The sequence below is a fragment of the Stenotrophomonas genospecies 3 genome, assembly GCF_054473855.1.
Genome location: NZ_JBTMUR010000006.1, coordinates 113,771 through 169,949, shown reverse-complemented (window position 1 = coordinate 169,949; position 56,179 = coordinate 113,771). Strand labels below are relative to the sequence as shown.

51 protein-coding genes and 1 tRNA gene (2 of these 52 cut by a window edge) are annotated in these 56,179 nt (G+C 67.4%); 37 read left to right on the top strand and 15 right to left on the bottom strand.

Annotated elements, in window-relative coordinates; genetic code table 11:
* From blaL2 to ACX9OT_RS10145, 3 genes are all read left to right on the top strand, one after another.
* Positions 1–231, top strand: the final stretch of a protein-coding gene (blaL2, locus tag ACX9OT_RS10155) for a L2 family extended-spectrum class A beta-lactamase (RefSeq protein WP_049400784.1). The gene continues 681 nt to the left of window position 1, outside the view; the window shows 231 of its 912 coding nt (coding positions 682–912); its start codon lies beyond the left edge, outside the window; its stop codon occupies positions 229–231.
* Between the two features lie 85 nt (positions 232–316).
* Positions 317–1,531 (top strand): cation:proton antiporter, encoded by a 1,215-nt coding sequence (locus ACX9OT_RS10150; RefSeq protein WP_189719924.1) that lies wholly within the window; start codon positions 317–319, stop codon positions 1,529–1,531.
* Between the two features lie 55 nt (positions 1,532–1,586).
* Entirely contained in the window at positions 1,587–2,228 is a 642-nt protein-coding gene (locus ACX9OT_RS10145; protein ID WP_459001908.1) for a hypothetical protein, read from the top strand.
* Positions 2,229–2,361: 133 nt separating this feature from the next.
* Here the strand turns inward: ACX9OT_RS10145 and ACX9OT_RS10140 are convergent, their stop codons facing one another.
* A complete protein-coding gene (locus ACX9OT_RS10140) occupies positions 2,362–3,105 on the bottom strand; it encodes a DUF3011 domain-containing protein (protein WP_459001906.1) in 744 nt (247 codons plus the stop codon).
* Between the two features lie 158 nt (positions 3,106–3,263).
* On the opposite strand from ACX9OT_RS10140, the gene aspS reads away from it, so the two are divergent.
* The 18 genes from aspS (at position 3,264) to queC (ending at position 19,852) form a co-directional block, all read left to right on the top strand.
* Entirely contained in the window at positions 3,264–5,015 is a 1,752-nt protein-coding gene (gene aspS / locus ACX9OT_RS10135; RefSeq protein ID WP_107431470.1) for an aspartate--tRNA ligase, read from the top strand.
* 16 nt (positions 5,016–5,031) lie between these two features.
* A complete protein-coding gene (locus ACX9OT_RS10130; RefSeq protein ID WP_071229670.1) occupies positions 5,032–5,355 on the top strand; it encodes a DNA primase in 324 nt (107 codons plus the stop codon).
* 31 nt (positions 5,356–5,386) lie between these two features.
* On the top strand, positions 5,387–5,908 hold the full coding sequence (locus tag ACX9OT_RS10125) for a GNAT family N-acetyltransferase (protein ID WP_032128533.1): 522 nt from the start codon (positions 5,387–5,389) through the stop codon (positions 5,906–5,908).
* A 75-nt stretch (positions 5,909–5,983) separates the two neighbouring features.
* On the top strand, positions 5,984–6,616 hold the full coding sequence (locus ACX9OT_RS10120; RefSeq protein WP_032128532.1) for an esterase/lipase family protein: 633 nt from the start codon (positions 5,984–5,986) through the stop codon (positions 6,614–6,616).
* Positions 6,617–6,778: 162 nt separating this feature from the next.
* Complete coding sequence (locus ACX9OT_RS10115; protein ID WP_032128531.1) at positions 6,779–7,510, top strand: YebC/PmpR family DNA-binding transcriptional regulator; 732 nt, start codon at positions 6,779–6,781, stop codon at positions 7,508–7,510.
* A 105-nt stretch (positions 7,511–7,615) separates the two neighbouring features.
* Positions 7,616–8,137, top strand: a complete 522-nt coding sequence (gene ruvC / locus ACX9OT_RS10110) for a crossover junction endodeoxyribonuclease RuvC (RefSeq protein WP_032128530.1) — start codon at positions 7,616–7,618, stop codon at positions 8,135–8,137.
* Positions 8,138–8,150: 13 nt separating this feature from the next.
* Complete coding sequence (gene ruvA / locus ACX9OT_RS10105) at positions 8,151–8,744, top strand: Holliday junction branch migration protein RuvA (protein WP_005410756.1); 594 nt, start codon at positions 8,151–8,153, stop codon at positions 8,742–8,744.
* A 48-nt stretch (positions 8,745–8,792) separates the two neighbouring features.
* Positions 8,793–10,712, top strand: coding sequence for a potassium transporter Kup (locus ACX9OT_RS10100; RefSeq protein ID WP_019337542.1), 1,920 nt, complete (start codon positions 8,793–8,795; stop codon positions 10,710–10,712).
* 698 nt (positions 10,713–11,410) lie between these two features.
* The gene (ruvB, locus tag ACX9OT_RS10095; RefSeq protein WP_010481595.1) at positions 11,411–12,451 is read left to right on the top strand and encodes a Holliday junction branch migration DNA helicase RuvB; all 1,041 of its coding nucleotides are present in this window, start codon (positions 11,411–11,413) and stop codon (positions 12,449–12,451) included.
* Positions 12,441–12,872: a tol-pal system-associated acyl-CoA thioesterase gene (gene ybgC / locus ACX9OT_RS10090; protein WP_459001902.1), complete on the top strand. Its 432-nt coding sequence runs from the start codon at positions 12,441–12,443 to the stop codon at positions 12,870–12,872. The genes ruvB and ybgC overlap by 11 nt, the downstream gene beginning before the upstream one ends.
* 10 nt (positions 12,873–12,882) lie before the next feature.
* A complete protein-coding gene (gene tolQ / locus ACX9OT_RS10085) occupies positions 12,883–13,662 on the top strand; it encodes a protein TolQ (protein ID WP_006438802.1) in 780 nt (259 codons plus the stop codon).
* 24 nt (positions 13,663–13,686) lie between these two features.
* Positions 13,687–14,115: a protein TolR gene (tolR, locus tag ACX9OT_RS10080; RefSeq protein WP_071229044.1), complete on the top strand. Its 429-nt coding sequence runs from the start codon at positions 13,687–13,689 to the stop codon at positions 14,113–14,115.
* Complete coding sequence (gene tolA, locus ACX9OT_RS10075) at positions 14,105–15,160, top strand: cell envelope integrity protein TolA (protein ID WP_005410750.1); 1,056 nt, start codon at positions 14,105–14,107, stop codon at positions 15,158–15,160. The genes tolR and tolA overlap by 11 nt, the downstream gene beginning before the upstream one ends.
* 284 nt (positions 15,161–15,444) lie before the next feature.
* A complete protein-coding gene (gene tolB, locus ACX9OT_RS10070; protein ID WP_032128528.1) occupies positions 15,445–16,764 on the top strand; it encodes a Tol-Pal system beta propeller repeat protein TolB in 1,320 nt (439 codons plus the stop codon).
* 64 nt (positions 16,765–16,828) lie between these two features.
* Complete coding sequence (gene pal / locus ACX9OT_RS10065; RefSeq protein WP_032128527.1) at positions 16,829–17,347, top strand: peptidoglycan-associated lipoprotein Pal; 519 nt, start codon at positions 16,829–16,831, stop codon at positions 17,345–17,347.
* 3 nt (positions 17,348–17,350) lie between these two features.
* The gene (ybgF, locus tag ACX9OT_RS10060) at positions 17,351–18,169 is read left to right on the top strand and encodes a tol-pal system protein YbgF (RefSeq protein WP_071229043.1); all 819 of its coding nucleotides are present in this window, start codon (positions 17,351–17,353) and stop codon (positions 18,167–18,169) included.
* A 237-nt stretch (positions 18,170–18,406) separates the two neighbouring features.
* Positions 18,407–19,108: a 7-carboxy-7-deazaguanine synthase QueE gene (gene queE / locus ACX9OT_RS10055; protein WP_071229042.1), complete on the top strand. Its 702-nt coding sequence runs from the start codon at positions 18,407–18,409 to the stop codon at positions 19,106–19,108.
* 78 nt (positions 19,109–19,186) lie between these two features.
* A complete protein-coding gene (gene queC, locus ACX9OT_RS10050; RefSeq protein ID WP_049422913.1) occupies positions 19,187–19,852 on the top strand; it encodes a 7-cyano-7-deazaguanine synthase QueC in 666 nt (221 codons plus the stop codon).
* Positions 19,853–19,974: 122 nt separating this feature from the next.
* On the opposite strand, the gene ACX9OT_RS10045 is transcribed toward queC, so the two are convergent.
* Positions 19,975–20,931 (bottom strand): DUF2268 domain-containing putative Zn-dependent protease, encoded by a 957-nt coding sequence (locus tag ACX9OT_RS10045; RefSeq protein ID WP_459001899.1) that lies wholly within the window; start codon positions 20,929–20,931, stop codon positions 19,975–19,977.
* 179 nt (positions 20,932–21,110) lie between these two features.
* On the opposite strand from ACX9OT_RS10045, the gene ACX9OT_RS10040 reads away from it, so the two are divergent.
* Positions 21,111–21,186, top strand: a tRNA-Lys gene (locus tag ACX9OT_RS10040).
* Positions 21,187–21,261: 75 nt separating this feature from the next.
* Here ACX9OT_RS10040 and ACX9OT_RS10035 read toward each other — a convergent pair.
* Complete coding sequence (locus ACX9OT_RS10035; protein ID WP_049463266.1) at positions 21,262–21,579, bottom strand: hypothetical protein; 318 nt, start codon at positions 21,577–21,579, stop codon at positions 21,262–21,264.
* Between the two features lie 650 nt (positions 21,580–22,229).
* Here ACX9OT_RS10035 and ACX9OT_RS10030 point away from each other — a divergent pair.
* Positions 22,230–23,081 carry an alpha/beta hydrolase gene (locus ACX9OT_RS10030; RefSeq protein WP_071228994.1) on the top strand — a complete coding sequence of 284 codons (852 nt, stop codon included), beginning with the start codon at positions 22,230–22,232 and terminating at the stop codon, positions 23,079–23,081.
* Positions 23,082–23,165: 84 nt separating this feature from the next.
* Entirely contained in the window at positions 23,166–24,104 is a 939-nt protein-coding gene (locus ACX9OT_RS10025) for an alpha/beta hydrolase (RefSeq protein ID WP_459001897.1), read from the top strand.
* Between the two features lie 107 nt (positions 24,105–24,211).
* On the opposite strand, the gene ACX9OT_RS10020 is transcribed toward ACX9OT_RS10025, so the two are convergent.
* Positions 24,212–24,637: a response regulator gene (locus ACX9OT_RS10020; RefSeq protein WP_049400506.1), complete on the bottom strand. Its 426-nt coding sequence runs from the start codon at positions 24,635–24,637 to the stop codon at positions 24,212–24,214.
* 94 nt (positions 24,638–24,731) lie between these two features.
* A complete protein-coding gene (locus ACX9OT_RS10015; RefSeq protein WP_459001894.1) occupies positions 24,732–25,499 on the bottom strand; it encodes a CPBP family glutamic-type intramembrane protease in 768 nt (255 codons plus the stop codon).
* A 149-nt stretch (positions 25,500–25,648) separates the two neighbouring features.
* Between ACX9OT_RS10015 and ACX9OT_RS10010 the strand changes: the two genes are divergently transcribed.
* Entirely contained in the window at positions 25,649–25,957 is a 309-nt protein-coding gene (locus ACX9OT_RS10010) for a TFIIB-type zinc ribbon-containing protein (RefSeq protein WP_132810656.1), read from the top strand.
* A gap of 113 nt (positions 25,958–26,070) precedes the next feature.
* Here the strand turns inward: ACX9OT_RS10010 and ACX9OT_RS10005 are convergent, their stop codons facing one another.
* The 6 genes from ACX9OT_RS10005 to ACX9OT_RS09980 form a co-directional block, all read right to left on the bottom strand.
* The gene (locus ACX9OT_RS10005; protein ID WP_132810655.1) at positions 26,071–26,583 is read right to left on the bottom strand and encodes a GNAT family N-acetyltransferase; all 513 of its coding nucleotides are present in this window, start codon (positions 26,581–26,583) and stop codon (positions 26,071–26,073) included.
* An 81-nt stretch (positions 26,584–26,664) separates the two neighbouring features.
* Positions 26,665–27,690 carry a copper resistance protein B gene (locus tag ACX9OT_RS10000; protein WP_459001892.1) on the bottom strand — a complete coding sequence of 342 codons (1,026 nt, stop codon included), beginning with the start codon at positions 27,688–27,690 and terminating at the stop codon, positions 26,665–26,667.
* Entirely contained in the window at positions 27,687–29,498 is a 1,812-nt protein-coding gene (locus ACX9OT_RS09995) for a copper resistance system multicopper oxidase (RefSeq protein ID WP_459001890.1), read from the bottom strand. Before ACX9OT_RS09995 ends, ACX9OT_RS10000 begins: the two co-directional genes overlap by 4 nt.
* 75 nt (positions 29,499–29,573) lie before the next feature.
* Positions 29,574–29,957, bottom strand: coding sequence for a CopL family metal-binding regulatory protein (locus ACX9OT_RS09990; RefSeq protein ID WP_180844969.1), 384 nt, complete (start codon positions 29,955–29,957; stop codon positions 29,574–29,576).
* 85 nt (positions 29,958–30,042) lie between these two features.
* A complete protein-coding gene (gene recQ, locus ACX9OT_RS09985; RefSeq protein WP_180844970.1) occupies positions 30,043–31,848 on the bottom strand; it encodes a DNA helicase RecQ in 1,806 nt (601 codons plus the stop codon).
* Between the two features lie 425 nt (positions 31,849–32,273).
* Positions 32,274–32,822: a Dps family protein gene (locus tag ACX9OT_RS09980; protein ID WP_006439098.1), complete on the bottom strand. Its 549-nt coding sequence runs from the start codon at positions 32,820–32,822 to the stop codon at positions 32,274–32,276.
* 86 nt (positions 32,823–32,908) lie between these two features.
* Between ACX9OT_RS09980 and hrpA the strand changes: the two genes are divergently transcribed.
* Positions 32,909–36,991 (top strand): ATP-dependent RNA helicase HrpA, encoded by a 4,083-nt coding sequence (gene hrpA, locus ACX9OT_RS09975; protein WP_459001887.1) that lies wholly within the window; start codon positions 32,909–32,911, stop codon positions 36,989–36,991.
* A gap of 53 nt (positions 36,992–37,044) precedes the next feature.
* Here the strand turns inward: hrpA and ACX9OT_RS09970 are convergent, their stop codons facing one another.
* Positions 37,045–37,581, bottom strand: coding sequence for a hypothetical protein (locus ACX9OT_RS09970; protein ID WP_032130197.1), 537 nt, complete (start codon positions 37,579–37,581; stop codon positions 37,045–37,047).
* A 130-nt stretch (positions 37,582–37,711) separates the two neighbouring features.
* Here ACX9OT_RS09970 and ACX9OT_RS09965 point away from each other — a divergent pair, with 130 nt between their 5' ends.
* Positions 37,712–39,868 carry a RelA/SpoT family protein gene (locus ACX9OT_RS09965; RefSeq protein WP_049400498.1) on the top strand — a complete coding sequence of 719 codons (2,157 nt, stop codon included), beginning with the start codon at positions 37,712–37,714 and terminating at the stop codon, positions 39,866–39,868.
* A 30-nt stretch (positions 39,869–39,898) separates the two neighbouring features.
* Positions 39,899–41,464, top strand: a complete 1,566-nt coding sequence (locus tag ACX9OT_RS09960) for a hypothetical protein (protein WP_459001884.1) — start codon at positions 39,899–39,901, stop codon at positions 41,462–41,464.
* On the opposite strand, the gene ACX9OT_RS09955 is transcribed toward ACX9OT_RS09960, so the two are convergent.
* Complete coding sequence (locus ACX9OT_RS09955; protein WP_459001882.1) at positions 41,461–43,560, bottom strand: glycosyltransferase; 2,100 nt, start codon at positions 43,558–43,560, stop codon at positions 41,461–41,463. The two genes, ACX9OT_RS09960 and ACX9OT_RS09955, sit on opposite strands and share 4 nt — an antisense overlap.
* Before the next feature lie 96 nt (positions 43,561–43,656).
* Here ACX9OT_RS09955 and mrcB point away from each other — a divergent pair, with 96 nt between their 5' ends.
* The 4 genes from mrcB (at position 43,657) to tsaB (ending at position 49,957) form a co-directional block, all read left to right on the top strand.
* A complete protein-coding gene (gene mrcB, locus ACX9OT_RS09950) occupies positions 43,657–46,095 on the top strand; it encodes a penicillin-binding protein 1B (protein ID WP_277778877.1) in 2,439 nt (812 codons plus the stop codon).
* Complete coding sequence (locus ACX9OT_RS09945) at positions 46,092–46,631, top strand: hypothetical protein (RefSeq protein ID WP_080356554.1); 540 nt, start codon at positions 46,092–46,094, stop codon at positions 46,629–46,631. The genes mrcB and ACX9OT_RS09945 overlap by 4 nt, the downstream gene beginning before the upstream one ends.
* 554 nt (positions 46,632–47,185) lie before the next feature.
* Positions 47,186–49,234: a DNA repair helicase YoaA gene (locus ACX9OT_RS09940; RefSeq protein WP_277778876.1), complete on the top strand. Its 2,049-nt coding sequence runs from the start codon at positions 47,186–47,188 to the stop codon at positions 49,232–49,234.
* A gap of 9 nt (positions 49,235–49,243) precedes the next feature.
* A complete protein-coding gene (gene tsaB / locus ACX9OT_RS09935) occupies positions 49,244–49,957 on the top strand; it encodes a tRNA (adenosine(37)-N6)-threonylcarbamoyltransferase complex dimerization subunit type 1 TsaB (protein ID WP_134950714.1) in 714 nt (237 codons plus the stop codon).
* A gap of 583 nt (positions 49,958–50,540) precedes the next feature.
* On the opposite strand, the gene ACX9OT_RS09930 is transcribed toward tsaB, so the two are convergent.
* Both ACX9OT_RS09930 and gshB read right to left on the bottom strand, forming a co-directional pair.
* Positions 50,541–51,425: an energy transducer TonB gene (locus ACX9OT_RS09930; RefSeq protein WP_277778645.1), complete on the bottom strand. Its 885-nt coding sequence runs from the start codon at positions 51,423–51,425 to the stop codon at positions 50,541–50,543.
* Complete coding sequence (gshB, locus tag ACX9OT_RS09925; RefSeq protein WP_012511876.1) at positions 51,425–52,372, bottom strand: glutathione synthase; 948 nt, start codon at positions 52,370–52,372, stop codon at positions 51,425–51,427. The genes ACX9OT_RS09930 and gshB overlap by 1 nt, the downstream gene beginning before the upstream one ends.
* Before the next feature lie 240 nt (positions 52,373–52,612).
* Here gshB and pilG point away from each other — a divergent pair, with 240 nt between their 5' ends.
* From pilG to ACX9OT_RS09900, 5 genes are all read left to right on the top strand, one after another.
* Entirely contained in the window at positions 52,613–53,014 is a 402-nt protein-coding gene (pilG, locus tag ACX9OT_RS09920) for a twitching motility response regulator PilG (RefSeq protein ID WP_005418455.1), read from the top strand.
* Positions 53,015–53,032: 18 nt separating this feature from the next.
* Positions 53,033–53,395: a response regulator gene (locus ACX9OT_RS09915; RefSeq protein WP_005410717.1), complete on the top strand. Its 363-nt coding sequence runs from the start codon at positions 53,033–53,035 to the stop codon at positions 53,393–53,395.
* Positions 53,395–53,925 carry a chemotaxis protein CheW gene (locus ACX9OT_RS09910; protein WP_049400398.1) on the top strand — a complete coding sequence of 177 codons (531 nt, stop codon included), beginning with the start codon at positions 53,395–53,397 and terminating at the stop codon, positions 53,923–53,925. Before ACX9OT_RS09915 ends, ACX9OT_RS09910 begins: the two co-directional genes overlap by 1 nt.
* 41 nt (positions 53,926–53,966) lie before the next feature.
* The gene (locus ACX9OT_RS09905; RefSeq protein ID WP_032130100.1) at positions 53,967–56,003 is read left to right on the top strand and encodes a methyl-accepting chemotaxis protein; all 2,037 of its coding nucleotides are present in this window, start codon (positions 53,967–53,969) and stop codon (positions 56,001–56,003) included.
* A gap of 100 nt (positions 56,004–56,103) precedes the next feature.
* Positions 56,104–56,179 carry the 5' end (the start) of an Hpt domain-containing protein gene (locus ACX9OT_RS09900; RefSeq protein WP_277778646.1) on the top strand. It continues 6,617 nt past the right edge of the window, so the window shows 76 of its 6,693 coding nt (coding positions 1–76); it begins with the start codon at positions 56,104–56,106; its stop codon lies beyond the right edge, outside the window.

The following is a 56,179-nucleotide window of genomic DNA, read 5'->3' as shown; positions in this document are numbered from 1 at the left end:
GAAACCGGCGACGCCTGCCTGCGCGCGGGCCTGGGCAAGCGCTGGCGCGTCGGTGACAAGACCGGCAGCAACGGCGAGGACGCGCGCAACGACATCGCCGTGTTGTGGCCGCTGGCCGGCGGCACGCCCTGGGTGCTGACCGCCTACCTGCAGGCGGGTGCGATCAGCAACGAACAGCGTGCCACGGTGCTGGCGCAGGTAGGCCGCATCGCCGATCGGCTGATCGGTTGAGGTAACCGGGGTCATTCAGAAGTGGCTTGCCGGATCGGTTCGGCGCGCGCATCCTGCGCGCGTTCGAATCACACGGAAGTCCCCCATGAGCCATGAACTGATCTACCTGCTGCTGATCTTCGCGCTGCTGGTGATCCCACGCGCGCTGCAGCGTTTCAGCCTGCCCGCGCCGCTGACCTGCCTGCTGTTCGGCATCATCGGCATGCTCTGGCTGGGCGACCAGGCGCACGACGCGGTGATCGGTCTGTTGGCCACGCTGGGCATTTCCTCGCTGTTCCTGTTCGCCGGCCTGGAAGTGGATCTGCAGGCGCTGCGCCGTGGCATGTGGCCGCTGCTGGCGCATCTGGTGATCCGTACCGGCACGCTGTTCGGTGTGGGCTGGCTGGCCTGGCGCTACGCGGGGCTGCCGTGGCAGGCCGCCGGCCTGCTGGCGCTGGCGCTGCTGACGCCGTCCACCGGCTTCATCATGGATTCGCTGTCGCGGCTGGGCCTGAGCGAGGACGAGCGGTTCTGGGTGACCAGCAAGGCCATCGCTGGCGAACTGCTGGCGCTGGCGGCGTTGTTCATCGTGCTGCAGGCCGGCGACCCGGGCCACATGGCGCTGTCCAGCCTGGCGCTGCTGGCGATGATGATCGGCCTGCCGCTGCTGTTCATCGCGCTGGGCCGCTGGGTGGCGCCGCATGCGCCGGGCTCGGAGTTCTCGCTGCTGGTGATGGTGGGCATGGTCGCGGCCTACATCACCTATCTGCTGGGCGTGTATTACCTGGTCGGTGCGTTCATCGCCGGTCTGGTCGCGCGCCTGCTGCACCAGCGCATGCCGCTGCTGGCCTCGCATGAGAACCTGCACGCGCTGCGCCTGTTCGCTTCGTTCTTCGTGCCGTTCTATTTCTTCAATGCCGGCACCAAGGTGCCCAGCGAAGCACTCAGTTTCGAGGCGCTGGGGCTGGGCATCGTGATCACCCTGGTGGTGCTGCCGCTGCGCATCGGCGTGGTCTGGCTGCAGCGCCGGGTGATGTTCGGCGAGAGCTTCCGCAGCAGCCTGAGGGTCTCGCTGGCGCTGGCCCCGACCCTCATCTTCACCCTGGTGCTGGCCGCGATCATGCGCGAGCGCTTCCAGATTCCGGCGGTGCTGTTCGGTGCGCTGCTGCTGTATGCGGCGCTGACCACGCTGCTGCCGTCGCTGGTGTTCCGCACGCCGTTCGATGTCGATCCGGTTGAACAGGAACCTGCGGGTGAAGGCGAAGCCGCGCCGGTGGCGGCCACCGAAACGCTGCCAGCGGCATCTTCAGTCGATCGCTGAGTGGATGCTGGGCGTGCGGTTTGCGCACTTCGGCCATGGCCGTTAGGGTTGGGGCATGAAACTGCCTGCCGTTGTCACCGCTTCCGCCCTCCTGCTCAGCCTTGCTGCGTGTTCGCAGCGCTCCGATACGGTCGCCCATGATCTGGCGACCGCACCGGCCGATGCCTTCATGGCCGCCATCGCCGCGCATTGCGGCCAGGCTTACGCCGGCAATGTGGTGGAGGACACGCCGGCACCAACCGGCAAGGATCCGTTCGCCGGGCAGCGCCTGGTCATGCATGTGCGCGGCTGTGCCGATCCGGCGCACGAGCTGCGCATCCCGTTCCATGTCGGCGATGACCACTCGCGGACCTGGGTGCTGACCCGTACGGAAACCGGCCTGCGCCTGAAGCACGACCATCGCCACGAAGACGGCAGCCCCGACGCGATCACCCTCTACGGTGGCGACAGCACGCCGCCGGGCACCGCCGAGCGCCAGCAGTTCCCCGCCGACGCCGATTCGGTGGCGATGTTCCGCCGCGCCGACATGCTGGCCTCCACGCACAACACCTGGGCGATGGAGATTGATCCCGACCAGACCTTTGTCTACGAGCTGACCCGCCCGGAGGGCCGCCGCTTCCGCGTGCAGTTCGACCTGAGCAAGCCGGTTGCCCTGCCGCCTGCACCGTGGGGCGACGACAAAGCGTCCGCCCCGTGATCCCAGGGTCGGATTCCTCCTGCGGAGGGCCTCGACCCCAGAAAGGCCCTCAGTAGATCCACACCATGCGTGGATGCGGGATACCGGACCGGGATCAGAGCCCTGGCCGTCGGCAAGGGATCCGGCCGTGTGCTTACCGCGTACCGAAACGCGCGCGGCAGCCGTTGCTCACCCACACCTGGCCACGTGAGTAGCCCCAGCTGCGCCCTTCCTGGCAGGCACTGCCGGACAGCTGCTGCTGCAGCACCGGGCGGCCCTGGCGCTCATCCCAGTCGCAGGTCTGCGAGCGGTTGTTGTTGCTGCTGCAGGTAACTGAGTAGTTTCTGTTGCCGCCGCCCCAGCCACTGCCACCACCGCCCCAGCCGCGGGCTTCGGCGAATTCGGCACGGCAGCCGCCACTGACCCAGACCGCGCCGTTGCGCACGCCCCAGGTGCGCCCTTCGTTGCAGGGGCTGCCGGACAGCTGGCGGACCAGGCGGGCATTGCGCCAGCCGACCGGGCAGCTGCGCTCGCGGTTGTTCTGGCTCTCGCAGCGGATGGTCTCGCCGGGCCGGCCGTTGTTGCCGCCCCAGCCACCGCCATTGCCGCCGCCCCAGCCACCGCGGGCCTCGACGAATTCCGCGCGGCAACCGTTGGTGACCCAGATGCTGCCGTTACGGCTGCCCCAGGTGCGTCCTTCATCGCAGTCCGAGCCGGACAGCTGGCGCACCAGCTGCGCATTGCGCCAGCCGGTGTTGCAGACCCGTTCGCGGTTGTTCTGGCTTTCGCAGCGGACCACGCCGCTCTGCGCATGCGCGGAAGGGGCGGGCAGGGCAAGGGTGCCCGCGGCACCCAGGCTGAGGGTTACGGCCAGGCTGGCCAGGGACAGCGGTTTCATGGCGGCATCCCATACGGTGGCAGGTGCCCGACTATAGGGAGGGGGGCGATCAAGCCGGTGTGACTGGCCGGATTTGCCCCGGCCGGGGCCTCGGCCGCAGAATACGAGGCTTTCCGGCCCCCATCCGGTGCCGGCGTTCTCCAGCGGAGCTTCCCCCCATGCGTACCCACTTCTGCGGCCTGGTCGATGAGACCCTGATTGGCCAGACTGTCACCCTCGCCGGCTGGACCGACGTGGCCCGTAACCAGGGCGGCGTCTGCTTCATCGATCTTCGAGATCATGAAGGCATCGTGCAGGTGACCGTGGAAGTCGACAACGCCGACGTGTTCGCCGTGGCCGCGTCGCTGGGCTACGAGGACGTGCTGCAGGTGGAAGGCGTCGTGCGTGCCCGCCACGCGGTGAACGACAAGATGCGCACCGGCAAGGTTGAAGTGATCGCCACCGCCATCACCGTGCTGAACAAGGCCGCGCCGCTGCCGTTCCACGCCCACGAGAATCCGGGCGAGGAAACCCGCCTGAAGTACCGCTACCTGGACCTGCGCCGCCCGGAAATGCAGCGCATGCAGCGCACCCGCATCAAGCTGGTGCAGGCCCTGCGCCGCCATCTGGACGAAAAGGGCTTCCAGGACATCGAGACCCCGATCCTGACCAAGGCCACCCCGGAAGGCGCGCGCGATTTCCTGGTGCCGGCGCGCATGCATCCGGGCGAGTTCTACGCCCTGCCGCAGAGCCCGCAGCTGTTCAAGCAGATCCTGATGGTGGCCGGCTTCGACCGCTACTACCAGATCGCGCGCTGCTTCCGCGACGAGGCCCTGCGTGCCGACCGCCAGCTGGAATTCACCCAGCTGGACATGGAATTCGCCTTCGTCCGCGAGCGCGACGTGCAGGATTTCGTCGAGGACATGATCCGCGCCATCTTCAAGGAAGTGGTCGACGTCCAGCTGGATGCCAGCTTCCCGCGCATGACCTGGGCCGAGGCAATGCGTCGCTACGGCTCGGACAAGCCGGACCTGCGCATCGCGCTGGAGCTGGTCGACGTGGCCGAGCTGGTCAAGGACAGCGAGTTCGCCGTGTTCACCGGCCCGGCCAATGACGCCGAAGGCCGCGTTGCCGCGCTGCGCATCCCGGGCGGTGCGTCGCTGTCGCGCAAGCAGATCGACGAATACGCCACGCATGCCGCCAAGTACGGCGCCAAGGGCCTGGCCTACATCAAGATCGCCGACAACGGCGAAATCAGCTCGCCGATCCAGAAGTTCTTCAGCGAGGAATCCTTCGCCGCGCTGGTCGCCCATGTCGGCGCCGGTAACGGTGACATCGTGTTCTTCGGCGCCGGTGGCTACAACAAGGTCTCCGACTTCATGGGCGCGCTGCGCCTGAAGGCCGGCAAGGACTTCGGCCTGGTCGCCGACGGCTGGGCACCGCTGTGGGTCACCGACTTCCCGATGTTCGAGTGGGACGAGGAAGAACAGCGCTACGTCGCCCTGCATCACCCCTTCACCGCACCGGCCGTGGACGACATCGCCGACCTGCGCGCCAATGCCCGTACCGCCGTTTCGCGCGGCTACGACATGGTGCTCAATGGCAATGAAATCGGCGGCGGTTCGATCCGTATCCATCGTCCGGACATGCAGAGCGCGGTGTTCGAACTGCTCGGCATCGGCGCCGAGGAAGCCCGCGCCAAGTTCGGCTTCCTGCTCGACGCGCTGAACTACGGCGCGCCGCCGCACGGTGGCATCGCCTTCGGCATCGACCGCATCGCCGCGCTGATGGCCGGCACCGAGTCGATCCGCGACGTCATCCCGTTCCCGAAGACCACCGGTGCACAGGATCTGATGACCGACGCGCCGTCGCCGATCGTCGACGCGCAGCTGGCCGAAGTGCACATCCAGGTTCGCCCCAAGACCAACTGATCAGGAGATCCAGGCAATGACCGAGTTTGCGTTTTCGCTGGAGTGGGAAAAGCTGGGCAATGAAGGCTCCGAGGCCACCCTGGTCACCGAGCGTGCGCGCGTGTTCGGTGGTTGGCTGGTTCGCGTCGGTACCAATCCGGCGGCGATGGCCCTGACCTTCGTCGCCGACGGCGAGGGCCGTTGGGACGGTGAAGACTTCGGCGTCGAGGATTACGAGGACGACGAAGAGGAAGAGTACGACGAGGACGAGGAAGGCGAAGAAGAGGACGAGGACGAAGAGGAATACGAGGAAGAGGACGAGGAAGAAGAAGCGGAATCGGAATCGCCTGAAAAGGCTTGACCCGCGCTTCGCCCTGACGTCAACTTCCTGCATGTATTCGATCCGCCGCGCCACCGTGGACGACGCGCCGACCCTGTCGGCGCTGGCTGCCCGCACGTTCACCGAAACCTTCGGCCATCTGTATCCGCCGCAGGACCTGCAGGCCTTCCTTGAGGAGGCCTACACGGTCGAGCGCCAGCGCGTGATCCTGGCCCACCCGGATTACGCGGTGTGGCTGCTGGAGCTGGATGGGGAGGCGGTCGGCCATGCCGCCGCCGGCCCCTGTGGCTTGCCGCACCCGGACGTGAAGCCCGGTGACGGCGAACTCAAGCGGCTGTACCTGATCAAGACGCAGCAGAGCTGCGGCTGGGGCAGCCGCCTGCTGGAAACCGCGCTGGCCTGGCTGGAACACGAAGGCCCGCGCACGCTGTGGCTGGGCGTGTGGTCGGAGAACTTCGGCGCACAGCGTTTCTACGCCCGCTATGGATTCGAGAAGGCCGGCGAGTACCTGTTCCCGGTCGGTGACACCCAGGACCTCGAGTTCATCCTGCGCCGCGCACCGCGCGCGACCTGACGTTCACCGCCGCTTGCTGCGCGCGCGTGTTCAATCACCGTACGTTTCCGCCCCGCTGACCGCCAGGCTGTTTGCATGACTCCCCCCGTATTGCTGCTGCATGGCATCTGGAATGCCCGTGCCTGGGTCGGGCCGCTGGCCTGGCGCCTGCGCGCGCGTGGTTTCCAGGTGCACGCGTTCGGTTACTCCTCGGTGTTTGGTGGCCCCGACGTGGCCGTGCCGCAGCTGCTGGAGCGGCTGGCCGATGCCGGCCCGTTGTCGCTGGTCGGCCACAGCCTGGGGGGATTGCTGGCGCTGGAGGCCTTGCGCCGCCAGCCGCAGCTGGATGTGCAGCGCGTGGTCTGCCTGGGCTCGCCGCTGCGCGGCAGTGGCACTGCGCGTTCGCTGTCCGAGCACGGCTGGGGCCTGGCGTTGGGGCGCAGCAGCGATCTGCTGCTCGATGGCCTGCCGGACTGGCAGGGCAGGGCCGAGGTTGGCCTGATCGCCGGTTCGGTGCCGCACGGCCTAGGCAGCCTGCTGGGCGCCATCGACGACGCCTCCGACGGTACCGTGGCCCTGGCCGAGACACGCCTGCCGGGCCTGGCCGACCATTGCGTGGTACGTACCAGCCACAGTGGCCTGGTGGTATCGCCCGATGCCGCGCGGCAGACCGCGCATTTCCTGCGCCACGGCCAGTTCGATCACAGCCGCGACGCCGCCGCTGCATGATTGAGTGGGTGCGACGGGCCTGCCTCGGTGGGTGCGAACCGTTGGTTCGCACGCTCTCCGCCGGGCATGACCTGGCGGCATCCCTCCGCCCTAGACACGGTTGCCGCCCCCGATCAGGTAGAATCCGCGCCTTGATCCTGAAGCAGCCAGACGGTAGCACCCATGGGTAGAGGCCCCTCCATCGAAGCCCGCAAGAACGCGTCCGACGCGAAGCGCGGCAAGATTTTCACCAAGATCATCCGCGAGATCGGCGTTGCCGCGCGCGGCGGTGGAGGCGACCCCAACAACAATCCGCGCCTGCGTGTGGCCGTGGACAAGGGCCTGGCCGTGAACATGTCCAAGGACGTGATCGAGCGCGCCATCAAGAAGGCTACCGGCGAACTGGAAGGCGTCGATTACGAGGAAATCCGCTACGAGGGCTACGCCCCGGGTGGCGTGGCCGTGATCGTCGACTGCCTGACCGACAACCGCGTGCGCACGGTGGCCGATGTCCGCCATGCGTTCAGCAAGTGCGGCGGCAACATGGGCACCGAAGGCTCGGTCGCCTTCATGTTCAAGCGCCTGGGCGTGCTCAGCTTCGCCCCGGGTGCCGACGAGGAAGCCATCACCGAAGCGGCCATCGAGGCCGGCGCCGATGACATCGTGGTCTACCCGGACGACGGCTCGATCGACGTGGTCACCAGCCCTGACGCGTTCAACGCGGTCAAGGATGCGATGGCCGCCGCTGGCCATGTCGCCGACCACGCCGAAATCACCTTCCGCGCGGACAACGACATCAAGGTCGAGGGCGAGGTTGCCCTGCAGGTCAAGAAGCTGCTGGACATGCTTGAAGACCTGGACGACGTGCAGGACGTGTACTCCAACGCCGAACTCGGCGCCGACGCCTACGCCTGAGCCGTCCTTGACGGCCTGGGCGCGGGCCGTTGAACGGTCACCGCGGACAGTCATGAGCCCATACGCCTGCCAGCGCCTCCCGTTCCGCCCCGCCAGGAGTGCAGCATGACCCGCATCCTCGGCATCGACCCCGGTTCGCAGCGGACCGGGGTCGGCATCATTGATGTCGACGCCACCGGCCGCGTCAGCCACGTGCACCACCAGCCGCTGGTGCTGCTCGGCGCCGACGATTTCCCGCAGCGCATGAAGCTGCTGGTGCTGGGCCTGGCTGACCTGTGCCGCGAGTACCAGCCGCAGGAAGTGGCCATCGAACGCGTGTTCATGGCGCGCAACCCCGATTCGGCGCTGAAGCTGGGCCAGGCCCGTGGCGCGGCGATTTCCGCCGTGGTGCTGCGTGACCTGCCGGTGCACGAATACGCCGCCAGCGAGATCAAGCTGGCGGTGGTCGGACGCGGTGGCGCCGAAAAGCAACAGGTTCAACACATGGTCGGGCTCATGCTCAACCTGAAAACCAAGCTGCAGGCCGACGCGGCCGACGCGTTGGCAGTGGCGATCACCCATGCCCACGTAAGGGCAACGGCCAACCGCCTGGGGCTCAGTGCCCGCCAGGCGTGGGGCCGCAAATGAGGAGCTGCACGCAATGATCGGTCGACTGCGCGGCATCGTCGCCTACAAGGCGCCGCCGTGGCTGGTGGTGGACGTGAACGGAGTGGGCTACGAGCTGGAGGCGCCGATGAGCACCTTCTACGACCTGCCCGAGCTCGGCCGCGAGGTTACCCTGTACACCCATTACTCGCAGAAGGAAGACAGCGTCTCGCTGTACGGCTTCCTGCGCGAAGGTGAGCGGCGCCTGTTCCGCGACGTGCAGAAGGTCAGTGGCATCGGCGCGAAGATCGCGCTGGCCGTGCTGTCCGGCGTCACCGTCGAGGAATTCGCGCGCATGGTCCAGGCCGGTGACATCACCGCGCTGACCCGCATTCCGGGCATCGGCAAGAAGACCGCCGAGCGCATGGTGCTGGAGCTGCGTGACCGCGCGGCGCAGTTCGGTGCCGGCGGCGCGCTGCCGACCGGCAGCGGCCCGGCCCCGGCCGATCCGCTGTCCGATGCCACCGTGGCCCTGCAGCAGCTGGGCTACAAGCCGGCCGAAGCGGCGCGCATGGCCCGCGATGCCTTCAACGAAGGTGACGAAGTGGCCACCGTGATCCGCAAGGCGCTGCAGTCGGCACTGCGCTGACCCGCCTTCCTTTCCCCAACCCACCGCCTGAGCTTCGCCAGGAGTCCCATGTCCAGCAGTCAAACCCCGCACGCGGCCGCCCCAGGCGGTCATGGTCACGCCCCTCCAGCCGGAGGCCTGGCGCTGATCATCGGTGCGATCGGCGTGGTCTTCGGCGATATCGGTACCAGCCCGCTGTACACCCTGAAGGAGGCGTTCTCGCCGCACTACGGGCTCAACAGTGACCACGACACCGTTCTGGGCGTGCTGTCGCTGGCGTTCTGGGCGTTGAACATCGTGGTCACGCTGAAGTACGTGACCATCATCATGCGCGCCGACAACGACGGCGAGGGCGGCATCATGGCGCTGATGGCGCTGACCCAGCGCACGCTGCGCAACGGGTCGCGCTCGGCCTATGTGGTCGGCATCCTCGGCATCTTCGGTGCCTCGCTGTTCTTCGGTGATGGCGTGATCACCCCGGCGATCTCCGTGCTTGGCGCGGTCGAGGGCCTGGAGGTGGCCGCGCCCGGCCTGCATGCCTTCATCGTGCCGATCACGGTGGTGGTGCTGCTGATGGTGTTTGCCGCGCAGCGCTTCGGTACCGAAAAAATCGGCAAGGCATTCGGCCCGATCACCTCGGTCTGGTTCATCTCGCTGGCGGCGATCGGCATCTACAACATCGTCGACGCACCGGAAGTGCTGAAAGCCTTCAACCCGTGGTGGGCGATCCGCTTCTTCATGGAACACAGCTGGCACGGCATCTTCATCCTTGGCGCGGTGGTGCTGGCGGTGACCGGTGGCGAGGCGCTGTACGCCGACATGGGTCACTTCGGCGCCAAACCCATCCGCCACGCCTGGTATTTCTTCGTGCTGCCGTGCCTGGTGCTGAACTACCTGGGGCAGGGCGCACTGGTGCTCAACCACCCCGAGGCGCTGAAGAACCCGTTCTTCGAGGCGGTGCCGCCGTGGGCGCTGTACCCGATGATCATCCTGGCCACGATGGCGGCGGTGATCGCGTCGCAGTCGGTCATCACCGGTGCGTTCTCGGTCTCGCGCCAGGCCATGCAGCTGGGTTACATCCCGCGCATGCGGATCAAGCACACCTCGCACGACACCATCGGCCAGATCTACATCCCGGGCATCAACTGGGGTATCGCGGTGATGGTGATCGGCCTGGTGCTGGCCTTCCGCAGCTCGTCGAACCTGGCCGTGGCCTACGGCATCTCGGTGTCGGCCACCATGCTGATCGACACCCTGCTGCTGGCCCTGGTCGCGCGTTCGCTGTGGCCGAAGGCCCGCAAGTGGATACTGCCGCTGTGCGTGGTGTTTTTCATCATCGACCTCGGCTTCGTCATCGCCAACGGCGCCAAGCTGCTGCAGGGCGCCTGGTTCCCGGTGGTGCTGGGCATCTTCCTGTTCACCATGATGCGCACCTGGCGCCGTGGCCGCGAGCTGCTGCGCGACGAGATCCGAAAGGACGGCATCCGCCTGGACACCTTCCTGCCAGGCCTGATGCTGGCGCCGCCGGTGCGCGTGCCGGGCACCGCCGTGTTCCTCACTGCCGACCCGACCGTGGCCCCGCATGCGCTGATGCACAACCTCAAGCACAACAAGGTGCTGCACGAGCGCAACGTGTTCCTGCACGTGGAAACCCTGCCCATTCCCTATGCGATGGAAGGGCAGCGGCTGAAGATCGAATCGGTGGGCGACGAGTTCTACCGCGTCTACGTGCGCTTCGGTTTCATGGAGACCCCGGACGTGCCGCTGGCGCTGATGCGCTCGTGCGACCACGGCGGCATCTACTTCGACCCGATGGACACCACCTTCTTCGCCAGCCGCGAAACCATCGTCGCCACCGCCAACCGTGGCATGCCGATCTGGCGTGACAAGCTGTTCGCGCTGATGCACAGGAACGCCGCTCCGGCGACCGGGTTCTTCCGGATTCCGGGCAACAGATTGGTGGAACTGGGCGCGCAGGTGGAGATTTAATCTCCACCTGCGCTACGTCCCACGATTTGCTGCGCAAACCGTGGGTCCCGCGCGCATTCCACCTTATCCCCGCGCCTGTCGGCGCGCCCCCTTGAAACGCAGGCGCCTTGGGCGCCGGCGTTCCGCGCATTCCACCTTATCCCCCCGCCTGTCGGCGCGCCCCCTTGAACAACAAGGGGGCTCCACTTGCGGAGATGCCGCGCGCTTGAAGCTTGGCCCACTCTGCTCTCCAGTTTCCTCCACGCCTGGATCTACCGTGCCGACCAACGGTCGGCACCCACCAAAGCAGAACGCCGTTCCGACAGGCCGCAGGAAACTGTCGAAGGCGGGGTGGGTCCGGTTGCGGGGGCGTGAGCCGCATGGGCCCGAGGCATGCCTCGGGCGGGTTGGGCAGGACGCCCAACCCCGGTCTTGCCGTGTGCGCAGGATTGCGCACACGAGCAAGCGGCGATCGAGCTTACATGGGTGAGGGCGCTTTGCTTGCGAAGCACTGCTTCGCAAGCGCCCGAACGCACAGCCGCCAGCGGCTGGGCCGGGCCCCGGAGGGGTACTTGCAGCGTCCCCCGCAAGCGGACCCACCCCGCCATTCCCCAGGAAGCCCGCTTCGGCTGTTGCTCTGGATGTTGCCGTTGCCGTTGCCTCTGCGGGTGCCGGGCGCAGCCCGGCCGAAACCCGCGCTTTTGCCGCATAATCAGCACATGACCGACGACCGCATCATCGGCGCCGGCGCCACCCGCGAGGATGACGCCGCCGACGCCAGCATCCGCCCCAAGCGCCTTGCCGACTACCTCGGCCAGGTGCCGGTGCGCGAGCAGATGGAGATCTACATCCAGGCGGCCAAGGGGCGCGGCGACGCGCTCGACCACGTGCTGATCTTCGGGCCGCCCGGCCTGGGCAAGACCACCCTCAGCCATGTCATCGCCAACGAACTGGGCGTGGCCCTGCGGGTCACTTCCGGCCCGGTGATCGAGAAGGCCGGCGACCTCGCCGCGCTGCTGACCAACCTGCAGCCGCACGATGTGCTGTTCATCGACGAGATCCATCGCCTGTCGCCGGTGGTGGAAGAAGTGTTGTACCCGGCGATGGAAGATTTCCAGATCGACATCATGATCGGCGAGGGCCCCGCCGCCCGCTCGATCAAGATCGACCTGCCGCCGTTCACCCTGATCGGTGCCACCACCCGTGCTGGCCTGCTGACCGCGCCGTTGCGCGACCGCTTCGGCATCGTCCAGCGCCTGGAGTTCTACAGCGTCGAGGAGCTGACCCGGATCGTGCGCCGCTCGGCAGCCATCCTGGCCATCGACTGCACCGCCGATGGCGCCGGCGAGATCGCACGCCGCGCGCGTGGCACCCCGCGTATCGCCAACCGCCTGCTGCGCCGCGTGCGCGACTATGCGCAGGTGAAGGCCGGCGGCCACATCGACGAGGCCGTGGCCCAGGCTGCGATGAAGATGCTCAAGGTTGACCCGGAAGGCTTCGACGAGCTTGACCGGCGCCTGCTCAAGACCATGGTCGACTACTTCGATGGCGGCCCGGTCGGCATCGAATCGCTGGCCGCGGCGCTGTCTGAAGAGCGCGGCACGCTGGAAGACGTGGTCGAGCCGTACCTGATCCAGCAGGGCTTCCTGGTGCGCACCGCGCGTGGCCGCATGGCCACCCACAAGGCCTACCGGCACATGGGCCTGAAGCCGAAGAACCCGCCGCAGGACCTGTTCGCGGAGGTTCCCGATGTCGGTTGAGCCCCGATTCAGTTGGCCGACACGCATTTACTGGGAAGATACCGACGCAGGTGGCGTGGTCTACCACGCCCGCTACGTGGCCTTCATGGAACGGGCCCGGACCGAATGGATGCGTGCGCTGGGCTACGGCCAGGAGCGCATGCGCGCCGAGCACGGGATGGTCTTCGCGGTGCGCTCGATGCAGATGGATTTCATCAGGCCGGCACGGCTGGATGACACCCTGCAGGTGAGTGCCCGCCTGGTCCAGCTGAAGAAGGCCAGCATGGTCTTCGACCAGCAGATCCTGCGCGACGGCGAATTGCTGCTGTCGGCGCAGGTCCGCATCGCCGCACTGGACGCGGCCAGTTTCCGCCCGCGTGGCATGGACGAGGCCGTCCTTGCCGCGCTGCAACCCCACCTCCACCCCGAATCCGAACACTGAGGAACAACGGATGATCGCAACGCTCCTGGCCCTGCAGGCCACGGTCACCGAGGCACTGCCGGCCGATGTCAGCAATGCCGCGACACAGACCCTTGCCCAGGCCACCACTGGCGGCGGCATCAACTACCTCGAACTGATGGCCAAGGCCAGCCTGCCGGTGAAGATCATCGTGCTGCTGCTGCTGGTCGGCTCGTTCGTCAGCTGGGTGATCATTTTCCGCAAGGCCCGCGTGTTCAAGCAGGCCACCCGCGAAGCCGACGAGTTCGAGAACCGCTTCTGGTCCGGTGCGGACCTGGGCAAGCTGTACAGCTCGGCCACCGACCGCAGCCGCAATGTCGGCGGCCTGGAAGCCATCTTCGAAGCCGGCTTCCGCGAGTACACCCGCCTGCGCGACAAGCGCCGCCTGGACGGTCGCGCCCAGTTGGAAGGCGCACAGCGTGCCATGCGCACCACTTACACCCGCGAAGTGGACCAGCTTGAGCGCAACCTGGAACTGCTGGCCAACATCGGCTCGACCGCGCCTTACGTGGGCCTGGTCGGTACCGTGTTCGGCATCATGGTGACCATGCACGACATGATCAGCAGCGGTGCGCAGGCCGGCATCGCCGCCGTCGCGCCGGGCATCTCCGAGGCACTGTTCGCCACCGCCATCGGCCTGTTCGTGGCGATCCCGGCGGTGTGGGCCTACAACCGCTTCACCACGCGCGTGGAGCGCATGTCGGTGCGGTTCGAGACCTTCGCCGAAGAGTTCAGCTCCATCCTGCAGCGCCAGAGCGCTGGCGACGAGTAAGCGCCTGACCCGGGAGTCCAAGCCATGTCCGCTGCCATCGGTCGCCGCAAGCGCCGCAAGCTGAAATCGGAAATCAACGTCGTTCCCTACATCGACGTCATGCTGGTGCTGCTGATCATCTTCATGGTCACCGCACCGCTGCTCACCCTGAGCTTCGACGTCGACCTGCCGCAGTCCAACGCCAAGGCGCTGGAGAGCAAGCAGGATCCGGTGATCGTCTCGGTGCGCCAGGACGGCCAGCTCAGCCTGAAGCTGCCCGACGCCAAGGACCCGACCGCCGTGTCGGCCGAGGAACTGGAAGGCCGTCTGGCCGGCATCGTCGCCCAGGACAAGGGCGTGCGCGTGATCGTCGCCGCCGACCGCGCCGTGGCCTATGAAAAGGTCATTGCTGCAATGGATGTGATCAAGCGCGCCAAGGTAGACAAGGTAGGCCTGGCCACCGATGCACGCTGACGCCCTGCCACCCCCGCATCAGCGCGAACCCGGCTGGGGCCTGCCCCTGGCGCTGGCGTTGCTGGTGCACCTGCTGGTCGCGCTGGTGTTCATCGTGGCCTGGTTCTGGTCGCCCGAGCGCAACACCGATGCCGCCGCCGGCGACCCCTCGGTCGAGGCCAGCCTGGCGCTGTCCGCGTCCGAGGCCTCCGCCGCACGCCAGGCCCTGCGCCAGTCGGAAAAGCTGGAAGACCTGCCGCCGCCGGTGGCCGAGCCGATCCCGGTGCCGGAAGACACCATCCCGCCGCCGCAGCCGATTCCCGAGCCGCGCCCGCAGGACGCCCCCACGCCCCAGCAGCAACAGGCGCAGGAGCGTGTCGCGCAGCCGGACACCAAGGACCAGGAAGCGGTGAGCGCGCTGGCCATCTCGCAGGAGAAGGCCAAGCAGGAACAGGAAGCCAAGCGCCGCCAGGAACAGATCGACCTGACCGAACGCAAGCGCCAGGAAGAAGCGGAACAGAAGCTGCGCCTGGCCAAGCAGCAGGAAGCGGACGAAAAGAAGAAGCAGGCCGAGCAGGAGCGCGTGGCGGCTGACAAGGCCGAGGCCGAGAAGCAGAAGAAGATCGCCGAGATCCGCGCCCGCCGCGAGCAGGCCGAGAAGGAAGCCAAGCTGGCCGAGCAGAAGCTGCGCCAGGTGGCAGCCGCGCGTAATGCTGCCGGCAGTGCCGCTGCCGGTTCCAGCGGTGCCTCCCAGCCGGCTGCCGGTGGCGGTGGCAATAGCGATGATCTTTCGGCCAAGTACGCGGCCGCGATCCAGGCCAAGGTGCTGTCGCAGTGGGTGCGCCCGGATACGGTGCCGCTCGGCCAGCGTTGCCAGATCACCATCACCCAGATTCCGGGGGGCACGGTGATGCAGGCCAAGGTCAGCCCGAACTGCCCGTACGACGAGGCCGGCAAGCGTTCGATCGAGGCCGCCGTGCTCAACGCGCAGCCGCTGCCGTACCGCGGCTTCGAGTCTGTGTTCGCACGCACGCTCAACTTCACCTTTACCGCCCAGGATCGCTGAGGCGGGCAGGGCTGGGTGGCCATCGGGCCACCTGCGCCCACGGATGTCGCGCCTGCCTCTGGCGGGCCCGGTTTCGACCGGGCAGGCTGGGGGCTGCTGTGGAATACCACCCTGCGGGGCGGTGTGGCCGGGGCAGGCGGTGCGATGTTAGCCACGACGTTAACGGTGCGTGAGAGGACGGGCTGGAACTGACCCGGAATTCACGTACCCTTGGTTCATGATTGCGAAGCGGTTCACTCCCGCTTTGTTATCCCTCGTTCCGGTTTCCCCCTATTGAGCGCTCCATGAAAAAGATGCCTCGCTGGCTTGCCGTGTTTGCGGCCCTGTTGCTGCCCTTTGCTGCCGTCGCGCAGCAGAAGGGGCTGGATATCGACATCATCGGCGGCAATGCCTCCGCGCTGCCGATCACCATCGTGCCGATGCCCTACCAGGGTTCGGCGGCTGCACCGCAGACCGACGTCGCCGGCGTGGTCCGCGCCGACCTCGAGCGTTCGGGCCAGTTCCGCACGCTGCCGGAAGCACAGATCGTCGAAAAGCCCGTGAGGGGCGGCGACATCCAGTTCGCCACCTGGCGCGCGCTGAAGCAGAACTACATCGTGGTCGGCCGCGTGCTCGACGCCGGTGCCGGCGCCTACCGTGTCGAGTACGAACTGTTCGACGTACCGAAGGGCGAGCGCCTGCTGGGCCTGGCGATGACCGCCCGTGGCAACGCCATGCGTGACGTCGCCCACCAGATGGCCGACGCCATCTACGAGAAGATCACCGGTGTCCGTGGCGCCTTCTGGACCCGCATCGCCTACGTGACCGCCAGCGGCAAGGGCGACGCCATGCGCTACGCGCTGATGGTGGCCGACTCCGATGGCTACAACCCGCAGACCATCGTGCGTTCGGCCGAGCCGCTGCTGTCGCCGTCGTGGAGCCCGGATGGCAGCAAGCTGGCCTACGTCAGCTTCGAGCGTGGCAATTCGGCCATCTACATCCAGAACATCGGCACCGGTGCGCGTGAGCTGGTCACCAGCTTCCGCGGCATCAACAGCGCCCCGGCGTTCTCGCCGGACGGCCGCAAGCTGGCCCTGACCCTGTCGCGTTCGGGTAACCCGGAAATCTACGTGATGGACTTGGGCAGCAAGCAGCTGACCCAGCTGACCAACCACTTCGCCATCGATACCGAGCCGACCTGGGCACCGGACGGCAGCGCGGTGTACTTCACCTCCGACCGCGGCGGCCGTCCGCAGGTCTACAAGGTCGGTGCGGGCGGCGGCAGCGCCGAGCGCGTGACCTTCCAGGGCAACTACAATGCCAAGCCCTCGGTGTCCTACGATGGCAAGAAGATCGCCGTCGCCCAGGGCTCGGGCAACAGCTACAAGATCGCGATGATGGACAGCTCGCTGGGTTCGCCCCGCTGGAGCACGCTGTCCCCGGGTTCGCTGGATGAATCTCCGAGCTTTGCGCCCAACGCAAGCATGGTGTTGTACGCCGCCCGCGAGGGTGGCCGTGGTGTGCTGTACGCCGTTTCTGCCGATGCGCGCGTGCGCCAGCGGTTGGTTCTGGCTGACGGAGATGTGCGCGAACCGGCATGGTCCCCATACCGTACCCAGCGCTAAAAGAGTGTTAATATTTTCGCTGTCTTGAACCCCTCATCGGCCTAGGAGCCACAAAGGTATCGCCATGAACAAGTCCACCCGCGTTCTGCTTGTTTCCCTGCTGTCTGTGGCCGTCCTGGCCGGTTGCTCGAAGAAGGTGAAGGAAGAGCCGGCAGCCCCGGTTGACACCGGCACCTCGACCACCACCCCGACCGCTCCGTCGACCTCCGGCCTGTACGGCCCGGGCGACCTGGACACCGACGCTTGCCTGCGCCAGCGCGTTGTCTACTTCGACCTGGACAAGGAAGACGTGAAGCCGGAATTCCAGGCCATCATGGCGTGCCACGCCAAGTACCTGCGTGACCGTCCGTCCTCGCGCATCACCCTGCAGGGCCACACCGACGAGCGCGGTTCGCGCGCGTACAACCAGGCCCTGGGCGAGCGTCGTGGCAACGGCGTCAACTCGGCCCTGCAGGCCAACGGTGGCTCGGCTTCGCAGCTGACTGTCGTGTCCTACGGTGAAGAGCGTCCGGTCTGCACCGAGTCGAACGAGTCCTGCTGGTCGCAGAACCGTCGCGTCGAAATCGTCTACACCGCGCAGTAATCCATGCGTATTGGCATCAAACTGATGCTGGTCGTTGCGGCAGCCCTCGTGGCTGCCGCACCGGCGCATGCACAGCGACAGAGCCTGGCCGACCGCGTTGGCGCGATCGAGCAGCAGATGTACAACAACAGTGCCAACCAGGACCTGTTGAACCAGATCAATCAGCTGCGGCAGCAGGTCACCAGCCTGCAGGCCTCGATCGAGCAGTTGCAGCACGACAACGCCCAGCTCAAGCAGTCCGCCCAGGACCAGTACCTGGATCTGGACAGCCGCCTGAACCGGTTGGAAGGGGGCAATGCCGCCCCGGCCCTGCCGCCCGTTCCGGCGAGCGCGCCGAAGGCCGCCCCGGCCCCGGCAAAACCCGCAGCGGCGGCCACTTCCGAGCGGCCGCCTTCCGTCCATGGTGATGCCGGCAGCCTTGCCGCCACCGGCGACGAGCGCACCTCCTACAACGTCGCCTTCGATTCGCTGAAGGCCGGCAAGTACGATGATTCGGCGCAGCTGTTCCTGAGCTTCCTGCAGCTGTACCCGAACGGCGTCTACGCGCCGAACGCGCTGTACTGGCTGGGCGAGAGCTACTACGCCACCCGCAATTTCCCGATGGCGGAGGCCCAGTTCCGTGAACTGCTCTCGCGCTATCCGACCCACGACAAGGCCGCTGGCGGCCTGCTCAAGGTCGGCCTCTCGCAGTATGGCGAGGGCAAGGTCGACCAGGCCCAGCAGACGCTGGAGACCGTCGTGGCGCAGTACCCTGGCTCGGACGCCGCGCGCACCGCGCAGGACCGCCTGCAGTCGATCCGCCTCGGCAAGCAGATCCGCTGATCCGCTGGCCGGGCGTACAATACGTGTCCTGTAGAGCCGAGCCCACGCTCGGCTGCTTTCGTTTCCGGACCGGCAAACCCGCCCGGATCCGGTAGCGCCGGGCCATGCCCGGCGGCTTGCATTACCGGCTGGGCCACACCCGACCGGCTTCAGTTGTAGAGCCGAGCCATGCTCGGCTGCTTTCGTTACCGGCCACGGTAGCCCACCCGCCACGTGTCCCACCAAGAAGTCCCCGCCATGACCGCCGTTACCTCGTCCAGCGCCGCCGCCACGCCCAGTGAGATCGTGCAGTCGCCCCTGCCACGCCTGAAGATCACCGAGATCTTCACCTCGCTGCAGGGCGAAGCCGATACCGCCGGCTGGCCGACCGTGTTCGTGCGCCTGACCGGCTGCCCGCTGCGTTGCCAGTACTGCGACACCGCCTATGCCTTCCATGGCGGCACCTGGTGGGACATCGACGACATCGTGGCCGAGGTGCTGGCCCAGGGCGTGCGCCACGTCTGCGTGACCGGTGGCGAGCCGCTGGCGCAGAAGCGCTGCCTGGTGCTGCTGCAGAAGCTGTGCGATGCCGGCATGGACGTCTCGCTGGAAACCTCCGGCGCGCTGGACGTGAGCGCCGTGGACCCACGCGTATCGCGGGTAGTCGACATCAAGACGCCGGGCTCGGCCGAAGCCGCCCGCAACCGCCTGGAAAACCTGCCGCTGCTGACCGCGCGCGACCAGATCAAGTTCGTCATCTGCAACCGCGAGGATTACGACTGGGCCAAGGCGATGGTGGCCGAGCACGATCTGGTGAAGCGTTGCACCGTGTTCTTCTCGCCGAGCAAGGGTGAGATCACCGCGCGCCAGCTGGCCGACTGGATCGTCGAGGACCGGCTGCCGGTGCGCTTCCAGATGCAGTTGCATAAAATCCTGTGGAACGATGAGCCGGGCCGATGAGCCCAGGCAGCGTTCCCTGATGTAGCTCCGGCGCGGGACAGCGTGCTGGCTTTCCCCTCCCAACCGGATGTTTTACCCATGAAGAAGGCAGTCGTGCTTCTCTCCGGCGGCATGGATTCAGCCGCCGTCATCGCGATGGCCCAGGAACAGGGCTTCGCCGTGCATGCCCTGAGCGTGCGCTACGGCCAGCGCCATACTTCCGAACTGGATGCTGCCGCCCGCGTGGCCAAGGCCCAGGGCGTTATCGCGCACAAGACCGTGGACGTGGACCTGCGCAGCATCGGCGGCTCGGCGCTGACCGACGACATCGACGTGCCCGAGGCCGGCGGTGCCGGCATTCCGGTCACCTACGTGCCGGCGCGCAACACCATCATGCTGTCGCTGGCGTTGGGCTGGGCCGAAGTGCTCGGTGCCAACGACATCTTCTGCGGCGTCAACGCCGTGGACTACTCTGGCTACCCGGACTGCCGTCCCGAGTTCGTGGCCGCGTTCCAAGCGCTGGCCAACCTGGCCACCAAGTCGGGCGTGGAAGGCGCAGGCATCAAGGTGCACGCACCGCTGCAGTTCCTCAGCAAGGGCCAGATCGTCAGCGAAGGCGTGCGCCTGGGCGTGGACTTCGGCCTGACCGTGTCCTGCTACAACGCCGACGCCAACGGCGCCGCCTGCGGCCACTGCGATGCCTGCCGCCTGCGCGCGCAGGGCTTCACCGAAGCCGGCGTAGCCGACCCGACGCTGTACGCCTGAAATACGGGTGCCGGGCATGGCCCGGCGCCGCCGGGATCTGGAATCTGGTAGTGCCGGCCGCTGGCCGGCATTCCCGTGGGTGCCAACCTTGGTTGGCACTGTCCGCCAGGCAAGGCCCGGCGCTACCGCTGCCGCAACCACCCCGACGCGTCAATAAACGCCCGCACCGCCTTCGGATCGGCATAGTCCAGTTCGATCATCCGCGCGATCGCCGCCTTCTCATCGGCCTGCTGCCGCATGTACCCCTGCGCGATGCGATACCCGGCGTAGTACCCCACATCACTCACCCCGAACGGATTGCGGGCGCTGTTGTAGAGCCAGTTGTCGAGATTTTCCCCGTTCATCTCAGCAATGAAGCGCGTGCGGATTTCCGCTTCGTGTGTTGCGCCGTAGTCGTAGAAGGGTAATGCCGGCCGGCGCCCACTGATGCGCTCCGCTACATACTCGGCCACACCCTCGCGCACCGCGTACTGGGCCAGGCTGCCGGTGGTCTCGCGCTGCTGCGTATGCACGTACTCGTGCAGGTTGTTCTGCGCGTTGTTCGCCCCCGGGCGGCTGTCGTAGAAGATCCGCAGGCGGCTGCGCATCGGCTCCGGCAGCTCGCTCACGTCCACGCGCTCATCGCCCAGCGCCATCTCCGCTCCGATCAGCACCTTGTCACCCAGCGTCGTGCCGCCGGTACGCAGAACACCGACCGCATAGGTGATGGTGGCGGGGCGCAGGGCGGGGTAAAGCTCCCGGAACGCAGCCAGGTCCCGTTCCAGGGTGGTGCTGGCCTGCTGCGCGTTGGCGGTCAATGGCCGTACTGACGTCCAGAAGCGCGGCCACGTACGCATGGCCGTGGCGTATTCGCGGGCGGTGTAGTTGCGGACCTGCATCAGCGCATGCAGGCCGGGGCTGCCCGGATCGATGTAGCGCTCCTGCACCAGTGCGACCTGGCGTTCAACGTCGGGCTCGGTGCGCACGGCGTCATAGGTAGCCCAGAAGCGGCCGATATCATCAGTGACGACCTGGGGCGGGGCGGCCAGTGCTGCGCAGGGCACCAGCAGGGCGGCAATGAGGCAGAAGGGCAGGCGCATCCGTGGCTCCGGGGAAGGATCACAGATGGGATGCGACGGAGGCCCGGAAGGTTTAAGCCGGCGGCCCAGATCGGGGTAGTGCCGGCCGCTGGCCGGCAACCTCGACGCACCAGGGTTTCACCCGGCCCGGCAAAGTAGGGTAGAATGCCCACCCCGCCGAAAGGCTGGGGCAGTGCAATGGGCCGTTAGCTCAGTCGGTAGAGCAGAAGACTTTTAATCTTTTGGTCGAAGGTTCGAATCCTTCACGGCCCACCATTGCATCCAATGACCCAGGTCATTCAGAAAGGCACCGCAATGCGGTGCCTTTTTTGTGGCGCTCGTCCAGGGCAACTACTTCGTCCGCGCATTCTTCGCTTTAGCCGCCGCCGCGTCGGCAGCCTCCTGTGCGGCCGTTGCTGCCGCATTCGCAGAACGTGCCGCCTCCGCTCTTGCCGCCTCGAAATAGGTGAGCCGCTGCAGACTGGTTCTGCGTTCCAGTTCCATTGCTGCGGCGAAGCTCTCCGGATGCTTTGCAGCGCAGGCCTCCTGCACCAGTTGCACGGCACGATCAGACAGCCCGGGCTGGATGTTGCCGAGCAGGCAATCGGCATACGGTACGGGCGCGGCCGGGCTGGCGGCCAGCGCGGCGATGAGTACTGCACTCAACATGCAAACCTCCTTGTAGGTTTCGAAGTGGCTGGTGACCAGTCGGTCCCAAGTATGGACCGGTTCTGGGTGCAACGGCGGGTACGCCGGCCGGATATCCCGGCACACCCGTTCCGCCAGCCCGCGGCAGGCGAAGAACAACCCATCGCCCCCCTTTCATCCAGATGGCAGTCGGGCGTGGCCATCGACCGGCAGCGCTCAGCGGCGTGCAGCATTTCCGCCACGGTCAGCATGCCAACGGCGGCACGCTTCGCGCGTGCCATCGCCTGTTCGCGCCCGGGCGGCAGATCGGTTTCCGGCCAGGGCAGGCCGTCGGCGCCGTCGCCATCGCGGATGCGCTTGAGGCATCCCCAGAATGCGCATCCACGCATGGCGTGGATCTACTTTCGCCTGAGAACAATCGCTGCGATGACGGCTGCGATGCCGACCGGGATCAGGACGACCGCCAGAAGAATGATCCAGTGCCAAATGCTGAAGCCCCCCATGTCCCAACTCCTTGTAGGAAACGACGAATGCTAGCAAACGCGATTGCAGTCATTTCCCGATACAGTTCAAGCATCGCGCAGCGCCGTAGCATACGTGCAGGCTTGCCGAATCGGCCGACGCCTTGGCCTTGGCGTTATGCTCGGCACTTTCCCAGGATGGGCCGCTCCATGCGCTTGATCGTGCTGTCGCTGTTGTTGTCCGCTGTCTCCGCCGCGCCGTTGATGGCCGCCGAGCCTGCGCCGTCCGCACAGGCCGCCGCCGCAACCCCGCTGGTCATCGGCGAGACCTTCACCATTGAATCGAAGGCGCTGGGCGAAACCCGCCGCATCAATGTCTACCGCCCGCAACCCTGGGGTCTGGACCCGAAGGCACCATTGCCGGTGCTGTACATGGCCGATGGCGGCATCGGCGAGGACTTCCTGCATGTGGCAGGGCTGGTGCAGGTGCTGAGCGGCAACGGCAGCATGCGTCCGTTCCTGCTGGTAGGCATCGAGAACACCGAACGCCGCCGCGACATGACGGGCCCCAGCAGCGACCCGCAGGACCAGAAGATCGCACCCCGCATCGGCGGTTCAGCGGCCTACCGCAGCTTCCTGCGCGATGAACTGATGCCGCAGGTGCGCCAACGCTACCCGACCACCGACGAGCGCGCGCTGATCGGTGAATCGCTGGCCGGCTTGTTCGTGGTCGAGACGTTGCTGCAGGAGCCGACACTGTTCAACAGCTACATCGCGCTGGACCCCAGCCTGTGGTGGAACCGGGGCGCGATGTTGGCCGCTGCGGCCAAGCAGTTGCCGGCGGTGACGCGTGCGCAGCCGCGCGTATTCCTGGCCAGCAGTGGGCAGCCGGAGCTGGCTGCGTCCGCCGCGCAGTTGGCCACGCTGCTGCAGCAGGCGTCGCCGTCGCCGCTGGTGAAGTACCTGCCACTGCCGGAGGAAACCCACGCGACGATCTATCATCCGGCCGCCTTGCAGGCGCTGCGCACGCTGTTCCCGGCACCGCCGCCGGCCTCGCCCTGATCCGGCGTGGCACTGCACCGCACGACGTGTGAGGATGCGGTAGCGGCGCCACCTGGGGGCGCCGCCCGCAACGGGAGAGCGTGGATGCAGCGTGTGCGTGGATGGAGTGTGGCGGCCTGCCTGGCCGTGAGTGGCTGTGCGATGTCGGTGGCACCACCGGCAACGCAGAGTGAAGTGAAGGAGAGCGCGGCAGCCGCTGCGCCAGGCGTGGTGCTGCCGGATACGGAAGCGTTGCGCATACATGACCCCGTGGGCCGCGACTATCCGATCTGGGTGGCGCTGCCGGCCGACTATGCGGCGCATCCGGAAAAGCACTATCCGGTGCTGTACGTGACCGATGCGCTGTACAGCTTCCCGCTGGTGCGCAGCGTGCGCAATCTGGTGGGGCAGCAGGGCGTCAACATCGAGAATTTCATCCTGGTCGGTTTGCCGCCGCAGGAAGGCCTGACTTCAAAGCAGAGCCGCTCGCGCGACTACACGCCCAGCAATCCGGCGCGCACGGTCGATGGCTATTACAGTGATGACGTCACCTACGGCGGTGCCGCGCACTACCGTGATTTCCTGGCGACACAGGTGCTGCCGATGGTCGATGCGCGTTATCGCACCGATCCCGCCCGGCGCATGTTCGCCGGTCATTCCTATGGCGCGCTGTTCGGCGCCTATGTGCTGACCACACAACCGGACCTGTTCAGCACCTACATCCTGTCCAGTCCTTCGTTGTGGTTCGACCAGCTTCTGCTGCCGCGCATGCAGGATGCCGCAGTCATCCCGACGCAGCCTACGCGCGTGCTGCTATCGGTGGGCAGTTACGAGACGGACAAGCCAGGGCCACGTTATTCCACCGGCAACGACATGCTGAGGCAGACCGCGGACTTCACTGCCCAGCTGAAGCGCACGGGGCGCAAGTTGAAGGTGGACAACGTGGTGATTGACGGCGAGGACCATCTCACGGTCTACCCGCGGGTGATCACTCGCGCACTGCTGGAGGTGATGCCGGGTGAAGGGCCGTACACCGGCGGTTGATGGGGGGCTGCATCCACGCATGGCGTGGATCTACCGGTGGTGTTGACGTGGATCCATGCCGAAGAGAAACGGAATCAGTAGATCCACGCCAGGCGTGGATGATTGCCTCAGGCCGCGCTGGCCTGCGGCGGAGGTATCAGGGTGGCATCCGCTGCGTGCCGGAAGCACAGCCGGATGGCATCGAGCAGCTCGCTCATGCTGTACGGCTTGGGCAGGAAGTGGATGCCGGCGCGCAGCTGCGGCAGCACGCGGTGCTGGTCCATGCCGGAGGTGACCAGGATCGGCAGCTGCGGCAGGTGCTCACGCACGCGGTTGGCGGTTTCGATGCCGCTGATGCCGCCCAGGCAGACGTCGGTGAACAGCAGGTCGAACGGTTCGCCGGCGTTGAGCAGGCCCAGTGCGGCCTCGGCGCTGCTGACAGCGGTGACCTGGCAGGCCTGGCTTTCCAGGGCGAGGCGACTGAGTTCCTGGGTTTCCTCGGCGTCCTCGATCAGCAGGACGCGCGGTTCCACAAAGCGCTTGGACAGCAACATGACGCGGCAACTCCGGACAACAGGGGGAGCGAAAGGCGCGCAAGTATGCGCAAGCCGGTAGTGAGCCCGGCGTGCACGGCAAGCTAAGTGGGCGTTACAGCCGCCCGCGCCGCTGGCGGCGCACGTGCCAGGCCAGCACCAGCACCGCCATCAGGGCCGTGCCGATGCGCAGGCTGGTGGCCGGCCAGCCGAGCGCGACGGCGTCATCAAGGCTGAACACATTCCAGGCCAGGTTCATCGAAACGTGCAGGACCAGGCCGCACCACAGGGTGTCACCGTCGAGGTGGTCGAGCCAGGCGAAGATGAAGCCGCCGAGGGCGATCACCGCGCCGACGAACAGCGCGATGCCGCCACCGTCGAACCCACCGAAGTCCAGCCAGTGCACCATGCCGAACAGCAGCGCCTGCGGCAGCGCGAGCAGCGGCCACGGACCACGCACGATCTTCACCAGCAGCACGAAGCCCAGGCCGCGGAACAGCACTTCCTCGGCCAGTGGGAACAGCACGGCCAGCATCGTGGCATCCAATGCGGTCAGCGCGGTGTTCGGGGTACCGAGCAGCGCCAGGCCCAGCCAGCACGGCAGGCTGGCCAGCAACACCCACATCGGGCCGCCCCAACCATTCCCGCGCAGCCCGAGGCTGGCCAGCAGGCCCATGCCACAGGGCCGCAGCAGCGTGGCCAGCAGTAGTGCCACCAGCACCGCCAGCGCGTTGTCCAGCAGGCTGCCGCCGTAGGGTATGGGCAGGGCGGGAATCGGAGTCCCTGCGGCCGCAGCGATATCGCGCAGATTCAGGCCCAGGCCAACGCCCAGCAGGACCAGCAGCAGGCGCGCGGCGGTGGGCAGGCGGGACAACGCGGTCATGTACGCACTCCCTGCGGAACAGGGGCCCAGTGTGTGCGACTGCCGCCGCATCGGCACGCGTCGGAAGTCCCTGTGCCATCGGTCATGCGTTGCCGCACAGTCATCACCGCACAGGTACAGTCGATGCAGGACCGACAGGAGCAATGCCGATGCTGTGCCCCGTGTGCAAGACCCAGACCCTGCAGATGGCCGAACGCCATGGCATCGAGATCGACTATTGCCCCGGCTGCCGGGGCGTGTGGCTGGATCGTGGTGAACTGGACAAGATCATCGAGCGTGCCGGTGCCGGTGCGGCCGTGCCGCCGCCCGCGCCTGTACAGCAGCATCCGGCATCCTCTCCGCCGCCGGTGATGCACCGTGATACCCGCCACTTGGGCCAGCGCTACGAGGACAATCGGGGCCACGGATACAAGAAAAAGAAGAAGGACAGCTTCCTGTCGGAACTGTTCGATTTCTGAGGCGCTGTAGAGTCGAGCTTGCTCGACTGGCTCTTGTTACCAATAGTCGAGCAAGCTCGACTCTACGGATCAGGTGCAGTCGAGCATGGCTCGACTCTACATGGAGCGCGTGATCACGGCCGCCGCAGGATGAACTCGCGGTCGTGGGTGTCGCCGACGATGAAGTCGTACTCGCCAACCTTGCTGCAGCCGTAACGCGCATAGAAGCGCTGTGCGCCGAAATTCTCTTCCCACACGCCCACCCACAGGGTGCGGCGCTGCGGCTGGTCCAGCCAGGCCATGAACGCGTCCATCAGGCGTGCACCGTGGCCGCCGTTCTGGTGTGTGGCCAGGATGTAGAACCGCTTCAGTTCGATGTCGCCCTCGCGTGCATCCGTGTGCGGCAGGGTGTTGGCACCGGCGGCCAGATAGCCGACCACGGCGTCACCGTCCATCAACAGCCAGATGGCACTGCGTGGATCGGACAGTTCGATGCGCTGCGGCTCGCTGCTGTAGTGCGCCTGCAGGAAATCGTGCAGCTCCTGCGGCGGATAGGAATCGCCCCAGGTTTCGTTGTAGGTGGCAATCGCGATGGCCGACAGCGCGTCGACGTCGGCAAGGGTGGCGCGGCGGATCTGCAACGACATGGCGGTGCCTGCATTGGAACGTGGCGCAGTGTAGCCGGCCCCGGCGGCTGCCGGGGCTGGCCATTGCTCACGATCTGCTGCTCAGAACCACATGCGCACGCCAGCCACCCAGCGCGTGTCGCGCGCGTGGTCACCGGCATAGTCGGCGGTGTCACCAAACGTGCGTTCGTGGCTGATGCCGATGTAGGGCGCGAAGCGGCGGCTGAACTCATAGCGCAGTCGCAGCCCGGCTTCGACCTTGTTCAGGCCACGGCCGATGCCGTACTCCTTCTCGTCCTTGGCCGCGACGGTGGCTTCCAGCAGCGGCTGCAGAATCAGGCGGTTGGTCAGCAGCACGTCGTACTCGACCTCGGCCTTGGCCAGCACCTGGCCGCCGGAGCCCATGTACAGCGTGGCCGAGCTCTCGAACTTGTACGGCGCCAGGCCCTGGATGCCGACGGCCGCCCATGTGCGCGAGTCGGCCGGGCGGAAGTCCTGGCGCACGCCGACCAGCACGTCCCACCACGGCGACACGCTGCGGCCATAAAGCGCTTCCAGCGACGACGATTCGGTGCGGCCACGACTACGCTCGCCATCGGTGCGCAGCCACAGGCGGTTGATGTTGCCGCCGATCCAACCGGTCGCCTCCCAGGCCTGGCCATTGCTGCTCTTGCCATCCCAATGTTCCAGACGGTCGATCAGCAGCAGGCTGTTGATCTCTGGCGCATGCTCCATCGCACCGTGGGCGATGGGCGGGAAGGCCGCGGCGCGGTCGGCATCGGTCGGCACCGGGATGGGTTCGCGCGGTTCGGTCGGTGCAGGCGATCCGTGGTCCATCGCGGCGTGGTCCATCGTGGAATGGTCCATCGTCGAATGGTCCATCGTCGCCGGCTGCCTCGCGCCATGGTCCATCTTCGAGTGATCCATGGCTGAGTGGTCCATCGCGCCCGAATCCATCTTCGAATGATCCATCTTCGAATGATCGACCGGTTCGACCGGCGTCTTCGCGGTTTTCGCGGGCGGATCCATCGCGGCCATGTCATGACCAGCGTGCGACTGCGCGAACACCGGCAATGCAGCGGCCAGGCCCAGGGCCAGCAGGCTGGGGGAAAGCAGTGAGCGGCTCATTCTTCGATCCTCACTTCGCGCATCATGCCCGCTTCCATGTGGTACAGCAGATGGCAGTGGTAGGCCCAGCGGCCGAGTGCATCGGCGCGCACGCGATAGCTGCGGCGGGTGCCCGGCGGCATGTCGATGGTGTGCTTGCGCAGCTGGAACTCGCCCTGTGCGTTTTCCAGATCGCTCCACACGCCGTGCAGATGGATCGGGTGCTGCATCATGGTGTCGTTGACCAGCACGATGCGCATGCGCTCGCCGTAGTTCAGCCGCAGTGGTTCGGCGCTGGCGAATGGGATGCCATCGAACGACCAGGAGAACTTCTCCATGTGTCCGGTCAGGTGCAGTTCGATCTCGCGGCTCGGCTCGCGGCCATCCGGGTCTTCGAACAGGCTGCGCATCGCGCCGTAGGTCAGCACCTGGCGGCCGTTATCGCGCAGGCCGATGCCGGGGTCGTCCAGCTTCGGTTCGGAGGCCGAGCTCTGCATGTCCACCAGCGGGTTGTTGCGTTCGCTGGCAGGGTGCTTCGGTGCCTTGCTGGCGGCATCGCCGCCGCCGTGCGCGCCGTGGCCCATGCTGGCGCCGCAGCCACCTTCCATGCTTTTCATCGCGGCCATGTCGTGACCGCCGTGGCCACCACCGCCCATGTCGTGACCCATGTCGCTCATCGTCAGCAACGGACGTGGGTCGCGCGCGGGAATCGGTGCCTGCAGGCCATGGCGAACCGCCAGTGTTCCGGCGGCGTAGCCGGTGCGGCCCATGTCCTGGCAGAAGATGGTGAAGGCGTCCTGGCCGCTCGGTTCGACGATCACATCGTAGGTTTCGGCCGGGGCGATGCGGAACTCATCGATGCTCACCGGGTGGATGTACTGGCCGTCGGCAGCGACCACGGTCATCTTCAGGCCAGGAATGCGTACGTCGAAGTAGGTCATCGACCCGCCATTGATGAAGCGCAGCAGCACCTTCTCGCCGCTGCGGAACAGCCCGGTCCAGTTGCCGGCCGGGGCGGTGCCGTTCATCAGGTAGGTATAGGTGTGCGCGTTGATGTCGGAGATATCGGTGGGCGTCATCCGCATCCGGCCCCACATGCCACGATCGGACAGCGCCGCCGACCAGCCGTCGCGTTTCGCGTCGCGCAGGAAGTCGGGCAGGGTGCGCTTGTAGTAGTTGTCGTGCTCGGCCAGCTTCTTCATGCGGCGGAACAGCGCGCCCGGGTCCATGTCGGTCCAGTCCGACAGCATGATCACGTGCTCGCGGTCGTGGTGGTACGGCGCCGGTTCGGCCGGGTCGATGATCAGCGCGCCGTACAGACCAGCCTGCTCCTGGAACATGGAGTGGCTGTGGTACCAGTAGGTGCCCGACTGCTTCAGCTCGAAGTGGTAGTGGTAGGTCTCACCAGGGCCGATGCCGTTGAAGCTCAGGCCGGGCACGCCGTCCATGTTGGCGGGCAGCAGGATGCCGTGCCAGTGGATCGAGGTCGGGTGGCGTTCCAGCGTGTTGCGCACGAACAGGTCGACGGTCTGGCCTTCGCGCCAACGCAGGATCGGTGCCGGCAGCGAGCCGTTGACGGTAATCGCCGGGCGGGTGCGGCCGGTGAAATTGGCGAGCGATTCGCCGATGGCCAGTTCGATGCGGGTGTCGCTTAGCACGGCGGGGGCGCCGGCCAGCCGGGGGGCGGCCGTGGCGGCGGCGAGCGCGCGCTGCGGCACGCCGACAGCGGCGATGCCGGCAACCACGCCGCCGGCGGCCAGGCCCTGCACGAACAGGCGGCGCGACGGCATGGGCACAGCGCCCGGACCGGGGGGAATGCGGGTATTCATGGTGGTGACTCCAGACACGTAAAGACGCCGGCAGGCGGCCGGCTGCGGTGCGCAGGGCGCACGGTGCGTGTGGAATCAGCCGATGGGAGGACGCGAAATCGGCGGCAGTGGCGGCGCCGGACGGCCAGTGGCCGGCATCGGCTGCGGGGCCAGCGACAATGCCGGGCCGGCCATGACCGGCAACGGCAGCACTACCAGCAGCGGGTGCTGGGCACAGCTGCGCACGCAGTCCTTGATCTGGCAATGAGCGTCATGGGCGGGGGCCTTGGCCTGCGGAGCCTCGTCGGCCTGCATGCCGGCGTGGTGGTGGCAGTCGGCGGTGCCGCCGTCAACAGCAGTGGCTACGGCGTGCGCCATCCGGCCCATTTCCTCGTGACCACTGGCCATGGCCGCGTTCAGCCCGTTGAGCAACAGGCTGAGCATGAGCACGACACGGAGCAGGGTCGAGGCCAAGGACATGACACTAATCTAGCTGCAAGCGGGCGCGGATGCACTTCCGGCTGAATGGCCGGTTCAAGGTTGGAGTAGCACCAATGTAGAGCCGCTACCCTTCTTCGCGCACGATCTCGACCAGGCGCGGGCCGTAACGGCTCAGCTTGGTGCCGCCGATGCCGCCGACCCGGGCCAGTTCGTCCAGGCTGGTCGGGCGCTGTTCGGCGATGTTGCGCAGAGTGCTGTCGTGGAAGATCACGAAGGCCGGCACGTTCTGTTCGCGGGCCAGTTCGGCACGCAGGCCGCGCAGCGCGTTGAACAGGGCCAGATCCTGCGGCAGCACCGACAGCCCGGTACGCTGTGCGCTGCGCTCGCGGCCGCTGGTACTGCTGGCCGGATCGCGGCGCATGCTGATCTGGCGGCGGCCGGTCAGCACGTCGCGGCTGGCATCGGTCAGGCGCAGGCCACCATGGCCCTCGCTGTCCACTTCCAGCAGGCTGGCGGCGACCAGCTGGCGGAACACGCTGCGCCAGGTGCGCGCGTCGAGGTCGCGGCCGATCGCGTAGGTGCTGAGCTTGTCGTGGCCCTGCTGCTTGACCTTTTCGTTCTCGCTGCCGCGCAGGACATCGATCAGGTGGCCGACGCCGAAACGCTGGCCGCTGCGATAGACACAGCTCAGCGCCTTCTGCGCCGGAATGGTCGCGTCCCAGGAGGCGGGCGGGGTCAGGCAGTTGTCGCAGTTGCCGCAGGGCTGGGGATAGGTCTCGCCGAAACCGGCCAGCAGCACCTGGCGGCGGCACTGCATGGATTCGCAGTAGCCCAGCAGGTGATCGAGCTTGCCCCGCTCCAGCTGCTTGCGCTCTTCGCCGGCTTCGGACTGCTCGATCATCTGCTTGAGCAGCACCACGTCGCCCAGGCCGTAGCACAGCCAGGCCTCGGCGGCCTCGCCATCACGGCCGGCGCGGCCGGTTTCCTGGTAGTAGCCTTCCATCGACTTGGGCAGGTCGGTATGCGCGACGAAGCGCACGTCCGGCTTGTCGATGCCCATTCCGAAGGCGATGGTGGCGCACATCACGATGCCATCCTCGCGCAGGAAGCGGCGCTGGTTGCTGGCGCGTACTTCCGGTGGCAGGCCGGCATGGTAGGGCAGGGCGTTGAAGCCCTGGCCGCAGAGGAATTCGGCGGTCTCTTCGACCTTGCGCCGCGACATGCAGTAGACGATGCCGGCCTCGCCGCGGTGGCCGCGCAGGAAATCGGTCAGCTGCTTGCGGGCGTTGTCCTTCTGCACCACGGTATAGCGGATGTTGGGGCGGTCGAAGGAGCTGACGAAGTGGCGTGCTTCCTGCAGATCGAGGCGCTCGGCGATCTCGCGCTGGGTCGGCGGATCGGCGGTGGCGGTGAGCGCGATCCGCGGGATCTGTGGCCAACGCTCGTGCAGCACGGTCAGCTGGCGGTACTCGGGGCGGAAATCATGGCCCCACTGCGACACGCAGTGTGCTTCGTCGATGGCGAACAGGGCGATCTGGCTGCGCGACAGCAGCGACAGGAAGCGGCCGGTCAGCAGGCGCTCGGGGGCGACATAGAGCATGTCCAGCTCGCCCGCGAGCAGTTCGCGCTCGACGCGGCCGGCGGTCTCGGCGTCCAGGGTCGAGTTCAGGTACTCGGCACGCACGCCGAGCTGACGCAGGGCTTCGACCTGGTCCTGCATCAGCGCGATCAGCGGCGAGATGACGATGCCACAACCGTCACGCAGCAGGGCCGGCACCTGGTAGCAGAGCGACTTGCCACCGCCGGTGGGCATCAGCACCAGGGCATCATGACCGGCAGCCACATGCTCCACGATGTCCTGCTGGGGACCACGGAAATCGTCGTAACCAAAGACGCGTTGGAGCAGGTCGTGCGCGGGACGGGAAGCCATCCGGCTAGTTTACCCCGGCGGGGGTGTCTCGGCAGGGCTGCGCCCTGCACCTGCAGAAGCCTTCAAGCCAGAGCAACGTCAAAGGCAACAGCCGGCTCTGGGGTGATCCGTGGGTTGGCGGGGCGGTGTCGGATTGCGGGGACGCCGCAAGTACGTCCCTGTAGGCTTGGCAGCCGCATCCATGCGGCTGACACCCCGCAATCCGACACCGCCCCGCCCTCGACAGGTTCACGCGGCTGTTGGTAGGTGTCGACCTTGGTCGACACATCTGTCAGATATCGACTGAATTCATCCGTGTCGACCAAGGTCGACACCTACCAGAGCGGACCCACCCCGCCTACCCACAGGACACCAGCTTTTGACGTTGATGTTGACGTTGATTCGGCGGGTGCAGGGCTGCAAGCCCTGCCGACCCCCCTCAATCCTTACTGGAGCAGCGAGCGCAGCATCCAGGCGTACTTCTCGTGGGTCTGCAGGCGCTGGGTCATCAGATCCTCGGTCGGGGCGTCGTCACCCTTGGCCGCCACGTCCAGCACTTCACGTGCCGTACGGCAGACCGCTTCGTTGGCGACCACCAACTGGCGTACCATTTCACGCCAGTCCGCACTGTCGGTCAGGCCCGGTTCCTCGGCGATCGAGGTCAGCGCAGCGAATTCCCGGTAGGAGCCCGGGGCATTGAAGCCCAGCGCGCGGATGCGCTCGGCCACGTCGTCCAGTGCCGCCCACTGCTCGGTGTACTGCGTCTCGAACATGGTGTGCAGCGAGTTGAACATCGACCCGGTCACGTTCCAGTGGAAGTTGTGCGTCTTCAGGTAGAGCGTGAACGCATCGGCCTGGAAGCGCGACAGACCGTCGGCGATCTTCTTGCGGTCGCCCTGGGTGATCCCGATATCGATGTTCGGCGCCGACGGTGCCGCCGCTGCAAGCTTCTGCTTGCCGGTCTTGGCCTTGGTCGTGCTCTTGGTCTTCGCCATGGGGTTCCTCCTTGTGGAATCGTTGGCCTTCACAATAAACCGGTCGTGATGACTGGTCGCTTTCAAAGTTTTGAACGAACCGATTGATGAACTCTATCGATAAAAATCCATCGCCCCGCCTGCGCCAACAGCGCGCCGCCATCGACGGCGCCATGAGCCGCGACCGGGGCCGTTTGCTGGGGATGCTCTCGCGTTGCCAAGCCAAGCCACAGGATGCGGCATTGGCCGCCACTTTCGAGCAGGCCTTGCAGGCGTCGGTGCAGCGCCGGATGACACGGGCGCAGCAGCAGCCGTCCATTACTCTGGACCCGCAGCTGCCGATTGCGCGTGAAGCCGACGCCATCATCGGGCTGATCCGCGACCACCAGGTCGTGGTGATCGCCGGTGAAACCGGCTCGGGCAAGACCACCCAGCTGCCGAAACTGTGCCTGGCCGCAGGCCGTGGCCAGGCCGGCATGATCGGCTGCACCCAGCCGCGACGGATTGCCGCACGTGCGGTGGCCAGCCGCGTGGCGCAGGAACTGCAGAGCGAACTGGGCCAGCTGGTCGGCTACCAGGTGCGCTTCAACGACAAGGTCAGCGAAGACAGCCGAATCAAGTTCATGACCGACGGCATCCTGCTGGCGGAAATCGCCAGTGACCGCTGGCTGTCGAACTACGACACGATCATCGTCGACGAGGCGCACGAACGCAGCCTCAACATCGACTTCCTGCTGGGCTACCTGAAGCAGCTGCTGCGCAAGCGCCCCGACCTGAAGCTGATCGTCACTTCGGCCACCATCGACACCGAACGCTTCGCTCAGCATTTCGACAATGCGCCGGTGATCAGCGTTGAAGGCCGCACCTACCCGGTGGAAGTGCGCTATCGCGCGCTGGAAGGCGAGGGCGAAGACCAGGGCGAACGCACCGTCAATGACGCCATCGTGTCGGCTATCGACGAGATCACCCGCCTGGATGCGCGCGGCGACGTGCTGATCTTCCTGCCGGGCGAGCGCGAGATTCGCGATGCGCACCAGTCGCTGGAACGCCGCAAGTACCGCAATACCGAGGTGCTGCCGCTGTACGCGCGCCTGTCCAACCAGGACCAGGACCGGGTGTTCAACCCCGGGCCGAACCGGCGCATCGTGCTGGCCACCAACGTGGCGGAAACCTCGCTGACGGTGCCGCGCATCCGCTACGTGGTCGATCCGGGCTTTGCCCGCGTCAAGCGCTACAGCCCGCGCAACAAGCTGGACCGCCTGCACATCGAGCCGATCTCGCAGGCCAGCGCCAATCAGCGCAAGGGCCGCTGCGGCCGTATCGCCGAGGGCATCTGCTACCGCCTGTATGCCGAGGCCGATTTCCAGGCGCGGCCCGAGTTCACCGATCCGGAAATCCGCCGCTCCAGCCTGGCCGGGGTGATCCTGCGCATGCTGCAGCTGGGCCTGGGCCGCATCGAGGAGTTCCCGTTCCTGGAAGCGCCGGACGAACGCGCGGTGGCCGATGGCTGGCAGCAGCTGACCGAACTGGGCGCGATCGACGCCGAGCGGCGCATGACTACCATCGGCAAGCAGATGGCACGCCTGCCGGTGGACGTGAAGCTGGCGCGCATGCTGGTCGCCGCGCAGGCCGCCGGCTGCCTGCGGCCGATGCTGGTGATCGCCTCGTTCCTGGGCATCCAGGACCCGCGCGAGCGCCCGCCCGAAGCGCGTGGCGCGGCCGACAGCGCGCATGCGCAGTTCGCCGATGGGCGGTCCGAATTCGTTGGTGTGCTGCGCCTGTGGGATGCCTATCGGCAGGCCCATGAAGACCTGACCCAGTCGAAGCTGCGCGACTGGTGCAGCCGCCACTTCCTTGGCTTCCTGCGCATGCGCGAGTGGCGCGAGCTGCATCGCCAACTGCGCCTGCTGTGCGAGGAACTGGGCTGGAAGGAAGAAGCCAACGAGGCCTCGATGGCACCGCTGCTGGCCGGCAGCAGTGCACCGGCCCCGGCGCGTGATGATGCCGCCGCAGTGAAAGCCACCCGAGGCCAGCTGCACCGTGCCGCGCGCCTGGCCCGCGAAGGCAAGGCCGAGGCGGCCCCGGCGCCAGTGCCCGTGCGTGCGCAGAAGGAACAGTCACCGGTTGGCGGCGGTTTCAGCGAACGCGTGCGTGCCGCTGCGTACCAGACACTGCATCGGGCGCTGGTGGCGGGCCTGCCGACGCAGATCGGCCACCGCACCGAGAAGGGTGACTTCCAGGCGCCACGCCAGCGCCGCTTCCTGCCGTTCCCGGGTTCGGCGCTGTCCAAGCGGCCGCCGCCGTGGCTGCTGGTGGCCAACCTGCTGGATACGCAGAAGGTGTGGGGCATGACCCTGGCGACGATCGAGCCGGACTGGGTGATCGCCGAACTGCCGCACCTGCTGCTGCGCAAGCACTTCGATCCGCACTGGTCGCGCGCGCAGGGCCAGGTGCTGGCCTCCGAGCAGATCAGCCTGTTCGGCCTGGTGCTGGCGCCGAAGAAGCCGGTGCACTACGGTCGCATCGCGCCGGGCGAAGCGCACGACATCTTCGTGCGCCAGGCACTGGTGACCGGCGAGATCAACACCCGCGCCAGCTTCGTGGCGGACAACCAGAAAGTGCTGGAGATCGCCCGCGAGGAAGAAGCCAAGCTGCGCCGCGCCGGCATCGTCGCCGACGAGGACTGGCAGGCGCGCTGGTATCTGGACCGGGTGCCGCCGCAGATCCATTCGGCGGCGGGTCTGGATACCTGGTGGAAGGGGCTGGCGCCGGAACAGCGCAAGACCCTGCACTGGTCGCTGGTCGATCTGTTGCCGGGTGAGGGCAGCGAACAGGAGCGTTACCCGAAGTACCTGCCGCTGGGCCAGGCGCGCCTGCCGCTGCATTACCGCTTCGAACCGGGTGCCGACGACGATGGCGTGACCCTGGACGTACCGCTGCACCTGCTCAACGCACTGGACCCGGTGCAACTGGGCTGGCTGGCGCCGGGTTTCGTCGCCGACAAGGCCTCGGCACTGATCCGCAGCCTGCCCAAGGCGATGCGCCGCAACTACGTGCCGGCACCGGACTTCGGTCGCGCGTTCTACGAGGCGTTCCCGCAGCCCAGCGCCGATGCCATTACCGGCGAACTGGCGCGCTTCCTGTCACGTGCGACCGGCGCAACGGTGACCGCGCTCGATTTCGAGCCTGGTTCGATCGAACCGCACCTGCACATGAACCTGCGGCTGCGCGACGAGCAGGGCAAGGTGCTGGCGACCTCGCGCGATCTGGACGCACTGCGCGCGAAGTTCGGTGGTCGTGCCGGCGATGCGTTCGCTGCACGCGCTGGGCGCGAGATGGCCGCCGATGGCCTTCGCACGTTCCCGGCCACGCCGATTCCGCTGCAGGTACCCGGTGAAGCGGGCGTGCCGGCTTATCCGGCGCTGCTGGACGAGGGCGACAGCGTGGCGCTGCGCATCTTCGCCGATCGCCAGCAGGCGCTGGAGGCCCATCCGCTGGGCGTGCGCCGTCTGCTGGAGATTGCCCTGGCCGAGAAGGTGAAGCAGGCACGCAAGCAGCTGCCGGTCGGTGCCAAGACCGGCCTGTTGTATGCGGCGATCGAGTCGCAGGAGCGCCTGCGTGGTGACCTGGTCGATGCGGCGATGAACGCGGTGCTGGCCGAGGGGCTGGAAGACATCCGCGATGCGGCAGCCTTCGAGCAGCGCCGTGAGCATGCGGCCAAGGCGCTGTTCGGCGAGGCCATGTCGCGGCTGAAGCTGGCCGAAACCATCCTGGCGCTGGTGGCGGAACTGAAGCCGATGCTGGAAGCACCGTTGATGGGTTGGGCGCGCGGCAATCTGGACGACATGGAAGCGCAGCTGGTCGGCCTGATCCATCCCGGCTTCCTGCGCGATACGCCGGCTGACGCGCTGGCACAGTACCCGCGCTATCTGAAGGCGATGATCCTGCGTACCGAGCGCGCCAAGCGTGATCCGCCGCGTGACCAGGCGCGCATGCTGGAACTGCACCCATTCCTGGAAGCGCTGGACGTGGGGGAGCAGCAGGGACTGCGCGAGCGCCCGCAATGGCAGGCCCTGCGCTGGGATCTGGAAGAGCTGCGCGTATCGCTGTTCGCGCAGGAGCTGGGTGCGCGCACCGGCATCTCTGCGAAGAAGCTGGCGCAGCGGGTGACCGCATTGCGCCAGGCGTGACGTCGTTGCTGCAGAGCCGAGCCCTCGCTCGGCTCTGCAGCAACGTCACGGCGTTACTTGGTTCGGCGCACCTTCGGCTGGGTGTTCACGCCGTCGACCTTCAGGTACCACACGCCCATCACACCGGGCTTGATGCTGACGGCGGGGGACTGCTTGCGCACACCGGCCAGGGTGCTTGCATCGGTCTGCTCCCATTCCTGGCCGTTGTCCAGCACGTAGACGCGGCCCTTGCCGAAGCCGCGGAACTCGCCCTGCAGCACGCCGGTGATCGGCTCGCTGCTGCCGAAATCGAAGAAGCCGCGATTCTTCACGATCACTTCCTGACGGCCTTCCTCGCGCGCCGTTTCCCGTACGGCCGCAACCGCCTGGGTGGTGGCCGCTTCGACCTTGCCCTGCAGCCAGCGGTTCAGCGTGGCCAGTTCCTGCGCGTTGAGCTTGTCCAGGCCGGCGGCCTTGAACTCGGCCGGTGACATCTGCTGCTGCAGGTCACCCTCCACCACGCGCTGGGCCAGCGCAGGCGCCGACAGGGACAGCAACAGTGCGGCACAGGCCAGCAGCCGTAGGCGGAAACGCGGGACGATCGAGGACATGTCGGGACTCTCCTGGGTTTGCCCGCGAGTGTAGCGGCATGTCTTCATGCCGGGTGATGGTGGCCGCGGTGATTGTCCCTGAACGGCGCCGGCGCTAGTGTAGGGGCCTCTGTCTTGCCTGCTCGATGCTGTGAACCGCGCTTCCGTCCCCGGCCTGGATGCCTTGTTGAACCGCCCCTCGGCAGCCGTGCTGCCTGCTCCGCTGCGCCAGGCCCTGCGCGGGCACTGGGAAGCACCGGACTGCGACCATCAGATGCGCGCCAGCTGGTCGGTGCTGGGCGACACCCTCGACGCACTGGCGATGCTCTCGGCCGACGAAGGCGCGGTGGTCGCGGCCCTGCTGTTCGATCTGCCCGGCCTGCGCGCCAGCCTGGAGCAACTGCCGCTGGGCAACCACAAGGCCGCAGTGATCGGCCTGCTGGATGGCCAGGATGCGGCCGACCCGGTCTGGGCACTGCATGCCGGCCGTGAGGCCGGGCGCAACAGCGAGGGCCTGCGCCGCCTGCTGCTGGCGATCATCCGTGACCTGCGCGTGGTGCCCATCCTGCTGGCGCGGCAGCTGGCGCGCATGCGCGCGGCCGACAAGCTGGACGACGAGCAACGCCGCGCGCTGGCGCAGCTGACCCGCGACATCCATGCGCCGTTGGCCAACCGCCTGGGCATCTGGCAGCTGAAGTGGGAGCTGGAGGACCTGGCGTTCCGCCACCTGGAACCGGAGACCTACCGGCGCATTGCGCGGGAGGTGGACGAAACCCGCATCGCCCGCGAGCGTTACGTCGAGAACGTCAAGAAGGTGCTGTCGCGCGAACTGGTCGCGCAGGGCATCAAGGCCGAGGTCAGTGGCCGCCCGAAGCACATCTACAGCATCTGGCGGAAGATGCAGAAGAAGCGGCTGGCGTTCGACCAGCTGTACGACATCCGTGCGGTGCGCGTCATGGTCGACGATGTCGCCGCCTGCTACGCCGCGCTGGGCGTGGTGCATGCACTGTGGGCGCCGGTGCCCAGCGAGTTCGACGACTACATCGCCCGGCCCAAGGCCAACGACTATCGCTCGCTGCATACCGCCGTGGTCGGCCCGGAAGGGCGCACCATCGAAGTGCAGATCCGTACCCACGAGATGCATTCGCAGGCCGAGCTGGGCGTGGCCGCGCACTGGAAGTACAAGGAAGGCGGCAAGGGCGCGGAGAAGTCCTTCGACCGCAAGATCACCTGGATGCGCCAGCTGCTGGAGCAGGCGCAGGACGGGCAGGGCAATGAACTGGCCGGGGCACTCGATGCCGAGCTGACCGAGGACCGGGTCTATGCACTGAGCCCGAAGGACGAGGTGCTGGACCTGCCGCAGGGCGCCACGCCGCTCGATTTCGCCTACCAGGTGCACACGATGGTGGGCCACCGCTGCCGTGGTGCGAAGGTCAATGGCCGTATCGTGCCGCTGACCTACCGCCTGCGCAGCGGCGACCGCGTCGAGATCCTGACCGGCAAGGAGGCCGATCCGCGCCGCGACTGGCTGATGCCGGCCAACGGCTTCCTGGCCAGCAACCGCTCGCGCGAAAAAGTACGCAGCTGGTTCCACAAGCTGGACCGCGCGCGCAACGTGCAGGCCGGGCGCGAACTGCTCGAGCGCGAGCTGAAGCGTCTGGGCCTGCAGCATTCTGATCTGGCGGTGGCGGCGAAGAAGTTCCATGCCGACAGCGTTGACGACCTCTACATCCAGGTGGCGCTCGGTGACACCGGCCCGAACCAGGTCAGTCGTACCCTGCTGGAAGCCGAACGTGCAGCGAGCCAGCCGACGCCCGCGCCAGCCCTGCCGCGGCCGACCGCGCGCCGCGAGAACCTGGGCAAGTCCAAGTTCACCGTGCAGGGCGTGGGCAACCTGCTGGTGCAGCTGGCGCGTTGCTGCCAGCCAGTGGCCGGTGAACCGATCGTCGGCTACCTGACCCGTAGCCGGGGTGTCACCGTGCATCGTGCAGACTGTGCCGCGCTGGCCCGGCTGGCAGCCACCAGCCCGCAGCGCATCCTGCCGGTGGAGTGGGGCCAGGCCGGTGGCGGCTACGAAGTGGACGTGGTGGTCACTGCAGTCGACCGCCGCTGGCTGCTGAAGGACATCACCAACCTGATCGCCCAGGAAGACGCCTACGTGCTCGACATCCACAGTGACAACGTGCGCAACAGTGGCCGTGCCCACCTGCGCCTGCGCCTGAAGGTGAGCGACTACGGCCAGCTGTCGACCCTGCTGGGCAAGCTGGATGCGCTGCCCGGCGTGAGCGAGGCGCGTCGCCTCGGCTGAGCTTCACGCTGCCCCGGCTACCCTGCACGCATGGAACGCGAGCCTCCGCATCGCCCGCATGGCGCTGAACATCCTGCGCTGGACCGCGTCCGCCGCGAAGGCCGTTGGTGGTGGCTGCAGGCACGTCACGCGCGCCGGGTGTGGTGCTGGGCGCTGGTCGCGGCGCTGGCGGTGTTCGTGCTGCTGGTGCTGCTGCGCAAGCCGCTGGCCGACTGGTTCTGGGATGAGCCTCAGATTGAACAGTTGCTGGCCGAAGGCGATCGCGCACTGGCGGCCGGGCGGCTGAGTGCCGCCGATGGCAGTGGTGCGCGTGAGCGCTACCAGGCCGTGCTGGCGCTGGATGGTGATCGTCCGCAGGCCCGTGAGGGGCTGGCCCGTACCGGCGCCGCGGCCCTGCAGCAGGCCAGCGAAAAACTGCAGGCCAACGACCTCGAAGGCAGCGCGCAGGCGCTGGCACTGGCCCGGGAACTGCAGGTGCCGCAGGGCGATGCGGACGCCGTGGCACGCCAGCTGCAGGCCCGGCGCAGCGCAGGCGCCGGCATCGGTGCACTGCTGGCGCAGGCGCGCAACGCCTTTGCAGCGGGCCGGCTGGACGACGGTGACAGCAGCGCGCTGCCCCTGTTCCAGCGCATCCTGGTACTGCAGCCGGACAATCTGCCGGCGCTGGAAGGTCGCGAGGACGCACTGAGCGATCTGCTGCAGCAGGCCCGCATCCTGGCCGGGCGCGGCGAGCTGGCCGAGGCAGCCGCGATACTGCAGCGTGCGCGCCAGTTCGATGCCGGCCACGCCGATCTGCCCGCCAGCCAGGAAGCATTGGCACAGGCCGTCGACCAGCGCCTGCGCCAGGCCCAGCGCGCCTTGCAGCGTCGGCAGCTGGAATCCGCAGCGAAGGGATTCCTCGCCGTGCTGGCAGTGGCGGTTGATGATTCCAGTGCCCAGCGCGGCCGCGAACAGACCTTGCAGGCGGTGCTGGCACGCAGCCAGAAGCAGGCCGACGATTTCCAGTTCGAAGCGGCGCAGGCCGATGCCGCACTGGCAGCGGAACTGGGTGCTTCGCCGGCGGCGCAACAGCAGCTCGCGCAACGCCTGCAGCGCGCCCAACAGGCGCAGAAGGCGCTGCAGCAGCCGGCGGTCAGCAACACGCAGCGCGAGCGCCAACTGCGCGACCACCTGCGCAGGATCGAGCGCGCCGAACGTGCCGGGCAATGGATCAGCCCCCCCGGGCACAGTGCGTTCGACGCGTTGCGCGAAGCGCAGTCACTGGCGCCACGCGATGCACGGGTGAAGGCTGCCGCAGCGCGGCTGCTGCCCGCCAGTCGCCGCTGCTTCGACGACAATCTGCGGCAGAACCGGGTACAGGCGGCTGGCGCCTGCCTGCAGGCCTGGCAGACGCTGTCACCGACCGCAGCGGGCCTGCCCTCGGCGCGGCTGCGATTGGCCCAGCGCTGGCTGGCGATCGGCAGCGAACGGCTCGGCAATGGCGACCTGGCCTTCGCTGCGCACGCCGCCGAACAGGCCCGGTTGCTGCAACCGGACCTGGCCGAGCTGCCGGCGTTCGAAGACCGCCTGCGCCGCGCCGGCGGTCGCCCGGATTAGATGAAGAACACCCGCTGCACGGTCGCGCGGGCAGCGTCGAGGGAGAAGTGCTCTGCGATGTTGGCCAGGCCGGCGTCGGACAACTGCTGCCACAGCTGCGGATCCTGGTACAGGCGGACCACCGCATCGGCGAAGCCCGCCGCATCATCGGCCACCAGCACGTCCTGGCCCGGGTGCAGGTGCATTCCTTCTACAGCGCAGGTGGTACCTACCACCGGCTGGCCATGGGCCATGCTCAGGTTGATCTTGCCCTTCACGCCGGCGCCGAAACGCAGCGGCGCGATGGAAATGCGTGCGCCGTCCATGTAGGGCGTGATGTCCTCGACGAAACCGTGCATCTGCACGCCGGGCTGGCGTGCGGCCAATGCCAGCAGCGATTCCGGTGTGGCGGCACCGATGCAGTGCAGGCGTACCTCGGGCAGGCGGGCGCGGATGCCGGCAAAGACTTCGCCGATGAACCACTCCATGGCATCCAGGTTCGGCGGATGACGGAAGCCGCCGACAAACACCAGATCATGGCGCTGTTCGAACGGCTTGCCGGCGCCGGCGACGTCGTGCAGGTTGGAGATCAGCTCCACCTGCACGGAAGGGGCGTCGGCCTGCAGCTGCTCGCGCTCGGCGGCACTGACCAGCACGGTGACGTCGCACTGCTCCATCACCGCCAGCTCGCTGGCGCGGGTGCGCTCGGCGGCGCGCAGCAACCCGGCATCACCGGCGACTTCGGCACCACGACGTTCGCGCAGGTAGTGCAGGTCCACGGTGTCGAACACAGTGCGGGCCTGCGGCGCATAGCGCTTCAGCAGCGGCAGGCACTCGTGGGCGACATGGTGGCGGACCAGCAGCGCCACGTGGAAACGCGCACCGTGCGTTCGCAGCCAGCTGGCGACGCCATCGAGGAACGGCGCATACCAGACTTCCACGCCCATCCGCTGCAGTGCTTCGGTGGCGGCACCGCCATGTTCGCGGCGGGTGGGAACAAACACCACATGAGCGCCGCCCTGCAGCAGCAGGCGGATCAGGTTCACCTGGCGCAGTGACGCCGAATCGCGATCCGGCTGGGGTACTTCCTCGTCCAGGATCAACACCTGGCGTCGGCCACGCAGCAGCAGCGCGGGTGACGGCACTTCGCCCACCGCCGGATGGCGGGCCAGCTCGGTGGCCCAGCGGGCGGCGAAGATGGCCTGGTTGCGCACCTGGTAGGCCTTCACACCGCTGCCGGTATCGGTGCCGTTGCTGGTGCCTTCATCGTGGATCACCCGGCTGGCTGGTTGCACCAGCACACGCAGGCCCCGGGCGCGAACGCGGAAGGCCAGATCGGTGTCCTCGTAGTACGCCGGCTTGTAACGGGTATCGAAGCCGCCCAGCTGCTGCCAGAGGGCGCGCGGCAGCATCAGCGCCGCACCCGAGCAGTAGTCGACGTCGCGCAGGCTGGCAAAGCGTGGATCATCGGCGGCCTCGAAGCGGCCGTAGCTCCAGCCACTGCCGTCGGCGAAGATCACCCCGCCTGATTCCTGCAGGCGGCCATCCGGGTACAGCAGCTGGCTGCCGACCAGGCCGGCGTCGGGCACGCTGTCGAAGGTGTCCAGCAGGGCGTCGAGCCAGCCCGGCTGCGGCACCGTATCGTTGTTCAGCAGGACCACGTAGCGGCCGCGCGCGCGCGATACACCGTCATTGCAGGCTTCGATGAAGCCGCCGTTGTGCTCGCGCACTTCATAGCGCAGTCCGGCCACCTGCGGCATCCACTGCACGGTGGCGTCGCTGCTGCCGTCATCCACGACCAGGATCTCGCACGCGGCCGCCGGCGGGTGCGCCGCCAGGGCGCGCAGGCAGGCCAGGGTGTGGCCGACGTGGTTGTAGACCGGGATGACGATGCTCACCTCCGGCGACTCGCTGAACGGCACCGTGAAGGGGGTGAAATCCTGGGCCGGTGGCAGGAACAGTGGCGTGCGCGGGGCTGGAACGGCGCGCTGGGTATGCACGCGGATGCGTTGCCAGGTGGCCCGCCACCCACGGGTGCGCAGGCTTGCCAGGCTCCGGCGGGCCAGGCCCGACAGGCGGTTGATCAGGTATCGGATCTCGGCCAGGGACATCGCCATCCGGTTGCAACTCCAGCTTAAGCAGGGGAACCCGGGAGAATTCGCCAGCCGCAGCGGCTGGGGTAGACTCGCCAGACCCTACATTCTCGCATTCCCGTGCCCCGACGCTACGATTCCGACGACATCGACGATTTCGACGACGACGACCAGCAGGACAACGGCCCGCTGTGGCGGCGCCGGCTGATCACCTGGAGCATGGCTGCGGTCGCGTTGGGATTGGGTTTCCTCATTCCCTATACGCTGTACCTGAACCAGCAGGTGACCCAGCGTTTCGGCGAGCTGCGCTGGCAGATCCCGACGCGCGTCTACGCGCGCCCACTGGTGCTCACCCCCGGCAAGGCGATGGATGCGTCCACGCTGAAGACCGAGCTGGCCGCCTCCGCCTACCGCGATGACGGCCAGGGCAAGGAGCCGGCCACCTATGCGGTGAACGGCGGGCGCTTCGTCATCTCCAGCCGCGGCTACAACGACGTCGATGGCCGGGTTGCCCCGCGCCGGCTCGAGTTGTCACTGGCCGATGGTGCGGTCGCCTCGCTGCGCGACGCCGACAACCGCAAGGCCTTGAAGGCCGCGCGGTTGGACCCGGCCCGCATCGCCACCCTGTACGGCCAGAAGCAGGAAGAACGCCGCCTGATCCGCATGGACGAGGCGCCGGACCTGCTGGTGACCGGCCTGCAGGCGGTGGAGGACAAGGACTTCAACCGCCACCACGGCATCGACCTGTCCGGCATCGCCCGTGCGGTGTGGGTGACCATCCGCTCCGGTGGCCAGAGCCGCCAGGGCGCCTCTACGCTGACCCAGCAGCTGGCCCGCAGCGGCCTGCTCGGCATCGGCAAGGAGCAGACGGTTACCCGCAAATTCAACGAAGTGCTCTACGCGCTGATCATGGAAGCGCGCTACGACAAGCGCACCATCTTCGAGGCCTACCTCAACCAGGTGTACCTGGGCCAGCGTGGCAGCCAGGCGATCCATGGCATGTCCTCTGGCGCCGAGTTCTGGTTCGGTCGCGACCTGCAGTCGCTGGAGACCGAGCAGATCGCGCTGCTGATCGGCCTGGTCAAGGGCCCGTCCTTCTACGACCCGCGGCGCAATCCGGAACGCGCGCTGGATCGCCGCAACTTCGTGCTGGGCAAACTGCACGAAGCCACGCTGATCGATGACGCCGAGTACCAGCGTGCGTTGAAGGCCCCGCTGGGCGTGCCCAAGACGCCGGGCCTGGTTGCCGCCAACCGCTTCCCCGCCTATGTCGATCTGGTCCGCCGCCAGCTCGGCCATGACTATCCGGAATCTGCCCTGCAGGGCGCCGGCCTGAGCGTGATGACCGGTATGTCGCCATCCGCGCAGGCCTATGCCGAAGGCGCGGTGACCCGCACCATCAAGTCGCTGGAGAGCAAGCGTCGCCCCGAACTGCAGGCCGGCATGGTGCTGACCGACGTGCACAACGGTGACGTGCTGGCGGTGATCGGCAGCCGTGAAGTGTCCGAAGTCGGCTTCAACCGCGCCATCGAGGCACAGCGCCCGGTCGGCTCGTTGCTCAAGCCGTTCGTGTACCTGCTCGCGTTGGCGCAGCCGGACCGCTACTCGCTGGCCAGCTGGGTCGACGATTCACCGGTGACCGTCCAGCTCGGCCGCGGCCGCAACTGGAATCCCGGCAATGCCGACAACCGCAGCCACGGCACCGTGCGCCTGATCGACGCGCTGGCGCATTCCTACAACCAGGCCACGGTGCGCGTGGGCATGCAGGTCGGCCCCGAGCGCGTGACCCAGCTGATCCACGTGCTGGCCGGCATCAAGGCCGAGGCGAATCCGGCGGTGATTCTCGGTTCGACCGACCAGAGCCCGTACGCGATGGCCCAGCTGTACCAGTTCCTCGCGTCCGGTGGCGAAATCCAGCCGCTGCATGCGGTGCGTGGCGTGCTCGATCCGCAGGGCAAGCTGCTCAAGCGTTACGACAAGACCCCGGCACCGGCCCAGGAAGGCGACTCGATTGCCGCCAACCTGATCAGTGTCGGCCTGCAGCAGGTGGTTGCCAGCGGCACCGCGCAGCGGCTCAACGCCGATGGCCTCGGCCGCCTGCAGCCGGCCGGCAAGACCGGTACCACCAACGATGGCCGTGACAGTTGGTACGCCGGTTACACCGGCGATCATCTGGCGGTGATCTGGATCGGCAACGACCAGAACGAGCAGGCCGGCCTGTACGGTGCCACCGGCGCGATGCGGGTGTGGTCGGGCATCTTCCAGCGCCTGCCGAGTGCGCCGCTGCGGGTCAGGAACAAGGGCCTGGACTGGCAGTCGGTGGCGCCGACCGGACTCAACAGCACGGATGAAGGCTGTCCGGGCGCGCGTCGTTTCCCGTTCGTGGTGGGCTACGCGCCGGCCTATGCACCGTGTGCGCCGGCGGTGTCGCCGGACGGGCAGGGTGCCGAAGGCGAGGGCGGTGGCTGGCGTAGCTGGTTCGGCCTGGACCGCAAGCCTGAGCCGCCTGCTGAACCTGCTGCGGCGCCCGCCGCCGCCACTCCTCCTCCGAGCCGATGATGCCGATGAACATGCGATCCCTGCTGCAGCCCCTGGCCCTGACCGGCCTCAGCCTGGCCCTGGCCGCCTGCGTCAGCAGCGCACCGCCGGTGGCCAAGCCGCCGGTTGATACCACCACGCCGGCACAGCGCCTGGCTGCGGTGGATGCGGCCGCAGGTCCGGACGACAAGGAGCTGTCGGTGCAGCCTCTGCGTGATTCGCAGGTGGAAGACCTGCGGGTGACTGCACAGACGCAGCGCCAGGCCAACGACCTGGCCGGTGCCGCCAGCAGCCTGGACCACGCGCTGGAAATCGTGGCCGGTGACCCGGCGGTGCTGCAGGAGCGTGCCGAGCTGGCGCTGTTGCAGGGCCAATGGGCACAGGCGGAGACGTTCGCGCGCAAGGCGGTGGATCTGGGCTCGAAGACCGGGCCGCTGTGCCGCCGGCACTGGGCGACGATCGAGCAGTCGCGTCTGGCGCGCGGCGAGAAGGAAAATGCGGTGTCGGCGCATGCGCAGATTGAAGGTTGCACGGTGCCGGGGATCAAGCGGTACTGAGGTATTCCACTCCATCGGGCGCTGCCCCCTCTGCGGCGCGCGCTCGCACTGATGGATACAGGTGATGGGACGGGTAGGTGGGGCGTGCAGGACACGCCGTAAACCCATCCTTGGGGGCTCGATGGCGCCATCCATGGCGCCAACGGTCCTGCACGCCCCACCCACCCGGCCCGCTATACATCGCGCGGGCCGCAGGCAAGAACAAAATCAAAATCAAAAGCGGGTCGCGCGCTGCGCGCGCTCGCGGTAGTTCGTCCTCTTTTCCCGTTCCCTCAACCGCTTTTGACATCCCAGTCGAGCAAGCTCGACTCTACGAAGCGCGTGCCTCCGTCACCGGGGCACTGTCGAAGGTGGGGGACTGTGGGTTTGCGGGGTGTCCGCGGCATGGATGCCGCGGCCAAGCCCCCAAGGACGGGTTTACGGCGTCCCCGCAAACCCACAGTCCCCCACCCAGCCCTCAGTGCAACCCAGAGCCATGACCGCTGTTGCCGTTGCTTGTGCTCTGGCTTGAAACGGGTGCCGGGCAGCGCCCGGCCGGGTATCCTTTCCCTCTGATGTCCGACCTTGTCCATGCCAGCCGCGAAGCCCTCAGCGACGGCGGCGCGCTCGCCTCGCACCTGGATGCATTCGTCCCGCGTCCGGCACAGCTGCACCTGACCGAAGCCATCGCCGATGCGCTGCAGCAGCGTGATCTGCTGCTGGCCGAGGCCGGTACCGGCACCGGCAAGACGTTTGCCTATCTGGTGCCGGTGCTGCTGTCCGGGTTGCGCACCATCATCTCCACAGGCACCCGCGCGCTGCAGGACCAGCTCTACCACCGCGATCTGCCACGGGTGCGCCAGGCACTCGGGGTCGGCCTGCGCAGTGCGCTGCTGAAAGGGCGTGCGAACTACCTGTGCCGCTATCGCCTGCAGCAGGCGCGCGGCGAGCCGCGTTTTTCCAGCCCTGAACAGGCGGCGCAGTTCCAGCGCATCCTGGCCTGGTCCGGTCGCTCGGAGTTCGGTGACATCGCCGAGCTCGACGGGCTGGCCGACGACTCCCCATTGCTGCCGATGGTCACCTCCACCGTCGACAACTGCCTGGGCACCGATTGCCCGTTCTGGGATGACTGCTTCGTGGTGCGTGCGCGGCAGCGTGCACAGGCTGCCGATGTGGTGGTGGTCAACCATCACCTGCTGCTGGCCGATCTGGCCCTGAAGCAGGATGGCTTCGGTGAACTGCTGCCGGGCGCCCAGGCCTTCGTCATCGACGAGGCGCACCAGTTGCCCGAACTGGCCGCGCAGTTCTTCGGCGAGGGTTTTGGCATGCGCCCGTGGCAGGAGCTCGGGCGCGATTGCCTGGCTGAAGCACGCGGTGTGGGCGGCGCGCAGTCGGCGCTGCAGGAACCGGTCGACCAGTTGCAGCAGGCGCTGCTGGCGCTGCGTTCGGCGATGGAGGGACTGCCGCCGCGTGGCACGCAATGGCGCGCGCTGGCGATGCCACAGGTGCGCGACGGATTCGATACGGTGATGGCAGGGTTGGTGACCCTGGAGCAGGCATTGCAGCCGCTGCGCGAAGCGGCGGCGGGTCTGGATGCCTGTCATGCGCGGGCGCGCGAGGCGGTCTCGCGGCTCAGCCGCTGGCTGGGCGATGAGGAACCCACTCTCGATTTCGACACCGATCCGTCGGAAGCGAGCAGTGCGGCCGATGTGCTCTGGTACGAGCTTACGCCGCGTGGTTTCCGTTGCCAGCGCACGCCGATGGATGTGTCCGGTCCGCTGCGTGAGCATCGCGAGCGCAGCCGTGCCGCGTGGATCTTCACTTCGGCAACGCTGACCGTTGGCGGTGGTTTCGATCACATCGCCACCCGCCTGGGCCTGGACGATCCGCACACGCTGGTGCAGCCAAGTCCGTTCAATTGGCCCGAGCAGGCGCTGTGCTACCTGCCCGAAGGCCTGCCCGATCCGGCGGCGCGCGGGTTTGGCACCGCGCTGATCCAGACCTTGCGGCCGGTGTTGCAGGCCTCGCAGGGCAGGGCCTTCCTGTTGTTCGCCTCGCACCGTGCATTGCGTGAGGCCGCCGAGGCATTGCGCGACGGGCCGTGGCCGTTGTTCGTGCAGGGTGAGGCGCCGCGTGCGACGCTGCTGCAGCGCTTCCGTGAATCGGGCAATGGCGTGCTGCTGGGCTCGGCCAGTTTCCGCGAGGGCGTGGATGTGGTCGGCGAAGCGCTGAGCGTGGTGATGATCGACAAGCTGCCGTTTGCGGCGCCGGATGACCCGGTGTACGAGGCGCGGCTGGAGGCGATCCGCAGCCAGGGCGGCAATCCGTTCCGCGACGAGCAGTTGCCGCAGGCGGTGATCGCATTGAAGCAGGGTGTCGGCCGCCTGATCCGCAGCGAGAGCGACCGTGGCGTGCTGGTACTGTGCGACCCGCGCCTGCTCAACCGGGGCTATGGCCGGGTCTTCCTCGATTCGCTGCCGCCGTTCCGGCGTACTCGCAGCCTGGCCGATGTGCAGGCCTTCTTTACGCCACAATGGGCGCCCGTGTCCGATGATGCGGCTGCCCCAGTCGCTGTTGCGACCGGCCCTGAGCCGGCGCCCGGTGCCACGTTCCCCCTGTTCTGACCCGAACCGATGAAACTGCTCGCCTTTGAAACCGCCACCGAAGCCTGTTCCGTTGCCCTGCATGTCGATGGGCAGGTGCTGGAACGCTTCGAGATCGCCCCGCGCCGGCACGCCGAACTGAGCCTGCCGTGGGCGGAGGCGCTGCTGGCCGAAGCCGGCATCAGCCGCCGCCAGCTGGACGGCATCGCGCTCAGCCGCGGCCCGGGTGCGTTCACTGGCGTACGCCTGGCTATCGCGATTGCCCAGGGCATCGCACTGGCACTGGACCGTCCGCTGTTGCCGGTCTCGACGCTGCAGGTGCTGGCGTTGCGGGCACCGACGGAAGAAACGCAGATCCTGTCAGCGATCGATGCGCGGATGGGCGAACTCTACGTTGCCCGCTTCGAGCGCGTGGACGGCCTGCCGGTGGCGCGTGATGCTGAGCGCGTATGCGCACCCGCTGCGGTATCGCTACCGGAAGGGCTGTCCGCCTACGGCGTCGGTACCGGGTTTGGTGCGGCCGAGGGTGCGCTTGTTACGCAGTTGGGCGCTGGCCTGCGCGGGGTTGATGCCACTGCGTTGCCGCGGGCGTCGGACGTGCTGGCACTGGCGGTGCCGGCCTTCGCGCGCGGCGAAGCCATCGCACCGGAGAAGGTCGAGCCGGCCTATCTGCGCGACAACGTGGCACTGACCCTGGTCGAGCAGCAGGCGGCGCGCGAGGCGAAGGCGAAGGCCAACGGCTGAGCCCCTCGTGGCGGGGGTGGTTGCGTAGATCAAAAGCCGTGGTTTGGCCGGGCGGGTGGGCTGCGCAGGGGGCGCTGCAAGTACGTCCCTGTAAGCTCGGTCGCCGCTTGCCCGTGTGCGCTGTCCTGCGCACACGGCAAGACCGGGGTTGGGCGTCCTGCCCAACCCGCCCGAGGCATGCCTCGGGCCCATGCGGCTCACGCCCCTGCGCAGCCCACCCGCCCGGCCTCTGACAGTTTCCGTGTGCGTCCGCCACGGAAAATCAAAAAAAAAAAGAAAAGTCAAAGTCAAAAGCGGATCGCTTCGCTCGCATCCACGCGTAGCGTGGATGTGTGTCGACCAAGGTCGACACCTACCAAAAGCAAAAATGCGCCGCGATCTGTCAGAGGTGGGGCGGTGTGGGCTTGCAGGACCGTTGGCGCCATGGATGGCGCCATCGAGCCCCCATGGACGGGTTTACGGCGTGTCCTGCAAGCCCACACCGCCCCGCCAGGTCCGACATCTCCGCCGCCGCTTCTGCTGTTGCTTCGGTTGTGGCCGTCGCCTCTGCGGGTCCCGGGCCGCAGGCCCGGGCAACAGAACCCTACCGATCGTCGTGCAGGGTGCCGCCCGGCAGGAACACCCACGTGCGGGTGACCTGCAGGATGTCGATCTCGTCCTCGGTCTTCGGCAGCGGCGGGAACGGCTGTGCCAGCTGCACCACCCGCAGCGCCGCCTCATCCAGCAACGGCGTCCCGCTTGAACGCAGGATCCGGCTGCTTTCCACGCTGCCATCGCGGCGCACGCCCACGCTGATCACCACCTGGCCGCCGAGCCGGCGCTGCCGCGCCTCGTCCGGGTAGTTCAGGTTGCCCACGCGCTCGGCGCGGTCGACCCAGGCGCGCAGGTAGTTGGCATAGGCATATTCGCGCGTGCTGGCCGACACGAACTTGCGGTTCGGGCGCTTGGCGTACTGCGCGGAACGCAGATGCACCTCGGCCGCCAGCCGTGCCATCTCGGCGTCGCGCTGTTCGCGCGCGGTCAGCGGTGCATCCGCTTCGGGCTGCTCGGGTGTCGGCCGCGGCTGGGCCTGGGCCACCGTCTCTTCGCCATTGCGGCTGCTCACCACGCGTGCCTGCGGCGGCGGAACCGGCGCGGCCGATTGCTGCTGTTGTGGCACTGGGCTCAGCCCCGCCTGGGCTTGCGGCACGATGCCGGCCTGGTTGTCGCGCGGGCGCTGTGCACGGTCGTGCTCGCCACCACCTTCCTGGCTGGCCGCGGCCAGGAAATCGGCCTGCTTCGGCGTCAATGCGGTGCGGGTCTGGCTGAAGATCACTTCCAGCGTCGGCACCAGCGGTGCATCGCCCTTCACGGCGAAGCCCACGCCCAGGATCAGCAGGGCGTGGACCAGCACCGACAGCGCGATGGTCGCCCCCAGCCGTTGCGCTTCGCGCGGCGGCGGGGGCAGTACGGCAGATGCGGCAGACATCAGCGCAGGCCGGCCTCGAGTGCGTCGAACAGGGTGCCGGCAATGTTCAGGCCGTACTGTGCGTCCAGTTCGCGCACGCAGGTCGGGCTGGTCACGTTGACCTCGGTCAGGTAATCACCGATCACGTCCAGGCCGACGAAGCGCATGCCGCGACGCTTCATCTCCGGCCCGACCTGGGCGGCGATCCAGCGGTCGCGCTCGCTCAGCGGGCGGCCTTCGCCGCGGCCACCGGCGGCGAGGTTGCCGCGGAATTCATCACCCTGCGGGATGCGCGCCAGGCAGTAGTCGACGGGTTCGCCATCGACCAGCAGGATGCGCTTGTCGCCAGCGGTGATGTCGGGAATGAACTTCTGTGCCAGCGCCATCCTGTGGCCGCCGTCGGTCAGGGTTTCCAGGATCACATTCAGGTTCGGATCGCCCTGGCCGCTGCGGAAGATCGAGCGGCCGCCCATGCCATCCAGCGGCTTCAGAACCGCCTGGCCGTGTTCCAGGGCAAAGGCCTTCAGCGCCTTGGCATCGCGGCTGACCAGGGTCGGCGGGCAGCACTGCGGGAACAGCAGGGCGGCCAGCTTCTCGTTGTAGTCGCGCAGGCCCTGCGGGTTGTTGACCACGCAGGCACCGGCAGCGGCGGCTACGTCCAGCACCTGGGTGTCGTAGATGTACTCGGCGTCGACCGGCGGGTCCTTGCGCATCAGCACGATCTGGCCGGGACCGAACTCGGTACGGCTGAACGCACCCAGCTCATACCAGCCGGCCGGGTCGTCGCGCACCTGCAGCGGTGCGGTCTGGGCCACCGCCACGCCACCTTCCAGGGCCAACCCGCCCGGGCGCACGTAGTGCAGGGCATGGCCGCGGCGCTGGGCTTCCAGCAACATGGCGAAGGTGGTGTCCTTGGCGATCTTGATGTGGGCGATGGGGTCCATCACCACGATGACGTTCAACGGCATGGGCGCACCTGTCTGGCAAGGCGTTGATGGTAGCGGCAACGCCGGTCGCGCGCCTCCCTGCCGTACTGCAACGCAGCGTCCGCCCGGCGGTCGCGCACGCATTGCGAAACCCGTCACGTTCAGGAGGGTGCCATGCCCCGCGCCATGGGGCGGCCTTGAAGCGGGCGCGGAAAGTGCGATATAGATACGCTTTCGTAGCGGCCCCCGCCAGAGATCGGGCCGTGCGCTTGGGGATAGGCAATGACTGAAAACACGACTGCGGGCGGGGAACTCGCAGGACTCCGGGTGATGGTCATCGATGATTCGAAGACCATCCGCAGGACTGCGGAAACGCTGCTCAAGCGCGAAGGTTGCGAGGTGGTCACCGCCACCGACGGCTTCGAAGCGCTTGCCAAGATCGCAGACCAGCAACCGCAGATCATCTTCGTCGACATCATGATGCCGCGCCTGGACGGCTACCAGACCTGTGCGCTGATCAAGGGCAACCAGCTGTTCAAGGCGACCCCGGTCATCATGCTGTCGTCCAAGGATGGCCTGTTCGACAAGGCGCGGGGACGCATCGTCGGCTCGGAGCAGTACCTGACGAAGCCGTTCACGCGTGAAGAACTGCTGGGTGCCATCCGCACATACGTCAACGCCTGACCAGGGGGGAAAGGCACAATGGCTCGTATCGTTCTGATCGAGGATTCACCGACCGACCGCGCGGTGTTCACCCAGTGGCTGCGCCGTGCCGGCCATGAGGTGCTGGAAGCGGACAACGCCGAGGATGGACTGCAGCTGGTCCGCGACCAGGTGCCGCAGCTGGTGCTGATGGACGTGGTCCTGCCCGGCATGAGCGGCTTCCAGGCCACCCGTGCGATGGCCCGTGATGCGGCGATCAAGCACATTCCGGTGATCATCGTCAGCACCAAGGCGATGGAAACCGACAAGGCATGGGGACTGCGCCAGGGCGCAGCCGATTACATCGTCAAGCCGCCGCGCGAGGATGAACTGATCGCGCGGATCAACGAACTGGTGGCCTGATGCGCTCGCCCTTCGACATCCTCGAAGCCTATGAACGGCGCAGCCTGGCCCATGCGGTGCAGCTGCCCGAGCGGCAGTTCGCGCAGGACCTCTGGCGTGGCGTGGGCTACCGCGTCGGCCAGCGCCGGCTGGTATCCGATTTCCGCGAAGTGGTGGAAATCGTGCCGATGCCGCCGGTGACCCCGGTGCCGTGCGCGCAGCCGTGGCTGCTGGGCGTGGGCAACCTGCGCGGCAACCTGTTCCCGGTGGTCGACCTGAAGTACTTCCTGGAAGGCACGCGTACCGTGCAGCAGGAAGGCCAGCGCGTGCTGATCATGCGCCAGTCGGGTGGCGACGTCGCGCTGACCATCGATGAACTGTTCGGCCAGCGCAGCTTCGAACTGGACCAGCAGATCGCGGCCGGCACGCTGGCCGAAGGACGTTACGGCCACTTCGTCGATCGCGCCTTCCACGCCGACGGCCACGACTGGGGCGTGTTCTCGCTCTCGCTGCTGTCGCGTACCCCTGAATTCCGGCAAGCCGCGGCCTGAGGCCGGGCATCGCCCCCTGCATTGAAGATCGAGGTTGAACGATGAGTACTGCTTCGGACGCCACCAAGACCGGCAAGCTGCGGCTGGGCGGCAGCAACCTCTGGTTGTTCCTGCTGCTGGCATCGATGATCCTGTTCGGCGTCAACACCGGCGTCGCCACCTGGCAGGGCAGTCGCCTGGCCGATGCCGGTTCCAAGGCAGCCGACCTGCAGGTGCTGTCGCAGCAGCTGGCCAACCAGGGCCGTGATGCGGTGGGCGGCAACGCGCAGGCGTTCACTGCCTTCAAGGCCACCCGCAACGCGATCGAACAGAACGTGTCGACCCTGCAGGGGCGCTACGGCAAGGAACCGGGCGTGTCCGGTGCGATCGCCACCCTGGCCGAGACCTGGGCGCCGCTGGGCAAGCAGGCCGGGCAGCTGGTTGCCAGTGAACCGGCGGTGCTGGCGCTGGCCGGCAATGCCAACAACTTCACCGGCGCGGTGCCGGGCCTGCAGGCCCAGCTGAACGAGCTGGTGCGCGCGATGTCCGCCTCGGGCGCGCCGTCGTCGCAGGTGTACAGCGCACTGCAGCAGGTCGTGGTGGCCGGTTCGATGGCCCGCCGCGTGACCGAAATGCGTGCCGGTGGCAGCGCCGCTGCCACCTCGGGCGATGCACTGGCACGCGACATTACCGTGTTCTCGCAGGTGCTCGACGGCCTGCGCAACGGCAACGAGGAACTGGGCATCACCGCCGTACGCGGTGCCGCCGCCGTGGCCGCGCTGGAGCAGTCGCAGCAGAAGTGGGAGGCAATGAAGCAGGACGCCGATGCGATCCTGGCCAGCTCGCGCCAGCTGTTCGCCGCCCAGTCCGCCGCCACCGCGCTGGGCCAGGGTTCGGCGCACATGCTGGACGACAGCCGCAAGCTGTTCGAGGCGTTCTCCTCGTTCGGCTCGGTGTCCGATACCCGCCTGTTCCCGAACTTCTGGATCGGCGTGGTGTCCGGTGCGCTGTCGCTGATCGCGATCATCGGCTTCGTCTCCACCAACGTGCGCAGCCGCTCGCGCGAGCAGGAACTGCGCTACCAGACACAGGTGGAATTCAACAGCCGCAACCAGCAGGCGATCATGCGGTTGCTGGACGAAATCTCCTCGCTGGGTGAGGGCGACCTGACCGTGAAGGCCTCGGTGACCGAGGACATGACCGGCGCCATCGCCGACGCGATCAACTACGCGGTGGACGAGCTGCGCCACCTGGTGACCACCATCAACGACACCTCGGCCAAGGTCGCGCTGTCCACCCAGGAAACCCAGGCCACCGCCATGCAGCTGGCAGAGGCGGCGGGCCACCAGGCCAACCAGATCACCTCGGCCTCGGACCGCATCGGTGAAATCGCGGCGAGCATCGAACAGGTGTCGCGCAACTCGGCCGAGTCGGCCGACGTGGCACAGCGCTCGGTGGTGATCGCTGCCGAAGGTGCCGGCGTGGTGCGCGAGACCATCCAGGGCATGGACCAGATCCGTGACCAGATCCAGGAAACCTCCAAGCGCATCAAGCGCCTGGGCGAGTCGTCGCAGGAAATCGGCTCGATCGTGGAACTGATCAACGACATTTCCGAGCAGACCAACATCCTGGCATTGAACGCGGCGGTGCAGGCGGCTTCGGCCGGTGAAGCGGGCCGCGGTTTCGCGGTCGTGGCCGACGAAGTGCAGCGCCTGGCAGAACGCACCTCGGGCGCAACCCGACGCATCGAGAACCTGGTGCAGGCGATCCAGGCCGATACCAACGAAGCGGTCACCTCGATGGAACAGACCACCGCCGAAGTGGTGTCCGGTGCACGCCTGGCCGAGGACGCCGGCACCGCACTGACCGAAATCGAGCGCGTGTCCAATGCACTGAACACCCTCATCAAGAACATCTCCATCGCCGCCCAGCAGCAGTCGGCTGCGGCCTCGGACATCACCCGCACCATGGGCGTGATCCGGCAGATCACCGGCCAGACCTCGCAGGGTGCCGGGCAGACCGCCGAATCGATCGGTCACCTCGCGCAGCTGGCGGCCGACCTGCGTCGTTCGGTCGCCGACTTCAAGCTGCCGGCGTGACGCGGGCAGGGCGGCGAGCAAGGAACCAGTCGATGAAGCATTTCCATCCCCCACGCCAGAACTCGCGCGGCTTCCGCGCGGCGGCGAACGGAGCGCGTCCATGAGCAGTCTGCGCGATGCGATGAGCCACGCAGCGCTGGGCTGGGTCAAGCCCGAGCTGGACGAGACCCTGCGCC

Excerpts from the sequence above, each read along its gene's own strand:
- ACX9OT_RS10150 (WP_189719924.1), top strand. The coding sequence starts at position 317 with ATGAGCCATGAACTGATCTACCTGCTGCTGATCTTCGCGCTGCTGGTG.
- ACX9OT_RS10145 (WP_459001908.1), top strand. The coding sequence starts at position 1,587 with ATGAAACTGCCTGCCGTTGTCACCGCTTCCGCCCTCCTGCTCAGCCTT.
- ACX9OT_RS10140 (WP_459001906.1), bottom strand. The coding sequence starts at position 3,105 with ATGAAACCGCTGTCCCTGGCCAGCCTGGCCGTAACCCTCAGCCTGGGT.
- aspS (WP_107431470.1), top strand. The coding sequence starts at position 3,264 with ATGCGTACCCACTTCTGCGGCCTGGTCGATGAGACCCTGATTGGCCAG.
- ACX9OT_RS10130 (WP_071229670.1), top strand. The coding sequence starts at position 5,032 with ATGACCGAGTTTGCGTTTTCGCTGGAGTGGGAAAAGCTGGGCAATGAA.
- ACX9OT_RS10125 (WP_032128533.1), top strand. The coding sequence starts at position 5,387 with ATGTATTCGATCCGCCGCGCCACCGTGGACGACGCGCCGACCCTGTCG.
- ACX9OT_RS10120 (WP_032128532.1), top strand. The coding sequence starts at position 5,984 with ATGACTCCCCCCGTATTGCTGCTGCATGGCATCTGGAATGCCCGTGCC.
- ACX9OT_RS10115 (WP_032128531.1), top strand. The coding sequence starts at position 6,779 with ATGGGTAGAGGCCCCTCCATCGAAGCCCGCAAGAACGCGTCCGACGCG.
- ruvC (WP_032128530.1), top strand. The coding sequence starts at position 7,616 with ATGACCCGCATCCTCGGCATCGACCCCGGTTCGCAGCGGACCGGGGTC.
- ruvA (WP_005410756.1), top strand. The coding sequence starts at position 8,151 with ATGATCGGTCGACTGCGCGGCATCGTCGCCTACAAGGCGCCGCCGTGG.
- ACX9OT_RS10100 (WP_019337542.1), top strand. The coding sequence starts at position 8,793 with ATGTCCAGCAGTCAAACCCCGCACGCGGCCGCCCCAGGCGGTCATGGT.
- ruvB (WP_010481595.1), top strand. The coding sequence starts at position 11,411 with ATGACCGACGACCGCATCATCGGCGCCGGCGCCACCCGCGAGGATGAC.
- ybgC (WP_459001902.1), top strand. The coding sequence starts at position 12,441 with ATGTCGGTTGAGCCCCGATTCAGTTGGCCGACACGCATTTACTGGGAA.
- tolQ (WP_006438802.1), top strand. The coding sequence starts at position 12,883 with ATGATCGCAACGCTCCTGGCCCTGCAGGCCACGGTCACCGAGGCACTG.
- tolR (WP_071229044.1), top strand. The coding sequence starts at position 13,687 with ATGTCCGCTGCCATCGGTCGCCGCAAGCGCCGCAAGCTGAAATCGGAA.
- tolA (WP_005410750.1), top strand. The coding sequence starts at position 14,105 with ATGCACGCTGACGCCCTGCCACCCCCGCATCAGCGCGAACCCGGCTGG.
- tolB (WP_032128528.1), top strand. The coding sequence starts at position 15,445 with ATGAAAAAGATGCCTCGCTGGCTTGCCGTGTTTGCGGCCCTGTTGCTG.
- pal (WP_032128527.1), top strand. The coding sequence starts at position 16,829 with ATGAACAAGTCCACCCGCGTTCTGCTTGTTTCCCTGCTGTCTGTGGCC.
- ybgF (WP_071229043.1), top strand. The coding sequence starts at position 17,351 with ATGCGTATTGGCATCAAACTGATGCTGGTCGTTGCGGCAGCCCTCGTG.
- queE (WP_071229042.1), top strand. The coding sequence starts at position 18,407 with ATGACCGCCGTTACCTCGTCCAGCGCCGCCGCCACGCCCAGTGAGATC.
- queC (WP_049422913.1), top strand. The coding sequence starts at position 19,187 with ATGAAGAAGGCAGTCGTGCTTCTCTCCGGCGGCATGGATTCAGCCGCC.
- ACX9OT_RS10045 (WP_459001899.1), bottom strand. The coding sequence starts at position 20,931 with ATGCGCCTGCCCTTCTGCCTCATTGCCGCCCTGCTGGTGCCCTGCGCA.
- ACX9OT_RS10035 (WP_049463266.1), bottom strand. The coding sequence starts at position 21,579 with ATGTTGAGTGCAGTACTCATCGCCGCGCTGGCCGCCAGCCCGGCCGCG.
- ACX9OT_RS10030 (WP_071228994.1), top strand. The coding sequence starts at position 22,230 with ATGCGCTTGATCGTGCTGTCGCTGTTGTTGTCCGCTGTCTCCGCCGCG.
- ACX9OT_RS10025 (WP_459001897.1), top strand. The coding sequence starts at position 23,166 with ATGCAGCGTGTGCGTGGATGGAGTGTGGCGGCCTGCCTGGCCGTGAGT.
- ACX9OT_RS10020 (WP_049400506.1), bottom strand. The coding sequence starts at position 24,637 with ATGTTGCTGTCCAAGCGCTTTGTGGAACCGCGCGTCCTGCTGATCGAG.
- ACX9OT_RS10015 (WP_459001894.1), bottom strand. The coding sequence starts at position 25,499 with ATGACCGCGTTGTCCCGCCTGCCCACCGCCGCGCGCCTGCTGCTGGTC.
- ACX9OT_RS10010 (WP_132810656.1), top strand. The coding sequence starts at position 25,649 with ATGCTGTGCCCCGTGTGCAAGACCCAGACCCTGCAGATGGCCGAACGC.
- ACX9OT_RS10005 (WP_132810655.1), bottom strand. The coding sequence starts at position 26,583 with ATGTCGTTGCAGATCCGCCGCGCCACCCTTGCCGACGTCGACGCGCTG.
- ACX9OT_RS10000 (WP_459001892.1), bottom strand. The coding sequence starts at position 27,690 with ATGAGCCGCTCACTGCTTTCCCCCAGCCTGCTGGCCCTGGGCCTGGCC.
- ACX9OT_RS09995 (WP_459001890.1), bottom strand. The coding sequence starts at position 29,498 with ATGAATACCCGCATTCCCCCCGGTCCGGGCGCTGTGCCCATGCCGTCG.
- ACX9OT_RS09990 (WP_180844969.1), bottom strand. The coding sequence starts at position 29,957 with ATGTCCTTGGCCTCGACCCTGCTCCGTGTCGTGCTCATGCTCAGCCTG.
- recQ (WP_180844970.1), bottom strand. The coding sequence starts at position 31,848 with ATGGCTTCCCGTCCCGCGCACGACCTGCTCCAACGCGTCTTTGGTTAC.
- ACX9OT_RS09980 (WP_006439098.1), bottom strand. The coding sequence starts at position 32,822 with ATGGCGAAGACCAAGAGCACGACCAAGGCCAAGACCGGCAAGCAGAAG.
- hrpA (WP_459001887.1), top strand. The coding sequence starts at position 32,909 with ATGAACTCTATCGATAAAAATCCATCGCCCCGCCTGCGCCAACAGCGC.
- ACX9OT_RS09970 (WP_032130197.1), bottom strand. The coding sequence starts at position 37,581 with ATGTCCTCGATCGTCCCGCGTTTCCGCCTACGGCTGCTGGCCTGTGCC.
- ACX9OT_RS09960 (WP_459001884.1), top strand. The coding sequence starts at position 39,899 with ATGGAACGCGAGCCTCCGCATCGCCCGCATGGCGCTGAACATCCTGCG.
- ACX9OT_RS09955 (WP_459001882.1), bottom strand. The coding sequence starts at position 43,560 with ATGGCGATGTCCCTGGCCGAGATCCGATACCTGATCAACCGCCTGTCG.
- ACX9OT_RS09945 (WP_080356554.1), top strand. The coding sequence starts at position 46,092 with ATGATGCCGATGAACATGCGATCCCTGCTGCAGCCCCTGGCCCTGACC.
- ACX9OT_RS09940 (WP_277778876.1), top strand. The coding sequence starts at position 47,186 with ATGTCCGACCTTGTCCATGCCAGCCGCGAAGCCCTCAGCGACGGCGGC.
- tsaB (WP_134950714.1), top strand. The coding sequence starts at position 49,244 with ATGAAACTGCTCGCCTTTGAAACCGCCACCGAAGCCTGTTCCGTTGCC.
- ACX9OT_RS09930 (WP_277778645.1), bottom strand. The coding sequence starts at position 51,425 with ATGTCTGCCGCATCTGCCGTACTGCCCCCGCCGCCGCGCGAAGCGCAA.
- gshB (WP_012511876.1), bottom strand. The coding sequence starts at position 52,372 with ATGCCGTTGAACGTCATCGTGGTGATGGACCCCATCGCCCACATCAAG.
- pilG (WP_005418455.1), top strand. The coding sequence starts at position 52,613 with ATGACTGAAAACACGACTGCGGGCGGGGAACTCGCAGGACTCCGGGTG.
- ACX9OT_RS09915 (WP_005410717.1), top strand. The coding sequence starts at position 53,033 with ATGGCTCGTATCGTTCTGATCGAGGATTCACCGACCGACCGCGCGGTG.
- ACX9OT_RS09910 (WP_049400398.1), top strand. The coding sequence starts at position 53,395 with ATGCGCTCGCCCTTCGACATCCTCGAAGCCTATGAACGGCGCAGCCTG.
- ACX9OT_RS09905 (WP_032130100.1), top strand. The coding sequence starts at position 53,967 with ATGAGTACTGCTTCGGACGCCACCAAGACCGGCAAGCTGCGGCTGGGC.